Below are 57,671 nucleotides of genomic sequence, written 5' to 3'. Positions count from 1 at the left end.
ACTACCACGTTGCCGACTTCGATGGCGACGGCGACCTCGATGTGCTGGCCGGGGTCAACGGCACTACCGGCACCTACCTGCGCAACGACGGCGGCAGTTTCAGCAGCCAGTCGACGGCAAGCTTCCCGGCGCCAGCGGCCGGCTCACGGATGCTCGCCGCTGACTTCGACAACGACGGCGACGCCGACCTGCTGTACCAGACCGGCGCCAACGGCACCGGCTTCGCCTATGCGCGCAGCAACGGCAACGGTACCTTTACCTTGTTGACCCTGGCGCAATCACCCTTTGCCGGGTTGACGCTGCCGGACCACAACGGCAGCAACTACTACGCCGCCGACATCGACGGCGACGGTGACATCGACGTACTGGCCGGCAGTAACGCCACCACCGGGGTCTACCTGCGCAATGACGGCGCCTCCTTCAGCAACCAGTCAACCGCCTCGTTCCCGGCCCCGGCAGCGTTCGGCCGCATGGTGCTGGCCGACTTCGACAGCGATGGCGACGCCGACATCCTCTACCAGACTGGCGGCAACGGCACAGCCTTCGCCTATGCGCGCAGCAACGGCGACGGCACCTTCACCCTGCAGACCCTGGCCCAGTCGCCGCTGGCCGGCCTGAGCCTGGTCGATCATACCGGCACCACCTATCGCGCCGCCGACTTTGACGGCGACGGCGATATCGACCTGTATGGTGGGTTCAACGGCACCGCCGGCAACCTATATGTACAGAACGACCGCCCACCGATCGTGGTCAGCTCGACGCCCAGCGACAACGCCAGCAACGTCGACACCAACGCCAACATCGTGCTGACCTTCAACGAAGCGGTGAGCAAGGGCAGCAGCGGCAACATCTACATCGTGCGCACCTTCGACAATGTCGTGGTCCAGACCATCGCCATTGGCAGTGCGCAGATCAGCGGCTCCGGCACCACCTGGACCATCGCCCTGCCGGTCCCCCTGGCACTGGGCACCGGCTATGCCATCCGCCTGGACGCCAAGACCTTCGTCGATGGCGATGGCGCGATCTTCAAGGGGGTGAAGAACAACACCACGCTGAACTTCACCACCAAGTCCAATGACCCGCCGGTGCTGAGCAACCTCAATGGCGACAGCAACACCTTTATCGAGGGTGGGGCGCCGGTGCTGCTCGACGCCGGCGGCAATGCGCTGCTCACCGACCTGGACTCGGCGGACTTCAACGGCGGCAACGTCACCGTGGCGATCACCGCCAACCGGGTCAGCGGCGAAGACCTGCTGGGGATCTTCAACCAGGGCAGCGGGGTCGGGCAGATCGGTGTCTCGGGCAGCAACGTGACTTATGCCGGGGTGATCATCGGCAGCTTTGCCGGCGGCAGCGCCAGCAGCAACCTGGTGATCTCGCTCAACAGCAACGCGACCGCCGCTGCGGTGCAGGCGCTGGTGCGCAACCTGACCTACAGCAACAGCAACAATGGCGATATCTCAACCGCGGCGCGTACCGTGCAGGTCAGCATCAACGATGGCGACAGCGCCAGCGACGCCAGCGCCCTGGTCAGCGTCAATGTCAGCGCGGTCAACGATGCACCGACGGTAACCGCCAGCGGCGGCACCCCGACCTTCACCGAAGGCGGCGCGCCGGTCGACCTGTTCAGCGCGGTGGTGGTGTCTACCGTCGAGGCCGGGCAGGGCATCAAGCAGCTGACCTTCACCGTCAGCAATGTCAGTGATCCCGGCAACGAGCGCCTGACCCTCGACGGCAGCAACATCGACCTGGTCAACGGCGCCTCGGGCACCACGGCCATCAACGGCTTCAGCTATTCGGTAACGCTCAGCGGCGCGACCGCGACGGTGACCCTGACCAAGGCCGCCGGTATCAGCAGCGGCCTGACCCAGACGCTGATCGATGGCGTGCAATACAGCAACCTCAGCCATGCGCCGACCATCGGCACCCGGGTGATCAGCTTGATCGGCGTGGCTGACACCGGCGGCACCGGCAATGGCGGTGCCGACAGCACTTCGCTGGCCATCAGCGCAACGGTCACGGTGCAGGCCAGCAATGATGCGCCCAGCCTCTCGGGCGGGCCGTTCGTGCTGCCGGGCACCGATGAAGACAGCAGCTCCAGCGGCCAGCTGATTGCAAGCATTCTTGCCGGGCTGAGCCATGGCGATGTCGACGGCGCCGGTTCGCTGAGCGGCGTCGCCGTGATCGGCAGCAGCGGTAATGGCTTCTGGCAGTACTCCAGCGACGGATTCAGTTGGGCCGACATCGGCGCGGTCTCCAGCAGCGCCGGCCTGCTGCTGTCGAGCACCACGCAAGTGCGTTTCGTCCCCGATGGCGCCAATGCCGGTAGCGCCAGCCTGACCTTGCGGGCCTGGGACCAGACCAGCGGCACGGCCTCCAGCAACTCAGTACGCCGCACTGGCGACACCACCATTAACGGCGGCAGCAGCAGCTTCTCGGTCGGCACCGCGCAGGCGCAGATCACAATCAACGCGGTCAACGACGCGCCACTGCTGACCCCGACTGCACCGGTGCTCATCGGCATCACTGATGGCCAGCTGAACAACCCCGGGCAAACCGTTGCCAGCTTCCTCAGTGGCGTAACCGATGTCGACACCGGCGCCCTTGTCGGTATCGCCATCACCGGCCTGAACAGCGGCACCGGCACCTGGCAGTACAGCACCGATGGCAGCACCTGGAGCGATATCGGCGCCGTGGCCGGCAACAGCGCCTTGCTGCTGCGCGGTAGCGACAAGCTGCGCCTTGTGCCCGACGGCGCCAACGCCATGGTGGCAACCCTGACCTACAAGGCCTGGGACCAGACTGGCGCCTCGGCAGGGCAGCAGGGCAGCAAGGTCGACACCACGGCCAGCGGCGCCAGCACGGCGTTTTCCATCGCCAGCGACACTGCCAGCATCACCGTCACGGCGGTCAATGACGCGCCGAACCTGAGCACCAGCGCTGGCAGCGCGCACTTCGTCGAGGGCAACAACGGCCCCTCGACCCCGGTAGTCATCGACAGCGGCCTGACCCTGAGCGATTCCGACAACAGCACCCTGGCCAGCGCCAGGGTCAGCATTATCGGTAATTTCCAGGGCGGTTTCGACGTGCTGGCATTTACCAATAACCCGGCAACCATGGGCAACATCAGCGCCAGCTACGACGTTTCCACCGGCGTGCTGACCCTGACCTCCGCAGGCGTCGCTGCCACCCTTGCGCAGTGGCAGGCGGCATTGGCCTCGGTGACCTTCAGCAACCAGAGCGAATCGCCCAGCACGGCTACCCGGACCCTGAGTTTCGTGGTCAACGACGGCACCCTGGACAGCCCGGCCGCAACCCGCACCTTGACCGTGGCGACAGTAGACGACACGCCGGTGATCGCCACCAGCGGCGGCAGCGAAACCTACTTCGAGAACGCAGGGCCCGTGGCAATCGACAGCGGGCTGACGCTCAGCGACGTCGACAGCAACACCCTGGCCAGCGCTACCATCAGCATCACCGGCAACTTCCGCGCCGGCCAGGATGTACTGGAGTTCAGCTCCGGTTCGCCGATTACGGGCAACATCAACGCCAGTTACAACGCCGCGACCGGCGTCCTGACCCTGACGTCGGCGGGGGCCACCGCGACCCTTTGGCAGTGGCAGGTCGCCCTGCAATCGGTGGGCTATCGCAACGTTTCCGACAACCCCGACACCTCGACGCGCACCGTCTCGTTCTCGGTCAATGACGGCAACAGCGACAGCGCCGTCGCCAGCAAGGCCGTCAACATCCAGGCCGTCAACGACGCCGGGATCCTCAGCGTACCGAGCAGCCTGAACTTCAATGAAGATGCTTCTGGCACGGTGTCGGGCATTTCCATCAGCGATGCCGATGCCGGCAGCGGGCAGGTCACCCTGACCCTGAGCGTGGTCTTCGGGCAACTGCGCGCCAATAGCGGCGCCGGTGTCACGGTCAACCCGTTGGGCAGCGGTCTGATACTGGTCGGCACGGTAGCGGACATCAACGCCTTTATCGCCGCTAACGGGGTCTCCTACATCGGGGCCGCCAACGGCAACGGCAACGTCAACCTGACGGTGACCTACAACGATGGCGGCAACACGGGCAGCGGCGGGGCGCAGCTCACTCAGCGGGTGGTGACGCTGGCCATTGGTGCGGTCAACGATGCGCCGGTCAACCAGGTACCGAGCAGCCAGAACGTCCTTCAGGACGGCTCGCTGACCTTCAACAACGGCAACGGCAACCTGATCAGCATCAGCGATATTGACGCCGGCAGCGCCGCCCTGCAGGTGACCTTGACCGCCAGCAATGGCCTGCTGACGCTGTCGAGCCTCAACGGCCTGGTGTTTACCGTCGGCAGCGGCACGGGCGATGCGAGCATGACCTTCACCGGCTCGCAAAGCGATATCAATGCCGCGCTCAACGGCCTGGTGTTCTCCCCGGTGGCCGGCTACCACGGTTCGGCCAGCCTGCAGATCACCACCAGCGACCAGGGCGGCAGCGGCAGCGGCGGGGCGCAGACCGACACCGACACCGTTATCATCAACGTCGCCTCGTTGAACCCGCGGGTTACCGATGTCTCGGCGCAGAGCGCCAATGGCAGCTACAAGACCGGCGACAGCATTACCCTGACCCTGACCTTCGACCAGATGGTCAGCGTCGACACCACTGGCGGCATCCCGGCCTTGCTGCTGGAAACCGGCCTTATCGATCGCTATGCCACCTATGTGGCCGGCTCGGGCACTAACACCCTGACGTTCCAGTACACCGTGCAGGCCGGTGATACCAGCGCCGACCTCGACTACGCCGGCGGCGCCGCCCTGGCTCTCAATGGCGCAGTGATTCGCAACGCCACCTTCGACAATGCCGTTTTGACCTTGCCAACGCCGGGCTCCGCCCATTCGCTGGGGGCCAACCACAACCTGGTCATCGACGGCATCGCGCCGCAGGTTACCAGTGTCAGCGTGCCGGCCAATGGCACCTACGTCGCCGGCCAGCAGCTGGACTTCACCGTCAACCTCAGCGAGGCGGTGACGGTGACCGGTACACCGCGCCTGCAGATCACCCTGGACACTGGCGGCACCGTGTTCGCCGATTACCTTTCCGGCTCCGGGACCGGCGCGCTGGTATTCCGCCTGACAGTCAGCAGCGGTCAGCTCGATAGCAACGGCATCACCCTTGGCAGCAACCTGGTGCTCAACGGCGGATCGGTTCGCGACCAGGCGGGCAATCTGGCAGGCGCGACACTCAACAACGTCGGCAGCACCACGGGCGTCAATGTCGATGCCGTGGCGCCGGTTATCGGCAGCGTCGCGGTACCGGCTGCGGGCAGCTACAAGGCCGGCGACGTGCTGAGCTTCACCGTCAATGCCAGCGAAGCGCTGATCGTCGATACCTCCACCGGTACGCCGCGCCTGCAACTGACCATTGGCGGGCTGAGCCGCTATGCCAGCTATGTGTCCGGCTCCAGTAGCGGCCAGTTGCTGTTCCAGTACAGTGTCGATGCCGGCGTCAACGATGCCGATGGTATTCAGCTCGGCAGCACCCTGGACCTCAACGGTGGTACGCTGCGCGACGCCGCCGGCAACGGCCTGGTGCTGGCCCTCAACGGCCTGGGCAGTACCGCCGGCGTGCTGGTCGATACCCTGGCACCCAGCGCTGGAGCGCTGCTGGCCATCGATGCCAGCCCGAGCAATGCCGGCAGCGTGCGCTACAACGTGACCTTCAGCGAAGCGGTCAGCGGTGTCGATGCCAGCGACTTCAGCCTGGTGTTCAGTGGCACGGCCAACGGCAGCATCAGCAGCGTTACCTCGCTGGACGGGCGCACCTACAGCGTACTGGTGTCCGGCCTGAGCGGCGTTGGCAGCCTGCGCCTGGACCTCAACAGCAGCGCCACCGGCATCAGCGACGCGGCCGGCAACAGCCTGAGCAATGGGCAGAGCGGCGCCAGCTACCAGATCGACCGGGTGGCGCCGACGGTCAACAGCGTTACGGTACCGGCCAACGGCAGCTACGTCGCCGGCCAGCACCTGGACTTTACCGTCAACCTCAGCGAGGCGGTGATGGTCACCGGTACACCGCGCCTGCAAATCACCCTGGACACTGGCGGTACAGTGTTCGCTGATTATCTGTCCGGCTCTGGCACTGGGGCGCTGGTGTTCCGCCTGACGGTCAGCAACGGCCAGCTCGACAGCACCGGCATCAGCCTGGGCAGCAACCTGGTGCTCAATGGCGGTGCACTGCGCGACAGCGTTGGCAATGACGCGCTGATCAGCCTCAACAACGTCGCCAGCACCAGTGGCGTACTGGTCGACGCTGTGCTGCCGACGGTGGCCAGCGTGTCGGTACCGGCAGCAGGCAGCTACAACGCTGGCGACGTGCTGAGCTTCACGGTCAACGCCAGTGAAGCGCTGATCGTCGATACCTCTGCCGGCACGCCGCGCCTGCAGCTGACTATTGGCGGGCTGACCCGCTATGCCAGCTATGTGTCCGGCTCTGGTAGCGGCCAGTTGGTGTTCCAGTACAGCGTGCAAGCCGGTAACAACGATGCCGATGGCATCCAGGTCGGCAGCACCCTGGATCTGAACGGTGGCACAGTGCGCGATGCGCCAGGCAACCCCCTTAACCTGGGCCTGAACGGGCTCGCCAGCACCACAGGGGTGCGTATCGATACCGCAGCGCCACAAGTGGCGGATATCGTTCGCGTCGATGTCAGCCCGAGCAACAGCGGTTCGCTGCGCTACACCGTGAGCTTCGACGAGAGCGTCAGCGGCGTCGACCTGGCCGACTTCAGCCTGGCGTTCAGCGCCAGCGCCAGCGGGCGGATCAGCAGCGTGACGCAGCTTGACGGGCGCACCTACAGCGTCCTGGTCGACAACCTCAGCGGTGTCGGCACCCTGCGCCTGGACCTGAATCCGACCGGCACCGGCATCACCGATGCGGCCGGCAATGCCCTTGCAGGGGGCCTGCAAGGCAGCAGCTACAGTATCGACCGCGTGGCGCCAAGCGTGACTGCGGTGGCGGTGCCGGCGGCGGGCAGTTATGTCGCCGGGCAGGGGCTGGAGTTCAGCGTGCAGCTGGACGAAGCGGTGCTGGTCGATACCGCCGCTGGCGCGCCGCGCCTGGCGGTCACCCTGGACAATGGCCGGGTGGTGTATGCCGACTACGTTTCCGGCTCCGGCAGCAACACCCTGGTGTTCCGCCTGACCATCAGCCCGGGCCTGCAGGCCAGCAATGGCCTGAGCGTGGCGCCGAGCCTGGACCTTAATGGCAGCACCGTGCGTGATGCACGCGGCAACGATGCCGGCACCGGCCTGACCAACGTCGCCAGCACCGCCGGCATCCTCGTCGATGCCCGGGCACCGCGGCCTGCCGAGATCGTCGTGCAAACTCCGGCAACGCCCGGCGAGCGGACGCTGAGCTACACCTTGAGCTTTGACGAGGCGGTCAGCGGCGTCGATGCCGCTGACTTCAGCGTGCTGTCCAGCGGCAGCGCCACGGGGGTGGTGCAGTCGGTGCAGCAACTGGATGCGCGGACCTACCGGGTAACCCTGGGCAGTATCAGCGGCCAGGGCGGCCTGGGGCTGAGCCTCAACGCGCTGAACAGCGGCATCCGCGACGGCGCCGGCAATGCCCTGGCGGTGTCGATGAGCAGCCCGCTGTATCAGTTGCCGAACCAGGATGTCGGCGATCTCGAATTCCGGGTCAATCCGCCCGTCAGCAACCCGGCGGTGAGCGTACCGCTGCTGCAGCCACAAGTTCCGCAGTTGCCGTCGGTTGCCAGCACGTCGCCGATGCTGCCCGCGCCGCTGTTCGAGGAGCGCACGCTGGGCAGTGGCATCGACACCCTGGGCAGCATTTTCATTCACAACGGTCTCAGCGCGCCGAGCTTCATCGCCCAGGTATTTGCCAGCAGCGATGGCAGCGGCGACGGATCGGGGCAGGGCTTTCTCGGTTTTGGCGGCGGTGATGGGGGCGTGTTCGGCACCAGTACCTTTGCCGCCCTGTTTGCCCGCGAGGCGGCGCCGGAGGGCGAGTCGATGCGGGTTTTCGACGGCAAGCAGTGGCGCACCACCGACCCTGCCCAAGGCTTGCGCGCAGTGTTTGGCGCCGCCTCGCTGGAGCAGCAGTTGCAGGACATCAAGGACGCCGAACAGCGTCCCGTACGCGAATTGGCCATGGCTCTGGCACAGCCGACACAGATCGGCAACCGGACCTGAAACGCCAGCACTTATTCAGAGATGATCGAGCCGTACCAGGGGGCGGCCCAAGGATGAAAAAAAGTCAGAAACTGTTCAGCGCCAGCTTGCTGGCGCTGGCAATCAGCGGATGTGCGGTTACCAGCGAACCGATCGAGCGCAGCATCAGCGAGGAGCGCGCGCGCACCGACCTGGTCAGCATGTTCAAGGACCAGGAGCCGCTCAACGGCCCGCTGACCCTGCACCAGGCCATGGCCCGGGCGGTCAAGTACAACCTCGAATCACGCCTTAAGGTCATGGAAGAAGCCCTGGCCAAGCGCCAGGTCGACCTGGCGCGCTTCGACATGCTGCCACGCATGGCCATGGAAGCCGGCTACGCCGGGCGCAACAATGTCAGCGCTTCGAGCAGCCAGAGCGTGCAGACCGGTACCCAGTCCCTGGAGCCGTCGACCTCCCAGGACCGCGACCGTGAAGTGGCGGACCTGACCATGGTCTGGAACGTACTGGACTTCGGTGTCAGCTACGTCAGTGCCAAGCAGCAGGCCGACCAGCGCCTGATCCTCCAGGAACGGCGCCGCAAGGTCATCCACACCATCACCCAGGACGTGCGCTCGGCCTATTGGCGGGCGGTCGCGGCGCAGCGCCTGCTGGCCCAGATCGACAGCCTGATGGGCCGCGTGGCCCAGGCCCGGGACAACAGCCAGCACATGAGCAGCCAGCGCATTGGCGACCCGGTGCAGTCGCTCAGCTACCAGCGTGCGTTGATCGAGGCGACCCGCCAGCTCGAAGAGCAGCGCCGCGCGCTGTCGCTGGCCAAGACGGAACTGGCGGCGCTGATCAACCTGCCGCTGAACACCGACTTCAGCCTGGCGCCGGAAGAGGGCTACACGGTGCCGCAGTTCAAGGGCGACTTCACGCGCCTGGAGCAACAGGCCCTGGCCAGCCGCCCGGAACTGCGCGAGCAGGACTACCAGGCGCGGATCAGTGCCGCCGAAACCCGCAAGGCCATGCTGCGCCTACTGCCGGGGCTGGAGTTCTCGGCCGGCGGGCACTACGACAGCAACTCCTTCCTGGTCAACCAGAGCTGGGCGGATTACGGCGTCAAGGTGACCTGGAACCTGTTCAACGTGCTTTCGGCCCCGGCGGCCATCAAGGTCGCCAAGGCCGGCGAAGACGTCGCGGCGGCGCGCCGCCAGGCGATGTCGATGGCGGTGCTGGCGCAGTTGTACGTGGCCAACGCCAACTACAACGAGGCCGCGCGGCAGTTTCGCACCAGCGAAGAGCTGGCGGCACTGGACGGGCAGATCGCCGAGCAACTGCGCAACCGCTACCAGACCCAGAACATTGGTGAGCTGGAGCTGATCCAGGGCGAGCTGAACAACCTGCAGACACAGTTGAAGCGCGACCTGTCGTATGCCGAATTGCGTAATGCCTATGCGCAGTTGTACGTCAGCTCCGGTACCGACCTGTTGCCGGACACCCTGCCGGACGGCAAGTTGGCGACCATTGCCTCGGCGCTACAAAACAGCGAGGCGCGCTGGGCACAGTGAGGCGATGCCTGGGTTCAGGGGCAGGGCCCGATCGCCTGGCCTTGCCAAAGCGCCCAGGCTGTCTCCCAACCCTGCTCGTGGGTTGCAGCCGGGATGATCACCCGTTGATTGCACCGGCTGGATGCCTGCGTGCCGCGAAAACTGGCGCTGATCTCGGCGCTGATCACCTGGTCGCGGCCGCCCAGCAGATGGCGCTGGGGCAATGCTACAAGGCGTTGGCGATAGACCATCGGGTCGAGCGAACCGTTCAGGGGCGACAAGCCTTTGAGCTGTACCCATAAGCCTGGATCAAGATTGCCGGCAAGGGTCTGGATCTGCGCGACATCGTCCCGTTGCGCGGCCAGCAGCACGGCCAATGCCGCACCACCTGAATAGCCCACCAACTCGAACTGGCGATTGCCAACGCGCTGCTTGAGCCGGTCCAGGGCCTGGCTGAGGCTGGTCACTACCTCCTGGGAAAAACGCCGATCGGTCCACAGCGCCGCCGTGCAGCCTGCAGCCGAGACAAACTGGCAGGGCCGGGCAAGGTAGGCGTTGGGGGCTGGATCATTGATCGCCAGGCGCGCCACCAGCAGGTTGCGCGGGCTGGGGTCGAGGCTCGGCTGGCTAGCCGTGGCCCAGGCATGGCCGTCGCCCTCCAGGTACACCCGCAGGCGCTCGGTGGGGCGTTGCTCAGACGGCGGCAAGAGGACCAGCGGGAACGCCTGGCCCGGCACGATTTGTACGTGGCGACCGTGCTGTTCAGCCAGCTCCTGCAGCGCTTGAAAGGGGGATTGGCAGGCACCAAGAAGGGCGCTGACCAGCAGCGCCCCCAAGGTTCGACCGACGCCGGCCCACGGGCGTGGGCCGGCAAGGTGTTGACTCATCAGAAGTCGTAACGGACTTTCGCCGAGAACACGTCGGCATCGAAGCCCGACTTGCCGATGTAGTCGTAGTTGACGCCCAGGGTTACCGCGCCCAGCTTGTAGTCGGCGCCCACGCCGGCTTCATAGCTGTCACGCGCCGCCTTGGCACCGCTGGTCACGAACGGCGTGCTGCCGAGCAGGAAGGTCGAGGTGCTTTTTGCTTCGTCAGCGGCGAAGTCGTGATACGCCATCAGCCTGGCTTGCGGCTCCAGGGTACCGGCGCCCAGGGCGACGCTGCCGGCCACGCGCAGGCCAGCACCGAGCTCGATGGCTTCATAGCGCTGGTCTTCGACTTTGAGCGCTGCCGAAGAGCCTTTTTCACGGTAGCCGTCGATGTTGACCAGGCTGTAGCGGGCCGCCAGGCGCGGTTCGACCAGCACTTGCGGGTTGATGTGATAGGTGTAGCCACCGACCAGGTTCAGGCCCAGCAGGTCGCTGTCATAGTCGGCCTTGGCTTGGGTGCCGGCAATGCTGCGCTTGCTCTGGTTGTCGTTGAAGCCGTAGGTCAGGCTGGCATCGACGAAGTAGTTGCCGTGCTCGAAACCGCCGTAGAGGGTGAAAGCATGGCTGTCGACTTCGGTCTGGTTGCCGCTTTTGCCGTTGACGTCGGTGTTGATGAAGCTGTACGCCAGGCCCAGGGTCAGGTTGTCGTTGAGCTTGCCATCGGCACCGACGGCGATACCGCGGCTGTAAGCGTTGTAGCCGGCCACGCCGTCGCGCAGGTCCTGGCTGGCATCGCTGTACAGCGACTGCACCCAGACGCCAGCTTCCTTGAAGCCTTCACCCGAGGAGGCGCCGCGCAGCGAGCTGGTGCGGCTGCCAGTGACGTTGCTGACCAGGTTCTGGCTGGTGGTGGCCGCCTGGGTCGCGCCGCCGTTGGTTTCCGGGGTCAGCTCGGAGGCCAGCTTGGCGACCTGGGCTTCGTCGGCGTTGAGCAGCGCCTGCTTGAACGGGTCGTTGTTGGCCAGCTTGGCGATCATGCCGTCGGCGGTCAGGCTGCCCAGGGCTTTCTGGCTGTTGGCCGAGCCACCCTGGTTGGTGATGATCTGTTCGACTTCTTCCTTGCCCTTGCCGGTGACCACGGCCACCACCTGGTTGTTGTCGACGGTGAAGCTGTCGACCTTGAGCAGCGCCGAGCTGCTGACCAGGTTGAGTTTGCCATTGGGGTCGACTGTTTCGCCGTCGGCGCCCAGCAGTTCGATCTGGCCGGCTTGGAGCAGGGTGTAGCGGCTGCCATTGGCGTTGAAGTCTTCGCCCTTGGCCGCCAGTTGCAACTGGGCGCCCTGACCGAACTGAGTGGTGCCGCTGACCTTGAGCACGGCGCGGTTGGCGTCGGTGGCGCTGCTCAGGTTCAGGCCCAGGGCCGAGTTGCCGGCGACGTACAGGTTACCGTCGATGCTGGTGTGCGGGGCTTCGAAGGTCAGGGTGGTTTTCAGGTCGTCGCTGAGGCTGCCGACATCGATCCAGCCGCCGTCTTTCATGCGGATGTTGGCGCCGTCAGCGCGGCTGTCGGTACCGGTGAAGGAGGTGTCGCCTTCGATCTCGATGTTGCTCAGGTCGATCAGGTTGCCGACGATGACGCTGCCTTTGCGCAGGATCAGCTCGACCGGGCGGTTGCTTTGCGAGGCGTCGATGGCCTCGTCGGCAGAGATGATCGAACCGCTGTTGAAGATGTTGAAGTCGCCTTCGGCTTTGTACCAGGGCTGGGCACCCGGGCTGTCGAAGTCGCTGAAGCCGATGGCGATGGCGGCGTCTTCGGCGCGGATGGTGCCGGTGTTGACCAGGTGGTTGTTCATGCCGGTGAAGCTGGCGCCGTCGATGCGGATGCCCTCGGCGTCGTCGCCATTGGCAATGATGGTGCCGTGGTTCTCGATGCCGGCCAGGTCGACCATGTCGGTGTACATGCCCGAGCCGCTGGTGGTGGCGTCGATGCCGGTGGCGCCGGCGCCGGTGACCTCGATCAGGCCGCGGTTGATGACCTTGCCGACGATCTCGCCGCCTTCCAGGTTGATGCCTTTGGCATCTTCGCCCTTGGCGATGATCTTGCCGCTGGCGGCGTTGAGCAGGTCGCCCTTGATCACCGACGAGCCGGAGAAATCCACGGCGCGGGCAACATCACGGCCGCCGTCGTCGCTCAATGGCGCACCTTCGGCGTACAGCAAACCTTCGTTGATGACGCTGCCGCCGATCTTGGCCGGGTCGATCATCAGCGCGTTGGCGCCACCGCCGATGGCAGAAATACTGCCCTTGTTGATCACGTCGCCGCCAACGCTGTTGGCCACCCACGGCTGCGTACCTTCCCACACGTCCATATCGACGCCGCCGGCGAAGTCGCCGGTGCTGTTGATGGTGGCGTTGAGAATCAGGTCTTTCTCGATGCTCGAGCCATTGAGCTCGATGGCATCTTCGTCGCTGCCGCCGCTGTAGGCGCCGTTGATCTCGAGGTTGCCGCTGTAGCGCTGGTGCTCGCTTTTGAAGCCGGCGTTGGTCAGTTGCACGGTTTCAGCGAGGGCGGGCAGGGCGGTGGCGGTTACGGCCAGGGCGAGCAGGGTTTTGCGGAACATCACGGGGGTCACGGTTCATTCCTTTAGCGGCGTTTTAAGTGCTTCGCTTCCGTGCGGGGCTGGACCTTGCGCTGACAAAAAGACAGGGCCACGCAGAAGAGCGCGGCGATGGTAAATTAGTTGACGTCAAAATGATATCACTTGCCTGTACAAGTGCTATTTGACCCGGAACGGTTGCGCCGCCATGAACGCCACCGGCAGCAGCGGCACGGCGAGGATCATCAACACTCCATCCGCAGTGACAGTGACCGGTGTCAGCAGCACCTGGGTGACCTTGCTCTTTTCCCTGTAGGCCGAAACCTGAAGGGTGTAGGTGCTGTTCAGCGTGTTGCCCTCCAGGGCGCTGATGTCCTTTCTCGCCTCGAATCGGCTGCCTTGAATTTTGTAGCGACGCACCAGGGCGTCCTGTTGCGTTGAGACCACAAAGCCCAGCGCTTTTGCCTCGTTGACCTCATGTGCCTGGAGTTGCGCAAGCCCGGGAATCCTGAGCTCGAACTCGCCGTCCAGGGTTTCATACATGCTGACGTGAACCGGCAGAAACTCGGCCTGCATCCTGGCATGCAACCCTGAGCGAATCGCCTGCAACAGCGCGGGTTCGACGAGGATGAAGTAATGGTACTTTTTGCCCAGCACCACAAAGCTCTTCTGGTCTGCCGTCACATAGAGCTGGCCAACCTGCTCGGTATAGACTTCATCGCTGGCTCGCGGCTCGTACAACTTGCTGGTCAGGCAGCCACTGATGCTGGCGATGGCCAGTGCAGACACTGCGGCCCTGAGCAATCGTGACCTGGGTGGGGGCTTGTGCATGTTTTATCCATTCCATGGAGGGACGTTGGTGGATCATAACCTGCAAGTGGTGCGATAGCGTCTAACAAACTGCGCAAGGCAGGCCCGCCACAACAGCGGGCCTGCTGCATGGGTCAGAGCTTGGGCAGTTGCCCGACACGCCCCATCATTTCCGTCACCACCTGCAGGTCCAGAAGGAACTGCTCCACCGTCTTGAACTCGTTGTCGTTATGCCCGGTGTACTTGACGTCGGGCATGGCCAGGCCGAACTGCACGCCGTTGGGCAGTTCATGCACCGAGGTGGCGCCTGCGGAGGTGCCGAATTCGTGCTTCATGCCCAGGTTCTCGCTGGCCACCGCCAGCAGCGCCTTGACCCACTCGCCCTCGGGGTTGCGGTACATCGGCTCGGCGATCGAGTAGTCGAAGGTCGGGCTGATGTGGCTCTGCTTGCTCCATGCATCCAGCTTGCCGGCGATTTCGCTCTTCAGGGTTTGCGGGCTTTTGCCCTTTGGCACCCGCAGGTTGACCGCCAGTTTCAAGGCTTTGTCATCGAGGCCAACGTAGGTCAGCGAGGTGGTCAGCGGGCCCATGAAACTGTCGGAGAAACCCACGCCCAGTTTGCCGCCCAGGTAGTCCAGGCCCCAGTTGTCGGCGGCGTAGCGAGCGGCGTCGGTGATGTGGTTGTGTTTGAGCGCAACCTTGCCATCAAGGCCGTTGATGAAGCCGAGCATCCGCGCCACCGGGTTGACCCCGGACTCAGGTTCAGAGGAGTGCGCCGAGACGCCAGTGACGGTCAGCTTTACATCCTTGCCGTCGACCTTGGCGCTGACCTCGAAATTGCCGCCATTGGCCTTGACGTACTCAGCGCCGGCTTTTTGCAGGCTGGCTGCCAGTTCGGCGGGCTTGTCGGTCACCAGGGTCGCCACCGAAGTCGAAGGGATCTGGTTGGTGGCCAGGCCACCGCTCAGGGTGGTGATTTCAGCGCCGTTGCCTTCGCCTGCGCGTCGGGCAAAGCTGGCCATGACCGTGCCGTAGCCTTTCTCGGCGATCACCACCGGGTAGCCACCGTCCAGCGCCAGGTTGTAGTTGGGCGTGGGGTTGCGTTCGAAGTAGTAGGGGATGGCGTCGCCAGTGGTCTCTTCGGTGGTGTCGACCAGCAGCTTGAAGTTGCGCGCCAGTGGCAGCTTTTCTTCCTTGATGATCTTCATCGCGTACATCGCCACGACGATGCCGTTTTTGTCGTCTTCGGTGCCGCGGCCGTACATGCGATCGCCAATCAGGGTGACCTTGAACGGGTCAAGGCGGGTGCCGTCCTTGAGTACCCAGTTCTCTGGCGTCACCGGTACTACGTCGGCGTGGGCGTGAATGCCGACCACTTCATCGCCTTTGCCTTCAAGGGAAATCTCATAGACACGGTTGTCGATGTTACGAAAGTTCAGGTTGAAAGCCTTGGCCAGACCTTTGATCTTCTCGGCGATCTTGATGAACTCGGGGTTGTCGTGCTGCTCGACGCCGTCGACCCGGAAGGTCGGGATGGCCACCAGCTCACGCAGGGTCTGGGTGGCCGCATCGCCGTACTTGACCCGCGCATAGATGCCCAGCAGGCGATGGATTTCGTTCTGTTGTTCAGCCGTCAGCTGCTGGTTGGCGAGAAAGGCGGCGATGCTCTGGTCGAGTTTGTCGGCCTTGCCGAGTTCGCTTTTCGCCAGGCTGGCGAGGAACTGGCGGAAGTCCTTGACCGAAGTGTTGCTGAAGCTCTTGAGAATGGCCGCGCTTTGCTGTGGGGTGAGGTTGGCATAGGCAGGCGTGGTGATTGACGCCAGGCCAGCCAGCATCAAGGTGGCCGCGGCCAGTTTTTTCAGGGCGAAATTCATTGCGGGGGGCATTCCTTTGCAGGCAAATAATGAGAAAGGATGGGTGCAACAAAACATTTCCAAGCTACCACCATGAGGGCCTGGTACGGGAGTGCCTGAAGTGGGATGTGTCGCACAGAAACGTAAAAGCGACGCAGAAACGAAAAAGCGTCGGGAGGGAATGGCGTGGAGTTTTCAGTCAGCCGCGCACGGCTCGGCATCGAAGCAGGCCTCCAGTGCCTCGATGTCATCCGGGCGGGGCAGGCTGATCCGGTGCGTCAACGACAGGGTCATGGCATCGGTATCGATGTGCAGGGTGTCGGTGAACAGGGGCAGCGCCAGGACTTCGCCACTGCGCAGGTGCATCAGCACGAAGGGCCGGTGCGCGGGCAGTTCGACGCAGAGTTGGCCGTTGTGGCCCAGGGCTGGAGCCGTGAGGTTGAACAGTTCGATGCGCAGCCTGGCGGGAAGAAAGTCGATTTGCTGGTCGATAGGGGCGGCGTTCCAGTAGGCAAAGTCGAAGTCGGCGGGTAGCCCGGGCCAGGGCTTTGCCTGCCAGGCTTTGTTATAGGTACCGGCCAGGGCCAGGCGTGGTGCCCAGTCCCGGCCCACCACCCCGAAGCCTGCCGGGCAGTAACCGTAGGTGGCCGACAGCTGGGCCATGTCGGCCGCACTGATGTCGCCGTCCGGGTGGTGAGTGATGTGCAGGTGGGTCACCGGCTGCTCGAGTGCTTCGATTTGCGGGGCTGCCAGGCGTTGCAGTGGCGTTTGCAGGGACCAGGCGTGTTTTTCGTGACGCTTTTCGATCCAGCCCCGGCCCAGGGGGTTGCTGTAGCAGACCTGATGGAGCAGGTAGGGCTCGGCGCTGGTGCCCGGGTAGCCGGGGTTGGCCAACACGCTGCTGCCGCCAAAGGCATACTCCCAACGCAGCGGCACGCAGGTGGCCGGCTCCGCGGCAGACAGGCGCCAGCCGCTGAACAGACCGTGTTCAAAGTAGCGCGGGCCGCTGAAACGCAGCTGTTTGTCGAGCAGGATTTCGCCCGCGGTTTCGCCCTGGGGCGCACTCAAGCGGATGCCGGCGGTCCAGGACGTTGCCGGTTCGCCGCCGGGGGCGTGGGCATGGCCGTTGACGATCACATCGCAGCGCGGTTTGAACGGCGCCAGGTCGCTTTCTTCATAGACACTGCTGCGGCCTTGTTCACCGAAGTAGCGATCGGCGGCGCAGAGCAGGGCCGGTTCCTCAGCCATCACTTCGGCACTGCAGTGCCCCGGCTGGCCGGCAATCGGCAGCAGGCGATAACCAACCTTGATGACCACCACGGGATGTTCGTTGCCCTGCGGGTCGAGCGCGCTGAAACACAGCGCGGCAAAGGGCGTCTGGTTGTGAAATTCCATCATGGGTCCTTGAATTGATGTCGACATCCTTGCCGTTGATTGGGGTAGCGCTCTGAGCCTGAGCCTGAGGCTGCAGGGGACGCGTCAGGGGAATCTAGGTGGGTGGGGCTTGGTGCCTCAAGAGACGAGATGGAAATCAGAAGCGTCCTACATGGCTCTTTGCTTTTGTCTGTCAGATATGTCGGAGGAGATCTGGATTTTTGTTGACTAGGGGCTGTTTCTTTTACGGGCATCAAGGTGCCGTCCGTGATTCCAGGTCCAGATCTTCCGGCCATTTCACCTTGGGCGCGAGGCGCCGGGCGAGATTGAAGGTGACCTTTTCGTTGTTCCAGTCCCGGGGCGGGCGAGGGAAGGCAGGGAGCGCCTGCGGTCCCTGCTGCATGAACAACTGAGCCAGGGCCCAGTACATTTCACCCTGCTGGATGCCGTGGGCGAAATGGAAGCGATCGATGACCTTGTTGGTGCCGGGGCTGACCACGGCCAGGGTAACTGTTTCGATGAAGCCGCCAGTGCCTATGGGGCCATACACACTACAGGCCTCAGCGCGCAAATCGTCCCAGTTGTAAGCTTCAACCCGTACCCCCCAGGCGCTGCGGCTGAACGGTCGGCGTCCGTCATGAAAGAAGCGGTAGACGTAGACTTTGCGGCGCAGGCGGTTGAAGCGAATGGGTTGGTCGCGAGGGGCTTCTACGTCCATTCTCCAACAGTAGATGCCTCCCCATACGCTTGTAATCAATACGATTAGAGAAGCTACATTGTCCAGGGCTGGGGGGGCGTTGCCTGTTATTTTGATGTAAGTAGCCAGAAAAATAACCGTGGTTATAGCGCACAATAAGAGAAAGAAAGATATCCAGATTCCGATGCCCTGTGCTAGCAGTTTTGAACTGGCTATTTCAAGATAGATTTCATCGGAGTGATTAGGGGTGTTTAAAAGTATCGATGGGTGTGGGCGGGTGTTCGGAGTTTCGTTGGGGGCATTTAAGTCGCGCTTCCAGCCTGGGGCCGGTTTGTCAAGAAAGGGGGAGGCACAGGCCATAGATGGACTCCAATAAATATAAATTGGGTATTCGCACCCGGTTCACGTGTTTATGTTATAGGCGGGAATTACTTTCAGACATGGAGTCTGTACAACAAAGCGCCGTCCGCGATTCCAGGTCCATGTTTTCTGGCCACTTCACCTTGGGTGCCAAGCGTCGAGCTAGATTGAAGGTGACCTTTTCGTTGTTCCAGTCCCGGGGCGGGCGAGTGAAGGCAGGGAGCGCCTGCGGTCCCTGCTGCATGAACAACTGAGCCAGGGCCCAGTACATTTCACCCTGCTGGATGCCGTGGGCGAAATGGAAGCGATCGATGACCTTGTTGGTGCCGGGGCTGACCACGGCGAGGGTGACTGTTTCGATGAAGCCGCCAGTGCCCATTAGGCCGTACACGCTACAGGCCTCAGCGCGCAAATCGTCCCAGTTGTAAGCTTCAACCCGTACCCCCCAGGCGCTGCGGCTGAACGGTCGGCGTCCGTCATGAAAGAAGCGGTAGACGTAGACTTTGCGGCGTAGGCGGTTGAAGCGAATGGGTTCGTCTCGGGGAGGCTCTACGTCCATTCGCCACATATATACGCCGCCCCACAAACAAGTAACAAATGGGAGTAGCAAGCTTAAAGCGAGTAGGGGGGGTGGTGCGTTGCCCGTGTCGACGATGTAGTTAGACATGAAAATTGGAGGTGCTATAGATGAGAAAAGAAAACAAATGGCTAGCCAGATGCCGATACCGCGGGACCTAACAGTGGCGCGGGGCAAGTCTAGATACAATTCATCAATATGGTTGGGGGCGTTGAGCAAAATGTGAGGATGTAGCTTTACTGTCTGTGCTTGATTGGGGCCGGGAAGGTCGTACTTCCATCCGGGCGCTGGCTTGTTGAGTAAAGGCTGGATGATGCCCATGAAATTGGCTCCTGGAACAATAGTAGAAGCAGTTGGCCCTGTAACGACAGGACGTCGAAGGTTTCTGGTTATTGTCTGATACTTACCGCGACGACGTTAACGTAAGCGTTGCATATGCGTCAGGAACATAGCGGTCCGGCCAATAGGTCAATGATAACGTGGACGCTTCAATTTTTTTAAATTGGCGACCAGGCGGCAGTATTAACACTCCCGTAATATCCAAGATTTGCATTGTACTGTTATTGTTTAGCTTAATTGTACGAATGCTGGAATTCGGCGTTTCGCTGTCTGCTACATAGTCAATCGTTTTCGGCGGTTTCGACGTGCCCGGCGCTGCATTGAGTTCGCTAGTTGGGGAGTTCAAGCTGCCTTTGACGGCTATTTCGGCTGTCTGCCGTTTGGACGGTCCGTCGCCTTCACGATGAAGATGGATCGTCCAATGATATGCAGAGCGGTCTGATTGGAAATAGGGCAGTGACAGACGATATTGCAAACGCTGCTCATATCTGGCCGTCGCAAGCCCCCCCGCGAATAGAACCTGTGTGGACAAAATTGAACGAAATTCCATTCCGGCGTTGATGCCCAATGTTGCAGCATTAAGTTCTGCGATGGCTATATGGGCATGCTGGGGCGTGTTCCAATGGGTTTTTGGTGTTTCATTCGCCCGGCCGAAGAAACATCTTTTGGCCCAAATCTCGAGGGGGGATGACTCTCTTCCTTCAGCGAGTTTATATAGTCCGTACCCGATTAGTCCTAGCGCTACAGCTATTCCAATAGGGCCCAACAATGCATTGGCTCCCATAACGGCAGCATATATACCCAAACTCACCCCAATGCCAGATGATGTCATAGATATGACGTAAAGGTTCGCTGCGCCGATGTCACCGCTTTTTAAACTACGTTTGGCTGCCATACCGGCCTGGGTCGCGTCGAATAGGCCTGCCACCGCCCCAACGACGGCCCCCGTTCTCACAAGAACTCTGCCTGTGTTGACTGTAGCGGCAGCAGTAGCGGTTGCCCGCGCAGTCAACGCACCCGCCTGCTGAATCTTCGCCGCCCCTACTTCCAGCGCCTTGCCTACGATCTCCACACTGCCGCCCAGCACCCCCAGGGTGCTGCCAAGCAAAGCCATTCGGGCTTCAAGCGATTTGTCGCCGATTGTCTGCTCAACGGCTTCAAGGTTTTTTTTCATGGAGTCGGCAAGCAGGTACATTCCTCCCAGAGCAAGCAGCAGCTCGCCACTGCCTGCGATGCCGCGCAATCCGGTAAAACCTGTGCGTACCCAGTTGGCCGCTTGCTGTGTGGAAACCTTGATCCCGTCCAGCAACGCTCGGGCCTTTGGGTCCAGGCTGCCGACGGTTACGACGATGCCTTCCAGGAGGTCCTGTGCGCCTTTGCCCGCGCGGTTGATGGCATGATTTGCTTCGCTCATCAGTTCACGCTGAAGTTTTTCCACTTCGCCTTCCACCCAGACACTGACGGTGATCATCTGGTCGGCCAGCTTGGGGTCCAGCACCGCCAGGCTCAGCAGCCCACCCTGGATCATCGGGATCACATTCCTGCGCACTTTGCGTTCGTCGTGATTCACCTTGCCCAGGCTCTCCTTGATTCCTTCGGTGCTCTGGTTGAAGGCCTCGACAGCCTTGCGTTGCAGCTCGCGCAGGTGTTCACACTGCAGGGCGTAGTACTCGCTGAGCTTCATCTGCACCTTGAGCTCGGTCAGGTGAATGCCGTTGTGCAGCAGTTGAATGGCGCTGTTGAGCCGGGACACAGCTCGCTCGACACCTGGCCCGAGCGCAGGCTGCAGGCGTGCGCTGGCGGCATTGAGGGCGCCCAGCAGTTGGGCCATGGCGTCTTGCACAGACGGGCGCAGCAACTGCATCGACTCGTCGCTGGCCAGTATCTTGCTCAGTGCAGCGTAGAGTTTTTCGCTGTCGTTCCAGTCGGTATCGGTGCTGGCCTTGAAGCTCGGCAGCAGCTCGGCCAGCAGTTGCCTGTCACGCCGCAGCAGCGCGCGGTAGACGGGGCTCTGCGGGTTGCGCAGCCAGGTGTCCCAGAGCATCGCCGTAGGCCCCGAGTCGGCGTCAGCACTGGCTGTTACCGGGGCCTCGCTGATCCCGCCACTCAGGCACAGCGCCATGGTCTGGCTGTAGGCCTGGCCCGAGGCAAAATCGGCACCGTCGTAATCGTGCTGTTCGCAGCATAGAAAGGCCGGCGTGCGGCAGGCCCCGGCGTAGGCTCGGCCGGCACCGTCGATGATGCGCTGGAAGCTTGCCAGCTGCTGGTCATAGCGCTGCTGGAACTCAGCGCGTTGCTGCTCGTTGTAACGCTCTTCCAATCGTCTGGTGTGCTCGAGGGCGCGCTCGTTGACCAGCCTTTCGCGCACCCGTTGCGGATCGGCAAACACCGGTGGGCCATCGCCGGTGAGCGGGTCGGGGGTGGCTGGCGTTTGCTGTTGCGCCCAGTCGCGATGCATGGCGCGGATCGCCAGCAGCAGTTGCGAGGTCTGCTGTTGATAGGCCCGGTCCGGGGTGTTCATCCACTGTTGACGGTGTCCAATCCAGCCGTTGCGAATCCTGTTGAGTTCCTGCACCAGGCCGATGCTGTCGTCCAGTTCCAGGGCCAGCACGCCGTGTGGCAGATCATGATGGGCGATGGCGTTGCGCAGGTAGCCTCGCAACGCGGTCAGGCGCCCGGCTCGAGTGTAAAAACCATGCACGCTATCAAAGCTTGGACTGGGCTGCTGTCGGTACTCGTAGACTTTGTTGTCCACCTGCAGGTTTTCGGCCGTCATGGCCCAGCCGACGCTGGCCGGATCGTTGCGTGCTGTGCCCAGGTCAAGCGCTAGAAAACGCCCGGGAAAACGCCCGCTCTTGTAGGCGGCGAGGACGCTGGCGGGCCACGGATCGCTGGCAAAAGCCAGCCACGCCATGGTGTATTTTTGCGTGTCGATGTTCAGCAACGCCGCTGGGCAGTCATGCCCGGCCGCGATGCAGCTATCGGCCAACGGTGTCTCGTTGGTGGCCGCAGGCTGGTAGGGGTTGAACTGACGCAGGTAACCGTCGGGCGTGACCTGATAGGCCTGCCAGACCTGGCGGTCGAGCAGCACGTATAGGTAACCTGCCCGCAGGGTGCGCCAACCCATGCGGGTATTGTCGTCAGGCAGGGGGTATTCATGGGCCAGGCGCGGCACCACGGCCTTGCGCAGCGGCAGGATGGGCAGGCCCTGACGCTGGCAGACCGTGCATTGGTCGTTGTTGACCAGGCATTCGGTGGTGGCGATGGCGAGTTGCGAAGTCAGGCTCAAGGGTATGCTCCTGCATGGCTCAAATCGGTGACAATCCGTTGCCAGCTGTTGTCGTTGCAAGGGGCGAGCAGGGTACTGAGCGATGCTGTTCCTCGAGCCGCCTGGTCGATCAGTGCACGGACGCGGGCGTGCTCATGCAGCCGCAGATCCAGCAACAGGCAGTGCATGGCCAGGGTGATGATGTCGTGATGGCTTTTCAGGCCCAATTGACGGGCCTGGTGAATCTGGTAGTGGGCCTTGGCAGCGGCATGGGGCGGCAGTGTCGTTGCACCTGTCCAGCGCGCCGGCGCGAACGTCAGCGGCAGGCTGAGGGCGCGTCGCCAGGTGGCAAGTAAGGTTGACACCAGCACCACCTCCTGCTGCACCTCGCCAGCGAGTGGACGAGGTACGACACTCGCGTGCGGATAGCTACTGATGACGCTGCTGGCACCGCTGGACATGGGAAACAGCCAGTGTTGAATCGGCCACCAGAATCCCTGTTCCGCCTGCTTCAACGTGCCGGCCAGCAATTCCAGGCGCAACGGTTCATACACCGGAAAGAACTGTGTGCCCTGTGCCATGGGCAGATGCCCTAGGGCGATCAGGTGCGCACTGAATGCAGCGGTGGTGACGCTGCTGCTGAGCCAGCCGCAGACGTAGCGTCGGGAGCGCGTGGCGTCCTCGTTTACACGCTGTGCCGAGAGCGACAGCAGACGCTCCGAAGGCCGGGCGCCGGGGCTCGCCAGGGTTACCAGCACCGGGCAGGCGTGCGGCGTGTGCTCAAGGTCCGGACGCCACACGCGGGTGAGGGCGTCGTCGCCCAGTGTCTGGCGCAGCGCCTCGATATGCAGGGGATCGTCCGAGGCACAGTCAGCCAATGGGTCGAGCAGCAGGTACAGCGTTGCTTCGGGCGTGTAGATCTCATCAACGAACTTCTGCACAAGCGCCGGCGTCATCGGTTTTTCTCCACACAGGCTTGCCCTGCCTCGGGCGAGAGCTGCAGGGAAAAGGGCTGTGCGCTGCCCGGCGCGGTCATTTGCACCGGCCCCTGTAGGGTAATGGCCAGGCCATTGAGGTGAATGCCCTGGGCATCGATCGTCAGGCTGCCGCCAGGGCCCTGAATGACCAGGCGCTCGCTGGCTTGCAGCTGGTAGGTTGTGGTGGTGCGCTGCATGCCCTGGCCGGCGCTCAGGTGATGCTGGCCGTGGGTGAGGTGCTCGCTGTGGCCGCCGACTTCGGTGCGATGGTTGGCAGTGGTGGCGTCAAAACGGTCATTGCCGACGCGCTCCCAGCGGTCATTGCCGATGCTGATCTCATGGTTCTGGCCAATGTTCAGCGAGCGGTTCAGGCCTATGTCCTGGGACTGGTTGTGACCGATGGAGAGGGTTTCATCGTTGCCCACCGTCTCACTGCGATCATTGCCAACAAACACCCCATTGTTGTGTTTGATATGAACGTTCTTGTCCTTCTGGGCATGGATGAACACCTCTTCCTGCCCCAGCTCATCCTCAAAGCGCAGCTCGTTGAAGCCCTGGCCCTTGTGGCTGCGGCTTTTGATGGTCATGCGCGTTTTGTGCTTGGGCAGTTGATACGGCGGCAGGTTGGTTTCGCGGTAGGCGCGGCCGGTGGCGATGGGCTGGTCGGGGTCGCCGTCCAGGTAGCTGATGATCAGTTCCTGGCCGACCCGGGGGATGGCCATGGCGCCCCAGGTGGCGCCGGCCCAGCCCTGGGCGACGCGGATCCAGCAGGAGCTGTGGTCGTCCTGGTGGCTGTCGCGGTCCCAGGGGAAGCTGACTTTGACCCGGCCCCATTCGTCGCAGTAGATCTCTTCGCCCGGCGGGCCGACCACGCTGGCGATCTGCGGGCCGTCGATGCGCGGCTTGGGCCGTAGCGGTGCTTTCCAGTCGGCGTCCCAGCGGATGGCGCTGGCGCTGAGCCGGTAGGCGGTGCCGCTGTCGCTGCCGAAGGCCTCTTCGAGCAGGCTGCTGTGCTGCGTGCCGTGGTGCTCGATGGCGATGGTGCGCCAGCGGTCGTTGAAGTCTTCGCGCGGGTGGTCGTTGAGGTCGAAGGCCAGGCCCGGCTGCAGCCGCGCGTCATCGCCTTCCATGTGGGCCAGGCGGGCGTCGCTGCGCAACGCGGTCAGGCGGGTTTTGGTGAAGGGCTTGCCGCTGGCGTCGCGCTTGTAGCGGCCGGGGTAGTCGTAGCGTTCGTAGTCGCTGTGCTGGTGGTCGAGGTCGCTGGCGCCGACGGCGTTGTGCTGCAGGTTGTAGTAGGGGTGGGTGAAGGTGTAGTCGCGCTGCACCTGGCGCGCGCTGCGCACCTGTTCGGTGTAGTGAAAGCGCTGCAGGGCCGGCTCGGCGCTGTCGCCGCCGGCCAGCGGCTGGTAGAGCACCGGGCAGTGCTCGTGGGTGCCGATGGTGCCCAGGCCGCCGACGCGGTCGGTGAGCCACAGGGTATGGCCGTCGGCACGGTGCTCGAAGCTGTACAGCAGGCCCTCTTCGGCGGCCAGGCGGGCGATGAAGTCGAGGTCGCTTTCGCCGGCCTGGACGCAGTACTCGCGCGGCGGATGGTCGAAGCACAGGTAGCTCTTGACCTCGCTCAGGCGCTGGGCCTCGAGCACCGCGAGGATGATCTCGGGCACGCTCTGGCCCTGGAACATGCGCCAGTTCGAGCGCAGGCCGGCGCGCGCCAGGCTGGGTTCGAGCACGGCGCGGTAGCGGGTGCGGCGAAAGCCGGTGTCGCCCTGGCTGAACAGGCTGACCAGGCCGTGCACGTAGCGCACCGGGGTGTCGCCCCGCCACAGGGTGAACAGCGCGGCCAGGTCGAGCACGCGGTTGAAGTCGACGGCCGGGTCGTGGCTGGCCAGCTCCAGGCTCAGGCGAAAGGGCTGGGACAGGCCTTCCTCGAGGTGGAATTCGACCACTTCGAAGGCGTCGCCCTGCAGGGGCTCGAAGGTGAAGCGCAGGTCGCTTTGGCGGGGCATGGGGGGCTCCTTGTAGGGTCAGTCGACCAGCCAGCTGGCGTCGCCGTTTTCCAGGGTGCCGCCGTGGTCGGTGGTATCGCCGACCCGGGCCACAGAATGGCCGCCAATGGTCATCGACGACGAGCCGCTGGTGATGCTGGCGCCGCAGCCGAGGGTGTCACCAACCCGGGCAATGGCGCGGCCGTTGACGGTGAAGCTGTCGGCGCCACTGTCGACCGTGGTCGGGCCGCAGGTGGGGCAGTGATGGTTGTGGCCAAGCAGTACGATGGCAGGCATATCGCCTCCTGATCGGTGCAGCATGAAAGGGGTGCGCCACAGGCGAGCCGTGGCGCAACGGTACGGGCGCAGCGGTTAGGCCGGTTTGCGCCAGTCGTCAGAGGCCTCGGTGCCGGCCACTTCATGGCTCCAGCTGACCTTGCGGTAGGCCAGGCTGGTCTTGATCAGCTGGGTGTAGTTGGCGTTGTCGCTGTCCTGGGCATGGGGCAGCACGGTGTGGATGTCGACCACGGTGGCGTCTTCCAGCTTGGTGGTGAAGAAGTGCTCCTGCTTGCCGTCTACCGAGGTCCGAAACCACTTCACCTCGACAGTCGGCAGCATTTCGCCGGTGGCCAGGGCCTGGTAGAGCATCGGCGAGGCCTTGCTCAGGGCGCTGGTGAAGATCAGCGGCTTGTGCACCCGCTGGCCTGACGGCTGGCCGCTCTGCGGGTCGGTCGGGGTGGTGATCTGGTGATCGATTTCCTGGGCGAGGATCTCGTCCTCATGGCCTTCGACATAGACGTTGCCGACCGAGTCGGCGGTGAAGGCGCCCTTGGTGATGTGGCCCTGGTTCTGGCCGTGGATGCTGATGTAGGCAGGTGTTGGCATGACATGCTCCGTGTCGCGTTCGATTGAACGACCCGCAGGTCGCCACCGTCGCCATGACGGTGAGTGTGTTGGCCCGATGGGCCAGGCTTTGCAGGCGCCCGGGGGCGCGCTGAAAATCGTTCAAAGGCTGAGAATCCGTTCCAGCGACACCAGCACCTGTTCGCTGATGCTGTTCAGGCGCAGGGCGTAGGCGCTGTAGGCGCCCACCAGGACCACGGCGGCCAGGGCCCAGGGTGTCCACAGCGGCAAGCTGCGCTTGAGCCGGTAATTGCGTGGGGCAATGTTGCGCAGCGGCTCGGTCAACTGCGCGGGCGTTTCGCCCCTGAGCGGGCGCAGCACGCCGTGCAACTGGGTGATGATCTTCTGCACCTCGACCTCACCGTTGGCCTGCTTGCCGTACTTGCCCTTGAGGCCCACGCACAGGCACAGGTACATGAACTCCAGGACGTGCTGGTACTTGGCCGCTTCGCTGGACATGCGCGCCAGCAGGGTGAAGAACTTTTCGCCGCCCCAGGATTCATGGTGCAAGGCACTGAGCAACGGCTGCTGTCGCCACTCGCCATGAAAGCCCCAGGCGCTGCTCATGACCACTTCATCCACCAGCAGGCAGAGGCTGTAGGAGTAGGCCTTGAGAGTGCTGGGTTGGTAGTCGAGCTGGGCGACTTCTTCCATTACCGTGACGATCTGGTTGTGAATGCTCTGGCGCAAGGCCAGCACCTCATCGTGCGCGTCCAGGCTATGCAGGCGCAGGACCAGCCCGATCAGCGGCATGGCGGCATCACACAGCGGGTTCCACGACAGCCCGCGCAAGTCGAACTGCGGGTCGCAGCGCAGCGGCCCGGGAGCGCCGGCGGGGTTGCCGGTTTTGTGCAGCACCGCGTCAAAGTGGAGCTCTTGATTGCTCGGCTCCTGGCTGGCATCACGCATCTTTTTCACTCCTGATGGCCCACAGCTGCAGCTCAAGCTCAGGGAAGTCACCGGCGATGTGGAGGCCAAAGCCGCTGGCGCTGTGCAGGCTTTGCCAGGCCGGGTCGTGGCGGTCGAGTTCGAAGTAGCTGAAGCCGGCGTGGAACGGCAGGTGGCGTGGCGCCACCGGCAGGGGGATCAAGGGGATGCCCGGCAGTTGCAGGCTGATCAGCCGGCCCAGGGTTTCGCTGGAACTGATCTTGATCTGCCGCGGCAACTGCTGGCGCAAGGTCTCCAGCGGCAGGCTGGCGCGTACCGCCAGAATGAACTCGGCGTTGTCCAGCAGGCGCTTGTCGCCCAGTGCGGCGCTCATGACGCCGTACTCCAGGGTTTCGATCGGCAGCGATACCGCCCGTGGTTGCAGCACCGTGCCCAGGGCCCGGCGCAGGGTAAGTTCCAGGGGCTTGAAGCACTGGTGCAGGCTGTCGTGCTGATAGGCCGGGCATTCCTCGGGCAGGTGGCTTTGCTCGGTGAAGGTCACCAGCTCGCCGCAGGCCTGGGCAAAGGTGATGTACAGGCGTTCGGGGTGGATGTGGCGTTGCCGGTTCAGGTGCTGGAACAGCGGGTACCAGCGGTTGAGGGTTTGCAGCAGGTTGAAGTCGGTGACGTCGGCCACCCCGGACTGCCCGGGCGAGCCGATGCGTTCGGCCAGGTTGCGCGCCCGTTCACGCATCAGCCCGGTGATTTCGCCCAGGTAGCGCTGCAGCGCCGGCACCGCCTGCAATGACAGGCTGGTGGGATAGAACTGCTCGTCCATCACCAGGCTGCCGTCGGGGCGCTTGTCGTGGATCCTGCCCACGGCAATGCTGGTGAAGGCGCTGCGGTCATCGCGTTCGAGCATCAGTTGCAGGTTGGGGACCGCCAGGTTCATTTCCACCTGGTCGCCGCTTTCGCTGTGGATGTCATGCACTGGCTTGCGCTGGGCGATGTAGCGGCTGTTGGCGTACTGCTCGGGCCAGCGCACCTCCAGGCCTACGGCGGATTTGAGCGGCAGCGTCAGGTAGACCACCTGGTTGACCAGGCCGCTGTCGCTGATTTCCAGTGGCGCCGGCGGGGCCAGGTCGCCGGGGATGTCGAAGACGCTGCCGTCAGGCAGGATGCCCCGCGCACGATTGATCGCCACCTTGGCAAAATTGAGGAACTCGTTGTTCAGCTCCAGCTCGCTGAAGCCGTACGGCGCCGGGTTGAGGCTCTCGACCCGCTGTTGCGCGGCGGCCTCCATAGCGCGTGCCTGTTGCTGGAAGTGCTGGGGTTTGACGAACAAACCCTCGTGCCAAATGACCGGGTTGCGTGAACTCATTGTCGGGCTCTCTGAAGGTAAGGGGCGCAAGCTGGCGTCATCGGGTTTCACCCTTGAGCTCGACTTGCGCCTGGCCAAGCTCGACCAGCAACGCGTAGCGCCGGCCCTTGGGTTCGACGCGCAGCAGCTGCTTCCACTGGCTGACCTCCTCGTTGTGGTAGTCGGCGATCACCGCGACGAAGCGCGTCTGCTCATCAAGGGGCTGTGGGTCGATGAACTTGAACTGGCCGGGCCGCAACAGGTAGTCGTCGACGCGGATATAGGTGCTGCCCAGGGCGTGTCTCAGGTCGAGCGCCAGGGCTTGGGCACTGGCGCTGATCAGCAACGAGTCGTCGCTCAGTTGCAGGACCCTGAACGCCACCGGCGTGGCAATCAGTTGCGGGGCAAGGTGCTGTGCCGAGGTAGCCAACTGAACGCCGGCAGCCTGATAATCGCCCAGCGCCGACGCCTCGACCCAGGACGCCCGGGCTTCAGGCTCAGGTTCCTCAAGGACGGGTGATTGCGCCGGGGCGTTTTCGTACAGATGCTCGAGCACCGCTTGCAGCTTGTCTGCCAGGGCCTGGGAGCTGCTGGCCTTGATGTCCAGGCGGTAGGGCGCCTCGGCGGGGTGTTCGGCGGCCATTGGCGCGTTGCCGGGGGTGACCAGGCGGCGGTTGACGTCATCGCTGGCGTGCAGGCTCAGCGAGTAGTAGCTGGGTTGATCATCGGGGCCGCCCACCGGCGTCGAAGGGTCGACGATCACCTGGCCGAGCTTGCCCAGCAGTGTGCAGCCGCCGAGGGTCAGGGCTGCCAGCAGCAACAGGCCCAGGCGCAGTGAGCTGGCCGCTGCCGGGTGTTTCCTGCCACGCGCAACAGGTGGGTGGCGGTGGTTGGGTGAGGGCTGGCGATGGGCTGTTGCCAGTGGCATCGACGGCGGCGCGCCCAGGCCCAGCAACGGGTCGTGCTGTTCGCGCGGATCCAGTGGCCGGCACAGGCGATCGAAATCCGCGCACAAGGCCGGGGCAGGCACAGGCGCTGGCTGCAGCGGGCGGGTATTGGCGTGCCAGTCCTCCAGGCCGTCCTCGTGCCCGCTGAGCAGCTCGGCCAGCGAACGCTGGCTCAGGTGGCGTGGGTCATCGTCGGCACAGGCAGCGCTGTGCAGGTGCACGACGATCCGGTAGACACCGACCTTAAGCCAGTCGCCTTCGTTCAGGCGAACGGTGGCGCCGCGGCCCAGGGGCAGGTCATGGCCATTGAGGTAAGTGCCGTCGCACAGGTCGGTGACACAGAAGCGGCCTTCATGCCAGTGGATCCGGCAGTGCTGCGGGCGCACGCGGCCAGAGCGGTCACGCAGCAGCCAGTCGCAGCCGTGGCTGCCGATCAGGCCGCCGCGGTAATCCATGCCCCGGCTGGGCAGGCAGCCATGCAGCAGCTGCGCCGGATTAGCGATCACCAGGGTCAGCTTCATGCGCGCCCCCTGATCCGTACCACGGCAGGGTGGCGCTGTTGCTGGCTCTCGATGAAGCTGGTCCAGCCCAGGTGGGTACCGCCCTGGCGCTGCAGGTTGAACGGTGGTACGTCCTCTGCGCACAGGCGCAGCTCCAGATCGTAGGCGGTCACGTCGCGCAGCAGAAACTCCAGCAACTGGCGCAGGCGGGCGAACTGCGCACCACTGGGCAGAAACTGGCGAAAGCGCGCCTGGGACAGGTTGGGGATCACCAGGGTGAATTTGCTGGCGCGGGTCCGGGTGCGCTCGCCAACCACGAAGCTGTTGCCCAGCTGGCCGTTGCGCTCGCCCAGCACCAGGCGCTGGCGCGAGGGCACGGGCACGGTGCGCCGTTCGAACTCACGTAGGTAGACGCCCTGTACATCGAAGCAATGCTCGACGATGCCGGACACCATCGACGGCGGCCGGCTGCGGCTGGCGATCAGCCCGGCAAAGCTCAGCAGGCGGCCCCAGGGCAAGGGCGTAGCACCCCGCAGGTCGTTGTCGTTCAGGCCGATCAGAGAAAACACATAACGCGAAAAACGGTCGCGGGCCCCGGGCTGGAAGCGGATGTAGTAGCGGTACTTGCGCCAGCTCTGGTGCAGCAGGGTCAGCAGGCGATGATTGAAAAAGTCCAGGAATGCCGGGCGAATCCCGCGCTCCTGGGCCTGCTCGTAAGCCAGGCGGTCGAGGTAGTAGGCGGGCAGGGGCGAGTCGCTGCCCTGCAGGCCGAAGAAGCTGGTCTGCACCCGATAACGCTGGTTGCCGCTGCCGTCATCAGCCAGCACGCCCGCCTGGGTTACGTCGGACGCCGGAAAGCCGAGGCTGGCCTGGCTCTGCAGGCGAACCCGGCGGCGCGTGGCCAGGGCCGCAGGCAGTGCTTCGAGGTCGTCGCCGTGCAGGGCGTGCAGGTGCTCGAGCAGGCGATGGAACGAATAGTTGCGGGCGTCGGCCAGCAGCGCTTGGGCTAGATCAGGGGTTGCCTGCCGGTCAACAGTGGCCATTCATAGTGCTCGTTGTTGGTGGTGTTGATCACTTCCAGGCGATGGAAGGAATTGATGCTGGCGTAGAGGGCAAAGAAGCGTGACAACACGCTGGCGAACAGGTACAGGTCGCCCTCGCAGAGAAAGGCCTGCTGGTCCAGGTGCAGGCAGGTCTGCAGGCCGCGCACCGGCAGGCCCTTCATCAGCCAGTCGACCGCGCAGGTCTGGGCCTTTCCAATGCCATTGAGGCGCTTGCGTGTGGCCCGGGCCTGCTGCAGGTCATGCAGGGCGGCAAAGTCGTAGGCGCGAATCACCGCCTTGAGCGGCTCGGCCGACAGCAGCGACAGGTAGTTGAGCGACAGGTTGGAAATCAGCGTCCAGTGCAGGCTGCTGTCGAGTACCGGCCGGTAGGCGTGGGTCGGTGCGATCAGGTTGGTATAGGTGGCGAACGAAGGCGTCGCCTCGGTCGACAACGACAGATCGCCGACCCCCAGGGCCTGGGGCAGGTCGCGGTTGCTGCAGGTCAGCTCGATCGAGGCGGTTTCGCGCTCGCCGATGTACAGGCTCTCGTCGCCGCGGACAAAGGCGATGCGATGGATCAGGCCATCACGGCCATGGGATTCTTCGATGTGGGTGCGAAAGTACAGGGCGGTGCGCCCGCGGGCGAGTTCGATCTCGTGCTGGAACGACTCGAAAGGGGTGAAGGTGCGCAGTGGCTCGCCCTGGCGTTCCTTGTCGCTGGCATCCCAGCCGGCCACCCGGTCGACACTGAACACCTCATACGCTTCAGGGTGCTTGCCCGCAGGCCGGATGCGCCGCTCCAGCTGGCGTCCGTCGAGGGCAATGGGCTCGGCATCCTGGCTGAACAGGTTGACCGCCGGTGCGCAGTACAGCTGCAGGTCGCGGGTGCACAGGCGCATGTTGGCCGGCATGGGCCGGGAGAATTCGAACTCGAAGCGAATCTGCCCGCAGCTCAGCGCCGGCCATACCCGCGCCAGGCCAGTGAGGCTGAAGAAGTGAAAGCGCTGGGGGAAGACGAAGTACTCCTGCAGTATCCGGTAGCCGTCGAAGACATTGCGCGGGTAGGGCAGCAGCGCCTCTTCGGCGCTGAACCCGGGAAAGCCGATGTTCTCGGCCGACAGCCCGTAGGTGTTGCCATCGATCTGCAGGGTCAGGCGTTTCAGGTAGTGGGCAATCCACAGGTACAGGGTCTGGGCCGTGGCGTCGTCACCGCTGAGGTGAAAATCCAGTTGCTCGCACTCCAGGCTGTTGAGCGGTTGCGGGGTCAGCACCTTGAGATCGATGCGCAGCATTGAGGTCTCGCGGCTGTGCGCATCACTGACCTCTTGCATGGCCAGGGGGAACAGGCTGACTTCGGTACAGGTGCGAAACTCGCACGACACACCATCCACGGGCTTGGCGAACAACCGCGTGCCCTTGGGCAGCACTTTGCGCCGGGTGATCGCGTCAGGCCGCGGCTCGAAGCGCACGATGGTGGCGCTGGGCAGTGGGCGCAGGTAGTTGGGCCAGAGCATCTGCAGCAACGGATGGGTCAGCTCGGGCAGGTCGTCGTCGATCTTCATGCCCAGCTTGGCGGTGAGAAAGGCGAAGCCTTCCAGCAGGCGCTCGACGTCCGGGTCGCCGGCCTGATCGCCGAGAAACTGCGCCAGCTGCGGGTTGTCTTCGGCAAACTCGCGGCCCAGCTCGCGCAGGTAACGCAGTTCATCGGCAAAGCGTTGTTTCAAGCTCATGGTTTTCTCACTTCACCCGGGTGTAGCCGTCGCGGCCATGGATGGCCACTTCCAGTTGCACCTGTTCTTCCCTGTGCTCGAGCCGTACCTGGCAGTCGAGGCGAAAGTTGAGCTCCAGCGGCAGGTCCGGGTCAGGCTGATAACGCACACCGGTGACCTTGATCCGCGGCTCGAATGCCTCGACCGAGCGGCGAATGTCGGCGCTGATGGCGATCAGCAGGTCGTTGCTGCCCTGGGCGGCACCGTTGAAATCGCGCAGGCCCAGTTCAGGGCTGCTTTGCGAGCAGCCCTGACGGGCGTTGAGCACCTGTTCAAGGTGCCGCTTGATCGCTTCGATCGCCTGCCGGGCCTGGCTCTGCGCCGTGCCCGGGCGGTAGTGCGGGGCGTCGGGCTCGAGGCGTTCGAACAGGCTGTTGACGCTCATCTACTGGGTGTCCAGGCGGCCAACCAGCGAGATCTCGAAGTTGGCGCCCATGTACTTGAAGTGCGGGCGCACCGCCAGCGAGACCTGGTACCAGCCCGGGTTGCCGGCCACCTCCTGGACTTCGATCTGCGCGGCGCGCAAGGGCCGGCGGCTGCGTACGTCGGCGGACGGGTTGTCCTGGTCGGCAACGTATTGCTTGAGCCAGGTGGTCAGTTCGCGCTCGACGTCCTGGCGCTCCTTCCAGCTGCCGATCTGCTCGCGTTGCAGCACCTTGATGTAATGGGCCAGGCGATTGACGATGAACAGGTAGGGCAGCTGGGTGCCCAGCTTGTAATTGGTCTGCGCTTGCTGGCCTTCGCGGGTCTTGGGGAAGGTCTTGGGTTTTTGCACCGAGTTGGCCGAAAAGAACGCCGCGTTGTCGCTGTCCTTGCGCATGGTCAGAGGGATGAAGCCGGCTTCGGACAGCTCGAATTCCTTGCGATCGGAAATCAGCACTTCGGTGGGGATCTTGGCCTGCAACTGGCCCATGGCTTCGAACAGGTGCACCGGCAGGTCATCGACCGCACCGCCCGATTGTGGGCCGATGATGTTCGGGCACCAGCGGTAGCGGGCAAAGCTTTCGGTGATGCGTGAAGCCATTAAAAACGCCGTGTTGCCCCACAGGTAGTGATCGTGATTGGCGTCGATGCCCTCGTCGTAGCAGAAGCTGCGAATCGGGTTCTCGGTGCTGTGCCAGGGCGAGCGCAACAAAAAGCGCGGCAGGGTCGCGGCCAGGTACTTGGCGTCTTCCATGTCCCGCAGACCGCGCCATTTGGCATGCGCCGGGCCTTCGAAGATGTCGTTGACTTCCTTGACCGCGGCCAGCTCCTGGAAACTCTTGAGGTTGAAAAACTCAGGCCCTGCGGCCATCACGAACGGCGCATGGGCCATGGCGCCAACCGCTGCCACGTAGCCGAGCAACTTGATATCCGGCGACGACGGGCCGAAGGTGTAGTTGCCGATCATCGCGGCCACCGGCTCGCCACCGAACTGGCCGAAGCCTGCGCTGTAGACGTGCTTGTACAGGCCGCTGCGGGTGATGTCGCCGGCATTGTCGAAGTCGTCGAGCAACTCCTCCTTGGTGACATGCAACACCTCGAGCTTGATGTTCTCGCGAAAATCCGTGCGATCGACCAGCAGCTTCAAACCGCGCCAGGCCGATTCCAGTTGCTGGAACTGCGGCTGGTGGAGGATCTGGTCGATTTGCCGGCTCAAGGCCTGGTCGATTTCGCTGATCATCTGGTCGACCCGGTGTTTGTTCACCGGTTGCTGGTGATCACCGCTTTGCAGGATCTCGCTGATGTAGGCGGCCACCCCCTGGCGGGCGATGGCGTAGCCTTCCTGGGCAGGGCGGATCGTGGTGTTGGCCAGTAGTTGATCGAGCAGCGAGGCGTGTTCATCGGTCGTCAGGACCTGGGCTGCAGCGCTTTCCTTGGGCATGGTGGGTTCTCCGTTCATAACTGGGATGCAGGGCAGGGGGAGTCAGTGTTAGTTGCGCGGTTGTTATGCGTCGGTAACCGTATTTGTTGCATCCAGGACCAGGTCGAGTTCCTGGGCCAGGCGCTGGCGAGTGGCTTCGTCACTGAGCAGGCTCTGCAAGTGCTTGCGAAAGGCCGGTACATTACCCATCGGCCCTTTAAGGGCGACCAGTGCTTCGCGAAGTTGCAGCAATTTGTTCAACTCAGGTACTTGCCGGGCGATGGCATCCGGGCCGAAGTCATTGATCGAGCGAAAGTGCAGGTGCACGTTCAAGTCATTGTCGCGGTCGGCGCACAGTGTTGACGGTACTGCCATCTGCAAACCCACCTCAGCCTCGGCCAGCACGGCGTTGAAGCTGTCCTTGTCAATGCGCACCGGGCGGCGCTCCTCGAGGCTCGAGGTATCGCCGCGGCCCAGGAAATCCCCGGTGACCAGCAGTTTCAGCGGCAGTTCGACTTCTGCCTGCTGATCACCGGTAGCGGGCACATATTTGATATTGATGCGCTCTTTGGGGGCGACGGAACCGTGCATTTTAGACATGGGAATATCCATTTCAGGCTGTAGGTCATTTATATTAGGAATGGATCCAATACCCTTTGTCATGTCGGATGCTTCCTAAAATGTTCTGATTAGTGCGTAGGATAATTCGCCAATATTCCGATTTACGTTTAAAGCTGTGTTTATGTTTCTTACTTGCTCTTCCTGTATTTGGCGGTTTGCTGTTTTTTTGCCTGTTGCAGCTTGCATTTCATTTTTTAATTGAGTGATGCTTTAAATGCGTTTTATTCGACTGAACAACTATCGGCAAACTTGCATGAGTTGCAGCTGAGGAGTGGCGATGGGCGCTATGGGCAAGGAGTGGCGATACAGGTGGCTGGGCCTGTGCGTAGCGGTATTGATGCCAGCCAGTGCGCTGGCGGCGCCGCTGGACTGCACCGCGATCGTTTCGCCGCTCAAGCGCCTGGCCTGTTTCGACGAAGCCGCCGGTACGCCACCGGGCCCGGCGCCGGTGGCGAGCCCGGCTTCGTGGGTAGGCCTGGTGCCGGCTGTCGTCGACCTGGTGCAGCGCAATGAGCAGCGCCGCGCCGCGGATGACTTTCGCTTCCTTGCATCGCTCTGGCCCGAAGCCGATGACGACAGTCGCCAGCGGATGATCATTTCCGCGCCGGCGCTGGGCGTCGCCCCGCCGCGGCCCTACCTTGCGATCAGTTGCGAGGCGAATATTTCCCGGGTGCAACTGGTGCTGGATGAGCCGCCCGGGCCCAACCGTATCCGCCTGCAACTGCTCAAGGACGGCAAGCCGGTGGCCGATGCCTACCCGTGGCAAGTGCTCGACGATGCCGGTTTGGTGGTTGACGCCGGGCGCGGGCTGCAAGCCATTGCCCTGCTGCGGCGCATGGGCGGCGGCCAGCGCCTGAGGGTGAAAAGCGATTACCCGCCACTGGACGGGCTGGTTTTCGATGCGCAAGGTTTGGGTGAACTGATCGAGCAGGAGCGCCAGTTATGTCGCTGGTGATCGACCTTCCGGCCGGCGCTCTCACGCAGTTGTTGGCGCCCATCGAGGCCGACCGGCCCGCCGGTTATTTTGATGTGGAAGATGAAACCTTCCAGGCCATCGACCAGGAAATGGTCAAGCTGGGCGGCCTGCGCGAGAACACCATCGACTGGCCATACATCGATGAAGCCTCGCGTCAGTACCTTGCCACTCAGTGCAAGCACTTGCGCATTCTCGGGCATCTGCAGGTGGTGTGGCTGCGCACTGCAGAGTGGGGGCACTGGAGCGCTGCCCTGACACTGCTGGCGGGCATGGTCGAGCATTACTGGGACAGTGCCCACCCGGTGCCAGGGCCGACCGGCTACCTGAACAAGCGCAAGCAGGTGCTGCGCCTGCTCGAAGGGCTCGGCCAGGCGCTGCCGAGCCTGCAGCGCAGCAGCTTTGCCGAGGTTCACCAGGCCGACGCCGAACAGGCCCTGGCCAGCTTGCTGGACGGCATCGAAACCACGCGGCTCGAGCCCGCAGCGATCGAAGCGCTGCAATTGCAACTGGGCAAGTACCGCGAACGCTGCCTGCCGGCCCCGGCAGGTCGCGCGGTAGCTGCCGATGCCGGCCTGAGCCCGGCGTTCTTCGCAAGCACGGCGCCGGTGGGCAATGAGCGTGAACAGCGCCGGGCCTTGCTGAACATGGCTGAACAGATCAACCAGCAGGACCCCTACGACCCGGTGGGCTATCAGTTGCGGCGCTTCGCACTGTGGACCCCGGTACGCACCGCGCCGTCGGTCACCCGCGAGCGGCGCAGCGAACTCAGCGCGGTGCCCCAGGATATCGTCGACAGCTACCACGACGCCCTGGCCGCCAACAACGTCGAGCCCGCGTTGCTGATGCGCATCGAGCGCAGTGTTGGCGCCTCACCCTACTGGTTGCGCGGCAGCTTTTTGGCGGCCAGCGTGGCTTCGCGCCTGGCCATGGACGAAGTGGCGGGTGCCATTCGCCAGGCCTGCGAACGCTTCGCCTGCCGTTTACCGGGTTTGACCAGCTTGTGCTTCAGCGACGGCACGCCGTTCGCCGATGCCCAGACCCTGGCCTGGATCAGCGGCGCCGATCAGCCCGAGGCGGCGCATAGCCCGGTGCAGGAGTTCGCCGGGCTGCGCGACGAACTGATTGCCCAGCTTGATCGCGAAGGCGTCGAGGTGGTGCTGTTGCGCTTGCAGGAACTGCAAGCCGAGCAGCAGGCCCCACGCCAGCGCTGTTATGCCACGGTGATTGCCGCCGACCTGTTGGCCGCCCGCGGTCTGGCGTGGCTGGCGGACGATCTGTATGCCGGCGTTGCCCGGATGATGCGCGAGACCAGCGCACAGGGCTGGGAGCCACAGTTGTACCTGAAGGTGGCACAGCGCTCTGGCGCCGACCCGCTGATCACTGCAGTCAAGGAGTAGCGAAAATATGGATAGGGTCTGGAGTCACCTCAAGCGTTGGCGGCTGCCGATGCTGCGCCAGTTCAACCGGTCACTCGCGTTGCTGGTGCTGCTGGGCGTGCTGCTGGTGCTGGGCGCAATCTGGTGGCTGGGCCCGCAATGGGTCTGGAATGACCATCGACCGCTGGCGCCACTGCCCGTGCGCGTGGCGGCCAGTGTCGTGGTGCTGGTAGCGCCGCTGCTGGCCTGGGCCTGGCGGGTACGCCGGCGATACCAGGCGTTTCAGGCCGAGCGCCAACAGCAGGCGGCGCGCCAGGCCGACCCCTGCCTGCCCCATGTACAGGCCCAGGAGCGGGCGTTGGCGCGCAGCCTCGATCACCTGCTCAACAACATGGAGCGCCGTCGCTCGCTGTACCAACTGCCCTGGTACCTGGTGCTCGGGGCGCAGAATGCCGGCAAGACCAGCCTGATTACCCGCTCCAACCAGAGCTTCGCCCTGTCCCAGGTTACCCGCGCGGGCGCCAGCGCCCAGCAGGATCCCGATCTGGCGTACCCGATCGACTGGTGGATAGGGGACGAGGCTGTGCTGTTCGACCCGCCGGGCGAACTGCTCAGCCAGCCTGAAGGGCCATTGCCCCACCAAGCCAGTGCCGAGGGCGAAGACAGCGTTCAGCAGGGGCTCCCCGTCGGTACTCACCAGCGGCTGTGGCTGCACCTGCTCGACTGGCTGGCCCGCACCCGCAGCCGTCGCGCCCTCAATGGCGTGGTGCTGGTGGTTGACCTGCAAAGCTTGCTGACCCAGGCGCCGGAGCAGCGCAAGGCCCAGGCGAACCTGCTGCGCACACGCTTGTATGAACTGACCCGGCAGTTGGGCACCCGCCTGCCGGTGTACGTGACCCTGAGCAAGGTCGACCTGCTGGAAGGTTTCGAAGAGTGCTTTGCCCGGCTTTCGCCGAGCGGGCGTGAAGCATTGTTGGGCTTCACCTTCAGCCTGGCGGCAGTGGACGACTTCGATGCCTGGCAGCAAGAGCTGGCCAGCCGTTACGACAGGTTTGTCGAGCTTCTGGGGGCGCAGGTGTTCGACAGCTGCGCCCAGGCCCATTCGTTGAGCGAGCGTCAGCGGCTGGTGGCGCTGGTGCGCCAGTTATCCGGCCTGCGTCCGGCACTGCTGGGTTTTTTCGCCGAGATGCTCGGCAGTGACTGCTTCACCACGCCGGCACTGGTGCGGGGGGTGTACTTTTCCTCGGTGTACCAGCAGGGAACGCTGAGCAACGCCTTCGTCGACGAGGCCGGCAAATCCTATCAACTGCCGTCGCCGGCAGCCGAGGTAAAGCCTGCCGGCGGCAAGGTGGTCTATTTCGCCCAGCAGCTGTTCCAGCGCGTCATCTACCCGGAGGCGGGGCTGGCCGGCGACAATATCAAGGTCGCCCGCAGCAAGCGCCGGCTGTTGCTTGCCGGGTTTGCCGTCGCTTCATTGGGCTGCTTGCTGGCGGTGGGGCTGTGGCAGCTGTACTTCAGCGTCAACCGTGACAAGGCGGCCAGCGTCCTGGCCAAAAGCCAGGAGTTCAGTGCACGGGATATCGATGCCAAGGTCGACACCACTGGCCGTAATCTTTTGGCGCCGCTGGACCAGATTCGTGACGCGGTGTCGGTGTACGGCGACTATCGTCAGGCCTGGCCGCTGCTGTCCGACATGGGCCTGTACCAGGGCAAGAAGATTGGCCCGACGGTGGACGAAGCCTACCTCAAGCTGCTGTCCAAGCGCTTTTTGCCGGCCCTCGCCAGCCGCGCCCTGGAAGCTGTCTTCACCGCGCCTACCGGCAGTGACGAGCAACTGCAGGCGTTGCGCGTGTACCGCATGATTGAAGATCGAGGCAATCGCCAGGCGGCCATTGTCGAGCAGTGGGCGGCTCGGCAATGGCAGCGCGCCTACCCCGGGCAGGGGCAGGTGCAAGCCGACCTGATGCGCCACCTCGACTACGCGCTGAAGTACGCCGACGCCGATCTGGCGCAGCACCACGAAAAAATCGCCCAGGTGCAACAGGCCTTGCGTCAGCGGCCCATGGCCGAGCGGGTTTATCTGGCTCTCAAGCGCCAGGCGCAGGCGCGTCTGCAGCCGGCGCTGGACCTGCGCAGCGAAGTGGGCCCGGCCTTTGACATCATCTACCAGGTGCCGTCCGCCAGTGAGGGCGACAGCCTGTTGCTGGCTCCGCTGCTCACGGCCAAAGGCTACAAGGCTTACTTCGAGTCGGGTAGCCGTAACCTCATCGAGCTGGCAATGATCGACCAATGGGTACTCGGCGAACGTCAGCGCCTGGATTACTCCGAACATGACCGCGAGGTGCTCGGCCAGCGCGTTCGCGCCCTGTACCACGCCGACTATGTGGACAGCTGGCGCCGGGCACTGAGCCAGGTTTCGATCGTCGATTTTCGTGACCTGGGCCACGGCGTGGCGGTGCTGGAGCAGGTGACCGGGCCTGGCGCACCGGTGCGCCGCCTGCTGGAAACCCTGCGCGACAATACGGTGATCTTTGCATCGCTGCCGGTGGCCGAAGTTGAGCCGCTAGCCGGTGCGCAAATGGCTACGGATGGGCCGCCCCAGGCGGTGGCGATCCGCCGGGCGTTTTCCGGCCTGACGGAGTTGATCACGGCCCAGGCTGACCGGCCGTCCTACTATGATGAAACCCTGCGTGCGGTCAGTGCGGTGTACGACTACGCCAAGGCTGTGCACGACAGCCCCGACCCGGGCAAGGCGGCATTGAAAGCGGTGTTGCAGCGCTTCGCGCTGGGCGCCGCCGACCCGATTGCCAACCTGCAGCGGATCGCCGCCGGCTTGCCCGAACCGCTCAACCAGCAGGCCAGAAAGCTTGCCGACCAGACCGCGCAGGTGTTGATGATCGCCGCCCTGGGCGAGCTGGAAAAGCGCTGGGACAGCGAGGTCTACAGTTTCTACCATGAGCGCCTGGCCAATCGTTACCCGTTCAGGCCTGCTGGCGAGGATGCCTCGCTGGAAGACTTCGAGAGCTTCTTCGGCCCCAAGGGGCGCTTGCAACAGTTTCAGGACCAGTACCTGAGCGTATTCCTCAAGGACAACCTCGACGCCCTGTACTCCGATGCCCTGGGTGGCTACCTGGTGCGCAGCGATGTGCTGGAGCAACTGCAGCATGCCGAACGCATCCGTGACACCTTCTTCAACAACCGCGGCCACCTGGCAGTGCAATTGAGCATCGAACCCCTGGCCTTGAGCAGCAGTCGCCTGAGCAGCCTGCTGAGCATCGATGGCCAACTGGTCCCGTACCGCCATGGCGCGCCGCAGCGCACCGGGCTGGTCTGGCCCAATGACCTGGGCAGTGCCAGTGCCAGCCAGCTGACGCTGGTGAACAGCAGCGGTAACACCGCAAGCCTCAGCTATCGTGGGCCCTGGTCGCTGTTTCGCCTGCTCAGCCGCGCCCAGCTCAACGGCCGCACCGACACCAGCGTCGATCTGACCTTTGCCGTCGCCGATGGCCTGATGCGCTACCGGGTCGAGGTACAGAAGGCCAACAACCCGGTGACCCAGCGCAGTTTCGCCGGATTTGCCTTGCCCAGGACCTTGCTCGAGGCGCGCCGCGGCCTGGCGGTCGATGATGAGTCATAGCCGTGCGCCCCGCGCCGCGCTTGATGCAAATCAAGGCCTGTGCGCCGCTCAGGGCAGACACTGAGGCTCCGCAGCCCGCCTGGGAGCCCGCCATGCTTGATTTACACCATCGCCACCCGCAGCCCGTCAGCGCGCACGGGCAATGGCCGGGCGAGCCCGGCGGGCATGCCGATACCCGCAGGTTCCACACCGGCATCGGTTCGCTGGACGTGTTGCGCGCCTTGCGCGCGAGCCGCAAGCAGCACCGGCCATTGTCGCTAAGCGTGCAACTGGCGGCCGGGCTCGATGAGCTGGAGCAGGACGCCTACCTGCGCGGCCTGCAACGGGAGATCGCCCTGGTCGGCTGCCACCTGGGGGCCGACCAGAGCATCGAGCAGTTCCGCTTGAGCGGTGCCACTCCAGGCCTTGAGGTGTTGCAGCGGTTGATGGAGCAACTGCGCCAACGCTTCAGTTTTTTGCCACACGAACTGGGTGACTACGCTGTTGAAGTCGATTTGCACCACACCCGGTGGGCGACCATGGGGCTGTTGCGCGACCTGGGTTTCAACCAGGTCAGTATCGGTGTGCCCGATTGTGGCCAGGGCGGCGTGCTGTCGGCTGCCGACTGGCAGAACCCGGCGCCGATCCATTCACTGATCGATGCCGCGCGCACCTTTGATTTTCGCTCAGTGAGTGTCGACCTGGGCTATGGCCATGCCTGGCAGACCCCGGACAGCTTTGCCCGCAAGCTTGCCACCCTGATCGAGCTTGAGCCCGACCGCCTGCAAGTTTTCGACTACAGCCAGCCGCCGGCGCGCTACGCCCAATGTGCCCGGCAGGCACCCTGCAGCGAGCAGGACAAAGCGCTGATGCGGCGCCTGTGCTTTGCCCAGTTGCTGGCTGCAGGTTACCAACACATCGGCCTGGGCCAGTTCGTGCGCGCCGACGACGACTTGGCGATTGCCCAGGAACGCGGGCGTTTGCGGCGCAATTGCCAGGGCTTTACCCGCCACGGCTATTGCGACCATGTCGGTCTGGGCCTGGGCGCGATCAGCCAGTTCGACGCGCTCTATGCGCAGAACGCCCTGACCCTGGCGCACTACCTGCAGCCGTTGCGCAACGATCAGTTGCCTACGTGCCGCGGCTGGCGCTGCGAGGCCGATGAGCAACTGCGCCAGGGCGTCAGCGAACGCCTGGCCTGTGACCTGGAGCTGGATATCCAGGCCATCGAGGCCCGCTACGGCGTGGATTTTCGCCAGTACTTCGCCAGTGCCTGGCGCCAGCTGGAGGCCATGCGCCGGACAGGGCTGGTCGAGGTCTCGGCGCGCCACATCAGCATATTGCCCGCCGGGCGGGTGAACGTGGATGCCATCTGCCAGCTGTTCGAACAGCAGCAATGGGTCGATCACGATGCCGGTCTTTGAGCCTGGCCAACTATTCTTTTGAGGGTCGAAAATACCCTGGATGACAAGGGTAGAAACAACCATGGCAGGGTCATTGTTACCCCGAATTCAGCCCATGGCCGAGCCCGCGCCCCGCAAACCGCGAGGGGCATGGCTCTTGCACTACCTTGCTCAAGTCCGACGGGTCACGCTGAGCTGTCGGGAACAAGGTAAGGAGAGGCTTGATGCAAGTTCTTGATCGGCGTAAAGCGTTGGCCATCGTGCCGCTGTTGCGCCTGGCGTTCCGCCCGTTGTTCCTCGCGGGCTGTGCCCTGGCAGTGCTGGCGATACCGCTGTGGCTGGCGGCCCTGAACGGCACCCTGGGCAACTGGCAGCCGGCCGGCGGCTGGCTGGCCTGGCACCGGCATGAACTGGTGTTCGGTTTTGGCCTGGCGATCATTGCCGGCTTTGTGCTCACGGCGGTGCAGACCTGGACCGGCCAGCCGGGCCTGAGCGGCAAGCCGCTGGCCGGCCTGGCGTTGCTCTGGCTGGCCGGGCGGGTAGCATGGTTGGTGAATGCGCCCTGGCCGTTGCTGGCGCTGCTGGAACTGGGCTTCCCGCTGCTGGTGGCGGTGCTGATGGGGCGCACCCTGTGGCAGGTGCGGCAAAAACGCAATTACCCGATCGTGATGGTGTTGCTGCTGTTGACGGCGGTCGATGGCCTGTCGGTGTATGGCCTGGTGCAAGAGCACGACGGTTGGCAGCGCCAGGGCGTGCTCGGCGGCATCTGGCTGGTCGGGGCGATGATGGGCCTGATTGGCGGGCGGGTGATTCCGTTCTTCACCCAGCGCGGCTTGGGCCGCACCGCGGCGGTAGTGCCCTGGCCGTGGCTCGACGGGCTGCTGCTGGCGGGTTCGGCACTGGTGGCGCTGTTGTATGCGGCGGGGCCGGCGCTGACCACCAATACCGGGATCGGCGCGCTGTTTGCTGCCCTGGCGTGCGGCCACGGGCTACGCCTGTGGCGCTGGTATGACCACGGGCTGTGGCGGGTGCCGCTGCTGTGGTCGCTGCACCTGGCCTATGCCTGGTTGGTGCTGGCCTGCCTGGGCATGGCCCTGTGGCATTTCGGTGTGGCGCTGAATCCGAGCCTGGCGGTGCATTGCCTGACCATCGGCGCCATGGCTGGGTTGATCCTGGCGATGATCGCCCGGGTCAGCCTTGGCCATACCGGGCGGGCGTTGCAGCCGCCGGCGGGGATGACCCTGGCGTTCATCCTGCTCAATCTGGCCGGGGTCAGCCGGGTGTTGCTGGTACTGTGGCTGCCGCTGGGCGGTTTGTGGCTGGCGGGCGTGTGCTGGGTGCTGGCGTTTGCCTTGTATGCCTGGCGCTATGCGCCGATGCTGTTGCGCGCCCGGGTCGACGGGCACCCTGGTTAAGCGCCTGGAGGCGAAGGATGCTGTATCCGTATTTGTTGGTGGTTCATCTACTGGCAGCCATCGCCTTTATCGGCACGCTGTTTTTTGAACTGCTCATCTGGCAGGCGGCGCGCCGCCACGTGCCGGCGGCGGCGCTGGCCGGGGTAGACCAGGCGCTATCGGTGCGTTCACGCAAGGTGCTGCATGGTGTGGTGCTGTTGTTGTACGGCGCGGGGCTTGGCCTGGCCTGGCATCACCGCGCAGCCTTGAGCGAACCGTTGGCCAGCAGCTTTGCCAGCCTGCTGAGCCTGAAGATCGTCCTGGCTCTGAGCATCATTGGCCATTACCTGTTGCTGGCGTACTGGCTCAAGCGCGATCACTTGAGCGAGGGGCGTGCGCGTTGGATTCGCTGCAGCATTCTTGGCCATATGTTGGTGATCGTGGTACTGGCCAAGGCGATGTTCTATTGGCATTAGCCTGCGCCGTACTCAGGCGGGCCCTTGCCTGGATTACAACTGCTGCGCGCTCGATCGCGGGTCAAGCCCGCTCCCACAGGTTTGGCCTACACAGACCCATTTGTAGGAGCGGGCTTGCCCCGCGATGAGGCCAGTGCGTCAAGCCAGGGCTTTGACGAACAGCACATCGTTCTCCAGATGAATATGCTGCAGCAAATCCTCGCGAAATTCCGCCAGCCCACGGTACAGGGTACGCCATGTGTTGCAGGCACCTTCCGGCGCGCTGATGTCGTTGGTCAACAGGCTCAAACGCTCCAGCGCCTCACCATGCTGGTCGTGCTCCATGCGCATCACCTGGATCGGCGCACCCGCCTGGCGACCCATGCCCCGTTGCAACATCGGGAACAGCACCTGTTCCTCCTTGAGCATGTGCCCTTCAAGTTCCTGCTGCATGTCCTGCAGGTGGTCGGCCAGGCCGTTGGGGCACTGGGCGTGGCCGCCATGGACCTGCTCGACGCGTCGGGCCAGGCGGATCAGTTCCGGCAGTTGCTCACGGTGACGATCGTGGTAGCGGGTGAGGATATGGGCGATCAGTTCGGTCGGGTTCATCAGGGGGCCTGCTCTGCTGGCAAAGTGTCCCAGGGTGATTGCATCGCCCATGCCAGCTTTACTTGCCCGAAATCAAGGTCTGGCGCCGGGCTTGTGGTGAAATCTACCCGCCTGCCTGCGGGTAGCGATAACCATAGAGGGTAATAACTACCATGCTGCGTGAAAGCCTGGCCGCCGACCTGATCGTCGAACTGCCCAATGCCGTGCGCTTGCAGCGCCTGGTACAAACCCTGCGCGAGTACTTCAACTGCGGCGCGGTCGGGCTGTTGCGCCTGGAGGGCGACAGCCTGCGCCCGCAGGCCAGCGTCGGGCTGGTCCACGAAGCCCTCGGCCGGCGCTTCGTGATCGCCCGGCATCCGCGCCTGGCAGCGATCATGGCTTCGCGCGAGCCAACCTGGTTCGAACCCGACAGCCGCCTGCCGGACCCTTACGATGGCCTGCTCGACAGCGCGCTGCATGAGCCCTTGGCTGTGCACGACTGCATGGGCGTCAGCCTTTACGTAGAAGGCCAACTGTGGGGTGCGATCACTCTCGATGCGTTGCAGCCGGGGACCTTCGACAGCGCTGCCCGCGATGAACTCAAACGCTGCACCTTGCAGATCGAAGCGGCCCTGCGGGTCACCCGCCTGGAGCAGGAAAACCGCAGCCTGCGCCTGTCGCGCAGCGAACCCCAGGACCTGCGTGCGCCGCTGGAAGCGAGCGAGATTCTTGGCCATAGCCCGGTGCTGCAGCAGTTGCTCAACGAGATCGAACTGCTCGCCGACGCCGAACTGCCGGTGTTGCTGCTGGGCGAGACCGGGGTCGGCAAGGAGCTGTTCGCCCGCCGCTTGCATGGTTTATCGCGGCGCCGCCACAAGCCGCTGATCCAGGTCAACTGCGCGGCCTTGCCCGAATCCCTGGCCGAAAGTGAGCTGTTCGGCCATGTCAAAGGTGCGTTTTCAGGCGCCAGCAGCGACCGCGCCGGGCGCTTCGATGCGGCCAACGGTGGCACGCTGTTTCTTGATGAAGTCGGCGAACTGCCGCTGAGCGTGCAGGCCAAGCTGCTGCGCACGTTGCAGAACGGCGAGATCCAGCGCCTGGGCGCCGACAAGCCGCTGCACGTGGATGTGCGCATCATCGCCGCGACCAACCGGCACTTGCCCGACAGCATCCGCGACGGTCTGTTTCGCGCCGACCTCTACCATCGCCTGTCGGTGTATCCGCTACCGATCCCGCCGCTGCGCGAGCGCGGCGACGATGTGTTGATGATTGCCGGGCAGTTCCTTGAGCTCAACCGCACCCGCCTGGGCCTGCGCGGCTTGCGCCTGTCGCCGGCGGCCGAGCGGGCGCTGCTGGCTTACCACTGGCCGGGCAATGTGCGCGAGCTTGAGCATGTAATCAGCCGCGCCGCGCTCAAGCAGCTGAGCCGCGAGGGCAGCCGCAACCTGATCATTACCCTGGAGCCGCAGGTGCTCGACCTCGACAGTGCGCCGGCAGCCGCGCCAGTGGCAGAGCAGGGGGCACCACCGGCGCTGGCGTTCAGCTCCCTGAGCGAAGCCGTCGACGCCTGCCAGCGCCAGGCCATTGCCCAGGCCCTGCAACTGAGCGGCGACAACTGGGCCAGCGCCGCGCGGCTGCTGGCGCTCGACCCGAGCAACCTGCACAAACTGGCCAGGCGTTTGCGCCTCAAGTAACGCCGCTGGCGTTGATGGCGGTCAAGGTGCGGGCGGGGCGCTGCTTACAGACTGCGCACACCTAACCAGGAGATCATCGCCATGCCGTTGTCCCTTGCCCAGATGCGTCGCAACTACACCCTCGGTGGCCTGCAGGAAGCCGAAGCGCCGCTGGAGCCTCTGAGCCTCTTTGCCCAGTGGCTGCAACAGGCCCGCGAAACCGAGCGCGAGCCGGTGGAGGCCAACAGTATGCACCTGGCCACGGTGGACGCCACTGGCCGCCCGCATTGCCGGGTATTGCTGCTCAAGGGCGTTGACGAACAGGGCTTTACCTTCTTCGGCAACTACCAGAGTGCCAAGGGCCAGGAGCTGGCGGCCAATCCCTATGCGGCGATGACTTTCTTCTGGCCGGGGCTGGAGCGCCAGGTTCGCATTGAAGGGCCGGTGGCGCGGCTTGATCCGCAGCTGTCCGATGCTTACTTCGATTCACGCCCCGAAGCCAGCCGCCTGGGCGCCTGGGCGTCGCCGCAAAGCCGGCCGCTGGCCGACCGCGACGAGTTGCAGGCGATGCTCGCGCAGACCATCCGCCGCTTCGTCGAACAACCCCTGCGCCGCCCCGAGCACTGGGGCGGCTACTGCCTGAAGCCTGAACGCATGGAGTTCTGGCAAGGCCGTGCCGACCGTTTGCACGACCGCCTCGACTACCGCTATCAGGGCGGGCAATGGACGCGCCAGCGCCTGGCGCCCTGAGTCCGAAGAGATACCTCCAAGGAGGAATAGGTTCGCCCAGGCTTTAGGTTCAGGCTTGGGCCCATCCCTATCTCACCGGAGCCCAGGCCATGGCCCATCTGGCGCAACGCACGTTTGAACCCCTGAACATCGCTGTGCTGACCATCAGCGACACGCGCAACTTTGATACCGACAGCTCGGGGCAGACCCTTGTCGACCTGCTGCAGGCGGCCGGGCATGTGCTGCTTGAGCGCGACCTGGTCAAGGACGATATCTACCAGATCCGCGCCACGCTCTCGCGCTGGATCGCCGACCCCAAGGTGCAGGTGGTACTGACTACCGGCGGCACCGGCTTTACCGCCCGCGACAACACCCCGCAGGCGGTGCTGCCGTTGCTGGACAAACACGTCGAGGGCTTTGGCGAGTTGTTCCGCCAGGTGTCGCTGGCCGAAATCGGCATGTCCAGCCTGCAGTCGCGCGCGCTGGCCGGCATGAGCAATGGCGTGCTGGTGTGCTGTGTGCCGGGCTCGCCCGGCGCCTGTCGCACGGCCTGGACGCAGATCCTCGACAGCCAGCTCGACAGCCGCACCGGCCCGTGCAATTTCGCCCCGCATCTCAAGGCTCAACCCGAGCAGGCCATCGACGCCTGTGGGACGCGGCCATGAGCGGGCGCGTGTGCGACAGCGGCAAGCTGATCCCGGTCGACCAGGCGATCCGCCATTTGCTCGAACAGGCGCCGCCACCACCGGCGGCGCAGATGGTTTTGCTGGAGCAGGCCCTGGGCCGGGTGCTGGCGGCCGATATCCACGCCCCGCGCAGCCTGCCGGGCTGGGATAACAGCGCCATGGACGGTTTTGCCTTCAGGGCCGCCGACCTGCCTGCGGCGGGCGGTTGCCTGACCCTGGCCGGGCGCATCGCTGCCGGCCAGCAGGCCAGTACTGCATTGCAGCCAGGCCAGGCGGTGCGCATCTTTACCGGCGCACCCTTGCCGCCAGGCGCCGACACGGTGGCCCCGCAAGAGCTGTGCCGGGTTGACGGCGAGCAGGTCTGGCTGCCGGCCGCAAGCCTTGGCGCGCATGTGCGCAAGGCCGGCGAAGAGGTGCGCGAAGGTCATCTGCTGCTGCAGGCCGGCAAGCGCCTGCGCGCCCAGGAGCTGGGCCTGCTGGCCGCCTCGGGGCTGGCCTGGGTCGAGGTCCATCGGCCCTTGCGCGTCGCTTTGCTGAGCAGCGGCGACGAGCTGCGTGAACCCGGCCAGCCGCTGGCCCCGGGGCAGATCTACAACAGCAACCGCTATTGCCTGACGGCCCTGTTGCAAGGCTGGGGCGTCGAGGTGCATGACTACGGGGTGATGGCCGATGAGCTGGCGGCCAGCAAGCACGCGCTTAACCTGGCCGCGGCTGAGTGCGACCTGTTACTGACCTCTGGCGGTGTGTCGGTGGGCGAGGAAGATCACCTCAAACAAGCCATCCAGGCGCTGGGCCGTGTTGATTTCTGGCGCCTGGCGATCCAGCCGGGCAAGCCCCTGGCCTTTGGCGAGGTGGCGGGGCGGCCGTGGATCGGCATGCCGGGCAACCCCGCTGCGGCACTGATCACTGCACTGGTGGTGGTAAGGCCATGGCTGCTGCGCGCCCAGGGCGTGCGCGATGTGCTGCCACGGCCCGTGGCGCTGCCGGCGGGTTTTGACTGGCTGCAACGCAACAAGCGCCGCCAGTACCTGCGGGCGCGCTTGCTGCCCGAGGCCAACGGCCAGTCCAGCGTGCAACTGCACCCGCAGCAAAGTTCGGCGATGCTCAGCGCCGCCTGCTGGGCCGACGGCCTGGCGCTGGTGGAGTGCGAGCAACAGGTGCACAAACACGACAGCGTACAGTTTTTGTCATTTGCCGAGCTGATGCAGTGAGTGGCCTTGATTGCCGTCAAGGTTCTGCTGGAGGCGCTGGCTAGACTGGCAGCGCTTTTTCCAGTGCTCCGGGCCTGTGTCAACCGCGCAGGCCAGTGGAGATAGGTTTCTTTGATGAGGAAAACCCATGCAACTGGTCTGCCCGGCAGGCAACCTGCCTGCGCTCAAAGCCGCGGTGCGCCAAGGCGCCGATGCGGTGTATGTCGGCTTTCGCGATGACACCAACGCCCGCCATTTCGCCGGCCTGAACATGGACGACAAGCAGTTCGACGCCGCCGTCGGCCATATCCGCCAGCACAATCGCAAGCTCTATGTCGCAGTCAACACCTACCCGCAACCGCTGGGTTGGGAGCGCTGGCAGCGGGCGGTGGACCGCGCCGCCGACCATGGTGTCGATGCCCTGATCGCCGCCGACCCGGGGGTGCTCGGCTACGCCGCCGAGCGCCACCCGCAACTGAACCTGCACCTCTCGGTCCAGGGCTCGGCCACCAACGCCAGTGCCCTGGCATTCTACGCCCGGCACTACAACATCCGCCGCGCCGTACTGCCGCGGGTGCTGTCGCTGGCCCAGGTGCGTCAGGTCGCTGCCAGCACCACGGTACCGATCGAGGTGTTCGCCTTCGGCAGCCTGTGCATCATGGCCGAAGGGCGCTGCCACCTGTCCTCGTACATCACCGGCGAGTCGCCGAACCTGTGCGGCGTGTGTTCGCCGGCCAAGGCGGTGCGCTGGAGCGAAGATGCCGATGGCCTCAGCGCGCGCCTGAGCGAGGTGCTGATCGACCGCTATCAAGCTGACGAACCCGCCGGCTACCCGACCTTGTGCAAGGGCCGCTTCCTGGTCGGCGGCAAGCGCTTCCACGCCCTGGAAGAGCCCACCAGCCTCGACACCCTCGACCTGCTGCCAGAGCTCGCCGCCATGGGCGTCGAGGCGGTCAAGATCGAAGGCCGTCAGCGCAGCCCGGCGTATGTCGAGCAGGTCACCCAGGTCTGGCGCGCCGCGCTCGACGCCCACCGCCTGGCGCCGCAACGCTTCACGGTCAAGGCGCAGTGGCGCCAGGTGCTGGCCGGTTTGTCCGAAGGCAGCCAGACCACCCTGGGTGCTTACCATCGATCATGGCAATAAGGGACTGCACATGAAGCTCAGCCTGGGACCCGTGTTGTACTACTGGAACAAGGAACAATTGGGGCGTTTCTACAGCGAAATGTCGGCTTTGCCCCTGGATGTGATTTACCTGGGGGAAACCGTCTGCTCGAAACGCCGGGCGATGAACCTCGACCACTGGCTGGGCCTGGGCCGCGAGCTACAGGCCTGCAGCCCGGCGCAGATCGTGCTGTCGAGCCTGACCCTGATCGAAGCTGCGTCCGAGCTCTCCAGCCTGCGCCGCCTGTGCGATAACGGCGAGTTGCTGGTGGAGGCCAACGACATGGGCGCGGTGCAGTACCTGGCCGAGCGCAAGCTGCCGTTCGTGGCCGGGCCGGCGCTCAACCTTTACAACGGCCACGCCCTGGCCAAGCTGCTCGATTGCGGGATGATCCGCTGGGTGCCGCCGGTGGAGTGCTCGGCGGCGCTGATTCGCGCGGTGCTCGACCAGACCGTTGAACTGGGCCGTGAACTGCCCGAGGTCGAGGTCTTCGCTTATGGCCACCTGCCGCTGGCCTATTCGGCGCGCTGCTTTACCGCGCGGGCGGAAAACCGGCCCAAGGATGACTGCCAGTTCTGTTGCATCAACTACCCCGATGGCCTGGCCCTGAGCAGCCAGGAAGGCCAGGCGCTGTTCACCCTCAACGGCATCCAGACCATGTCCGCCGAAGTCACCAACCTGCTGGCCGACTATGCCGGGTTGCAAGCCTGCGGCGCCGACCTGCTGCGCCTGAGCCCGCGCGCCCAGGGCATGGCCGAGGTGATCGAGGCCTTTGCCCGGGTGCGCCAGGGCGAGGCGCCGCCGCTCTGTGTCGACGGCTGCAACGGCTACTGGCATGGCCAGGCGGGCATGTTGCGGGTCGAGGAGGTGGGCCTGTGCTGAACCGTACGCAATGGCTGCTCAAAGGCGCCGACAAGGTCCTGCCGTTGGTGCGCAAGGTGCCCTTTGTGATCCAGCGCGTGGCCTTGCAGCAGGCGCTCAACCGCTGCCTGGCCGAGCCCTTGCGCGACGGTGAGTTCGACCTGTTGCGCGGGCGCTGGCTGTGCCTGCGCATCCCTGACCTCGACCTGACCTGGTACCTGACGCGCAACCGCGAGGGCCTGCAGATCGCCGAGCGGGCCAGGGCCGATGTGACCATTCGCGGCAATTGGCGCGAGTTCCTGTTGCTGGCCAGCCGTCAGGAAGACCCGGACACCCTGTTCTTTCGCCGCCGCCTGGTGATCGAGGGCGACACCGAGCTGGGCCTGACCCTGAAAAACCTGATCGACAGCCTCGACCCCGAGGTGCTGCCGGTGTGGTTGTGGCGCAACCTGGAACGCGCCGGCAAGGGCCTGGCGGCAAGCTGAGGGCAGCGCCGGCGCGCGGGCTAGCCCGTGTAGCCGGCCAGCTCGTCGGCTTTGAGGATCTGGATGCTGCGCCGCTCCATGGCGATCAGGCCGCGTTCCACCAGGCGGTGCAGGGTGCGCGAAAAGGTCTCCGGCTGGATCCCCAGCTTGGAGGCCACCAGGCGCTTGGACACCTGCAACTCGAGCCGGCCGCTGTCCGGGTCGCACTCCTGCAGCAAAAAGTTGATCACCCGCCGGCTGGCGCTGGCCGAGGTCAGCGTGTCGATGTCCTTGAGGCGCTGGTGCAGGTGGATGCTCATGCTCGCCAGGATCGCCAGGCACACCTGCGGCTGGTCTTCCAGGGCATTGCGGTAGTGGCCGCCGTCGATGCTGATCAGCAGGCAATCCTTGAGCGCCGTGGCCGTCACCGGGTAGCTGCGCGCCTGGCTGAACAGCAGCGCCTCGGCAAAGGTCTGGCCCGGCTGGATGATCTCCACCAGGTGTTCCTGGCCCTCGGCGCTGAGCCGGTACAGCTTGATCTGGCCGCTGACCAGCAAGAAGAAGCGCTTGGCCGGGTCGCCCTGGTGCATGAGCGTGTCATGACAGCCCAGGCGCCGGAGCATGGCCAGGCTGCAGACGGCTTCGAAGACTTTCTCCGGCAGTTGGCTGAACAGGTGATGGCGACGTAAAAGCAGAACGCTAGAAGGGTGTGTCAGCATGGCGTACCTCCGCTGGCGCCTATGGTAGAACCCGTGGCGCCGGCGGCCTATGCCTCTGCCGGTCTACCTCCAAAGGGGCAGTCGCCGGCTCAGGCACTGTGGCGCAGGTGCTCAAGGGCCCACACCGCCGCCTCCACCCGCGAGCGCAGGCCGAGCTTGTGCAGCAGGTTCTTCACATGCACCTTGACCGTGCCTTCGGTGATCCCCAGCTTGTGGCCGATGACCTTGTTGCTGTAGCCGCTGGCGATGGTTTTCAGCACCTGGCGTTCGCGTTCGGTGAGCTCGACGTCGGCCTGGCGCGGCGGTGAGCGCAGGGCCTGGGCCATGACCCGGGTCAGCCCCGGGCTGATCACCAGGGCGCCGTTCATGGCATCGCGGATGTACTGGATCAACAGCTCCGGCTCCATGTCCTTGAGCAGGTAGCCGTCGGCGTCCAGGCGCAGGGCATCGCGGATATCGTCTTCGGCATCGGACACGGTAAACAGCAGCACCTTGCCGGCAAAGCCCTGGCTGCGCAGATGGCGCAGGGTTTCGATGCCGTTCATCTGCGGCATGTTGTTGTCCAGCAGCAGCAGGTCAGGTTGCAGCGGCGCGATCAGGGCCAGGGCTTGTTCGCCGTGGCTGGCCTCGCCGACGATCTCGAAGTCGTCTTCCAGTTCAAGCATCTGGCGAATGCCATGGCGCATCATCGGGTGGTCGTCGACCAGCAGTATCCGGTAGCGCGGGGAGGGGCTCATGCAGGGTTACCTTCGTTCAAGTGCCCGAGAAATTCCGGGCGAAATTCCATCTGTACCCGGGTGCCTTGCGGCGCCCGGCCAACAATTTGCAACTGGCCGCGCAGGCTGCGCGCCCGCTCGTCCATGATGTTCAGGCCGTGGTGTTCACGCAGGTCGTGGGTGGCGCTGAAACCACGGCCATCGTCCTCGATCGACAGGCAGACCTGCTCGCCGTGCTGGCGCAATTGCAGCCAGGCGTTCTGCGCATGGGCATGGCGCAGGCAGTTGGACAGCGCCTCGCGGGTGATCTGCAGAATGTGGATCTGTTCGCTGGCCGACAGCTCGAAGGCCAGGCTGTCGACGTGCAGGTGCACCTGGAACTCGCCCCGGCGGGAAAACTCTTCGGCGGTGTCCTTGAGCTCCTGCACCAGGCCTGCGTCATGGATCTGCAGGCGAAAGGTGGTGAGCAGTTCGCGCAACTGCCGGTAGGCGTTGTTCAGGCCTTCGCGCAGCTCGGCGGTGACGTTCTCAAGGGTTGCCACCGGCTCGCCACGGCGCATCAGGGTTTGCATGCGGCTGACCTGCAGCTTCATGTACGACAGCGCCTGGGCCAGCGAATCGTGCAGCTCGCGGGCGATGATCGCGCGTTCTTCGAGCAGCACCAGGCGATGGTCCTGTTCGCGCTGGCGCTTGAGCGACAGCGAGGTGCCGATCAGGTTGGCCAGGGCCTGGATCAGCTCGGTTTCCCAGGCTTGTGGCTCGTGGCCGTCGATAAAGTGCGCCTTCAGCTCACCGAGGGTGCTGCCCTGGTTGCTGATGCTGAAGGTATGGCGCAGGGTGCGCTGGTGGCGCTGGCAACTGGCGCAGTCGCTGCTGGCGCAGATCTTGCGGCTGGCGGCGCCATGCAGGGCCAGCAGTTGCTGGGCCGGGGCCTGCAACTGGCCTTGCAGGCACAGCGACAGGCGCAGGCCCGGCAAGCGCTGTTGAAAGCGCCGGATCAGCTCATCCAGGCCCTCGGCGTTGGCCCGCCGCGTGGCCAGGCTGCGGCTGCTCTGGTACAGCAGCTCAAGGGCGGCATTGGCCTGCTGCAGGTTGAGGGTTTTTTGCTGCACCTGGCTTTGCAGGGTGCGGTGGGAGTGTTCGATGGTTTCGGCCATGGCGTTGAAGCGGGTGGCCAATTCGCCAAGTTCGTCTGCCGACTGATGATTGACCCGCGCCTGGAACTCGCCACGGCGAAAGCGCTGGGTGGCGTCGACCAATTCCTTGAGCGGCGTGATGACGTTGTATTGCAGTTCATACAGGCCGAACAGCAGGACGATCATGGTGGTGAACAGCGCCGCGCCCTGGATCACTTGCTGCCAGCCCTGCTTATGCTCGCTCTGGCGCTGCAGCAGGCTGACGAACTGGTTGAGCTGGTTGACGAAGGGCAGGGTGCTGGCCTGAAACGTGGCGGCGTCGCCGCGCTGCAAGGCTGGCAACAGGGTGTGCTGCCAGTAGTCCTGCAAGCGCTGGTAGCTGGCCTGCAGTTCAAGGTTCTTGCCGTCTTCGAGCACCGCTTGCAGGGCCGGGCTGTTGAGCCGTTGCTGCAGGCTGTCGCGGATGCGCTCAAGCTCGGCAGGCTCGGCACCGGCGGCGAGCTTCCAGCTCAGGTGGTAGGTCTCCATGCGCACCGAGCCTGCGGTATTGATCGCCGCCGCATCGCCCTGGCTGAACCAGGCGATCAGGCCGGCGCTGAGCGAGCTGGCCAGGGCCAGCACGGCAATCAGAATCACCGCCAGGCCGGCGCGCGCGGGCAACGAGCTGCGCAGCCAGCCGATCATGGACGGCGGCCGGGGGCGATGAGTGGAAAGCGGTACATGGAGCACTCCAGGGGGTTGCAGCTGATCGTTTCGCAGCCTTCCCTGGCGCTCTACCTCTAAAGAGTTTGCAACTGTCAGATTTCTTGCGATGGCGCTGAGAAACTTGACAAGGCCCTGATAAACAAAGGGTTTAGAGGTTTTTCGGCGCTACCTCGTTGGAGGTAGGCAGTACAAGCATAGGCCCAGGGGCGCCAGGGCTTCTTTGATCGGGGTCAAGTTTTATCGGGGTTTGCCTCTCTAGTCTGCCGGCCATGGCTACCTGACTGGAGACCCGAGATGACTCAACCGCGAATACGCCAAGGCCTGGTATTGGGCATGAGTACGCTGGCCTTCACCGTCTGCTTCATGGTCTGGATGATGTTTGCTGTGCTCGGCGTGCCGATCAAGGACCTGCTCCAGCTCAACGAAACCCAGTTCGGCCTGCTGGCCGCCACCCCGGTACTGACCGGCTCGCTGGTGCGCCTGCCGCTGGGCATGCTCACCGACCGCTTTGGCGGGCGCAGCGTGTTCTTCCTGTTGATGCTCGCCTGCGTGCTGCCGCTGTACCTGATCAGCCACGCCACGGCCTATTGGCAGTTCCTGGTCCTGGGTTTGTTCGTCGGCCTGGCCGGTGGCTCGTTCTCGGTGGGCATCGCCTATGTTGCCAAGTGGTTCGAGCAAGACAACCAGGGCCTGGCCATGGGCATTTTCGGTGCCGGCAACGCAGGCGCCGCGGTCACCAAGTTCCTCGCCCCGGCACTGATTGCCGCCGGCAGCTGGCAGCTGGTGCCGAAGGTGTTCAGCGCCATCCTGTTCATTACCGCGCTGCTGTTCTGGTTGCTCAGTGCCGACAACAAGGCCCATCGCAGCGCCAGCGGCGCGAGCCTTGGCGAGCAGCTCAAGGCCCTGGCCGAGCCTGCGGTGTGGCGCTACTGCCAGTACTACTCGATCGTCTTCGGCGGCTACGTGGCCCTGGCGCTGTGGATGACCAAGTACTACGTCCAGGAATATGGCTTCAGCCTGCAAAGCGCGGCGCTGCTGGCCGCCTGCTTCTCACTGCCGGGTGGCGTGCTGCGCGCCGTCGGCGGCTGGATGTCGGACCGCTGGGGCGCGCAGAGCGTGACCTGGTGGGTGCTGTGGGTCAGCTGGATCTGCCTGTTCCTGCTCTCGTACCCGCAAACCCAGCTGCAGGTGCAGACCATCAACGGCCCGCTGGACTTTCACATCGGCCTGAACCCTGCGCTGTTCACCGTGCTGCTGTTCGTCATGGGCATCGCCTTCGCCTTCGGCAAGGCCTCGGTGTTCAAGTACATCGCCAACGACTACCCGCAGAACATGGGCGCGGTGTCCGGCATCGTCGGCCTGGCCGGCGGCCTGGGCGGCTTCATTCTGCCGATCCTGTTCGGCGCGCTGGTGGACCTCACCGGCGTGCGCTCCTCCTGCTTCATGTTGATGTACGGCGTGGTCTGGGTCTCGCTCACCTGGATGTACTTCAGCGAAATCCGCAAGCGCCCGCTGCTGGGCAGACAGCCTGCAGCCGTAACGCCCCCGTTTTCCAGCATTGCCCAAGGAGAAGACCATGTCGGTTCTTAAACAGCCTGACCAAGGCCCGGTGATTCACGACTGGCGCCCGGAAGACCCCGCGTTCTGGGGGCGAAGCGGCAAGCAGACCGCCACCCGCAACCTGTGGATCTCGATCCCCGCACTGCTGCTGGCCTTTGCCGTGTGGATGGTGTGGAGCACGGTGATCGTGCGCCTGAATGCCATCGGCTTCAGCTTCAGCACTGACCAGTTGTTCTGGCTGGCCGCCTTGCCCGGGCTCTCGGGGGCGACCTTGCGGGTGTTCTACTCGTTCATGGTGCCGATCTTCGGCGGCCGGCGCTGGACCGCCCTGAGCACCGCCTCGCTGCTGGCACCGTCGCTGTGGATGGGCTTTGCCGTGCAAGACCCGAACACCCCCTACAGCGTGTTCGTGATCATCGCGCTGCTGTGCGGCTTTGGCGGCGGCAACTTCGCCTCGAGCATGTCCAATATCAGCTTTTTCTACCCCAAGTCGCAGCAGGGCACCGCCCTGGGCCTGAACGCCGGGCTGGGTAACCTCGGCGTTTCGGTGATGCAGTTCTGTGTGCCGCTGGTGATCACCTTCGGCCTGTTCGGCGCCCTCGGTGGCCAGCCGCAGATGCTGGCCGATGGTGGTCAGCTGTGGCTGCAGAACGCCGGTTTCATCTGGGTGCCGTTCATTGTCCTGGTCACGGTGCTGGCCTGGTTCGGCATGAACGACCTGTCCAGCGCCAAGGCTTCGTTCAGCGAGCAGGCGGTGATCTTCAAGCGCAAGCACAACTGGCTGATGTGCTGGCTGTACCTGGCAACCTTCGGCTCGTTCATCGGTTTTTCCGCCGCCTTTCCGCTGCTGATCAAGACCGCTTTCCCGCAGGTTAACGCCCTGACCTTCGCCTTCCTCGGCCCGCTGGTCGGCGCCCTGGTGCGCCCGCTCGGTGGCTGGCTGGCCGACAAGCTCGGCGGCGCACGGGTGACCCTGTGGAACTTCGTGCTGATGATCGT

General features: G+C 64.3%; 40 protein-coding genes and 1 pseudogene (2 of these 41 cut by a window edge). 17 read left to right on the top strand and 24 right to left on the bottom strand.

Features of this window, described 5'->3' with window-relative positions; genetic code table 11:
- Both LOY37_RS15545 and LOY37_RS15540 read left to right on the top strand, forming a co-directional pair.
- Nucleotides 1–8,195, top strand: partial view of a DUF4347 domain-containing protein gene (locus LOY37_RS15545; RefSeq protein WP_258715191.1) — the 3' portion only. Its footprint begins 964 nt before the window's first position; only the last 8,195 of its 9,159 coding nucleotides appear in the window; its start codon lies beyond the left edge, outside the window; it ends in the stop codon at nucleotides 8,193–8,195.
- A 53-nt stretch (nucleotides 8,196–8,248) separates the two neighbouring features.
- Nucleotides 8,249–9,724 (top strand): TolC family protein, encoded by a 1,476-nt coding sequence (locus LOY37_RS15540; protein WP_258715190.1) that lies wholly within the window; start codon nucleotides 8,249–8,251, stop codon nucleotides 9,722–9,724.
- Nucleotides 9,725–9,738: 14 nt separating this feature from the next.
- Here LOY37_RS15540 and LOY37_RS15535 read toward each other — a convergent pair whose 3' ends face one another.
- The 20 genes from LOY37_RS15535 to tssB form a co-directional block, all read right to left on the bottom strand.
- On the bottom strand, nucleotides 9,739–10,590 hold the full coding sequence (locus LOY37_RS15535) for an alpha/beta hydrolase (protein ID WP_258715189.1): 852 nt from the start codon (nucleotides 10,588–10,590) through the stop codon (nucleotides 9,739–9,741).
- The gene (locus LOY37_RS15530) at nucleotides 10,590–13,205 is read right to left on the bottom strand and encodes an autotransporter outer membrane beta-barrel domain-containing protein (protein ID WP_408980660.1); all 2,616 of its coding nucleotides are present in this window, start codon (nucleotides 13,203–13,205) and stop codon (nucleotides 10,590–10,592) included. The genes LOY37_RS15535 and LOY37_RS15530 overlap by 1 nt, the downstream gene beginning before the upstream one ends.
- Nucleotides 13,206–13,349: 144 nt before the next feature.
- The gene (locus tag LOY37_RS15525; protein WP_258715188.1) at nucleotides 13,350–14,000 is read right to left on the bottom strand and encodes a hypothetical protein; all 651 of its coding nucleotides are present in this window, start codon (nucleotides 13,998–14,000) and stop codon (nucleotides 13,350–13,352) included.
- A gap of 113 nt (nucleotides 14,001–14,113) precedes the next feature.
- Nucleotides 14,114–15,853: a dipeptidase gene (locus tag LOY37_RS15520; protein ID WP_258715187.1), complete on the bottom strand. Its 1,740-nt coding sequence runs from the start codon at nucleotides 15,851–15,853 to the stop codon at nucleotides 14,114–14,116.
- A gap of 174 nt (nucleotides 15,854–16,027) precedes the next feature.
- On the bottom strand, nucleotides 16,028–17,227 hold the full coding sequence (locus LOY37_RS15515; RefSeq protein ID WP_258715186.1) for a DUF2169 domain-containing protein: 1,200 nt from the start codon (nucleotides 17,225–17,227) through the stop codon (nucleotides 16,028–16,030).
- Between the two features lie 232 nt (nucleotides 17,228–17,459).
- Nucleotides 17,460–18,263, bottom strand: coding sequence for a DUF6708 domain-containing protein (locus LOY37_RS27415; RefSeq protein WP_309475526.1), 804 nt, complete (start codon nucleotides 18,261–18,263; stop codon nucleotides 17,460–17,462).
- Between the two features lie 55 nt (nucleotides 18,264–18,318).
- Nucleotides 18,319–19,161: a DUF6708 domain-containing protein gene (locus LOY37_RS27410; RefSeq protein ID WP_309475525.1), complete on the bottom strand. Its 843-nt coding sequence runs from the start codon at nucleotides 19,159–19,161 to the stop codon at nucleotides 18,319–18,321.
- A gap of 82 nt (nucleotides 19,162–19,243) precedes the next feature.
- Nucleotides 19,244–22,468 carry a T6SS effector BTH_I2691 family protein gene (locus LOY37_RS15500; RefSeq protein WP_258715185.1) on the bottom strand — a complete coding sequence of 1,075 codons (3,225 nt, stop codon included), beginning with the start codon at nucleotides 22,466–22,468 and terminating at the stop codon, nucleotides 19,244–19,246.
- The gene (locus tag LOY37_RS15495; protein WP_258715184.1) at nucleotides 22,465–23,403 is read right to left on the bottom strand and encodes a hypothetical protein; all 939 of its coding nucleotides are present in this window, start codon (nucleotides 23,401–23,403) and stop codon (nucleotides 22,465–22,467) included. Before LOY37_RS15495 ends, LOY37_RS15500 begins: the two co-directional genes overlap by 4 nt.
- On the bottom strand, nucleotides 23,400–25,430 hold the full coding sequence (locus tag LOY37_RS15490; RefSeq protein WP_258715183.1) for a type VI secretion system Vgr family protein: 2,031 nt from the start codon (nucleotides 25,428–25,430) through the stop codon (nucleotides 23,400–23,402). The genes LOY37_RS15495 and LOY37_RS15490 overlap by 4 nt, the downstream gene beginning before the upstream one ends.
- Before the next feature lie 18 nt (nucleotides 25,431–25,448).
- Nucleotides 25,449–25,706 (bottom strand): PAAR domain-containing protein, encoded by a 258-nt coding sequence (locus LOY37_RS15485; RefSeq protein ID WP_093381831.1) that lies wholly within the window; start codon nucleotides 25,704–25,706, stop codon nucleotides 25,449–25,451.
- Between the two features lie 75 nt (nucleotides 25,707–25,781).
- Nucleotides 25,782–26,294 carry an Hcp family type VI secretion system effector gene (locus tag LOY37_RS15480; protein ID WP_045197961.1) on the bottom strand — a complete coding sequence of 171 codons (513 nt, stop codon included), beginning with the start codon at nucleotides 26,292–26,294 and terminating at the stop codon, nucleotides 25,782–25,784.
- A gap of 120 nt (nucleotides 26,295–26,414) precedes the next feature.
- A complete protein-coding gene (gene icmH / locus LOY37_RS15475; protein WP_258715181.1) occupies nucleotides 26,415–27,221 on the bottom strand; it encodes a type IVB secretion system protein IcmH/DotU in 807 nt (268 codons plus the stop codon).
- On the bottom strand, nucleotides 27,214–28,560 hold the full coding sequence (gene tssK / locus LOY37_RS15470; RefSeq protein ID WP_258715180.1) for a type VI secretion system baseplate subunit TssK: 1,347 nt from the start codon (nucleotides 28,558–28,560) through the stop codon (nucleotides 27,214–27,216). The genes icmH and tssK overlap by 8 nt, the downstream gene beginning before the upstream one ends.
- Before the next feature lie 37 nt (nucleotides 28,561–28,597).
- Complete coding sequence (tssJ, locus tag LOY37_RS15465) at nucleotides 28,598–30,007, bottom strand: type VI secretion system lipoprotein TssJ (protein WP_258715179.1); 1,410 nt, start codon at nucleotides 30,005–30,007, stop codon at nucleotides 28,598–28,600.
- Complete coding sequence (gene tssG, locus LOY37_RS15460; protein WP_258715178.1) at nucleotides 30,004–31,029, bottom strand: type VI secretion system baseplate subunit TssG; 1,026 nt, start codon at nucleotides 31,027–31,029, stop codon at nucleotides 30,004–30,006. The genes tssJ and tssG overlap by 4 nt, the downstream gene beginning before the upstream one ends.
- Nucleotides 30,993–32,759: a type VI secretion system baseplate subunit TssF gene (gene tssF, locus LOY37_RS15455; protein WP_258715177.1), complete on the bottom strand. Its 1,767-nt coding sequence runs from the start codon at nucleotides 32,757–32,759 to the stop codon at nucleotides 30,993–30,995. The genes tssG and tssF overlap by 37 nt, the downstream gene beginning before the upstream one ends.
- Nucleotides 32,760–32,766: 7 nt before the next feature.
- Nucleotides 32,767–33,183: a type VI secretion system baseplate subunit TssE gene (gene tssE, locus LOY37_RS15450; protein ID WP_258607080.1), complete on the bottom strand. Its 417-nt coding sequence runs from the start codon at nucleotides 33,181–33,183 to the stop codon at nucleotides 32,767–32,769.
- Nucleotides 33,184–34,662: a type VI secretion system contractile sheath large subunit gene (gene tssC / locus LOY37_RS15445; protein ID WP_045197971.1), complete on the bottom strand. Its 1,479-nt coding sequence runs from the start codon at nucleotides 34,660–34,662 to the stop codon at nucleotides 33,184–33,186. It abuts the gene before it with no gap.
- Between the two features lie 63 nt (nucleotides 34,663–34,725).
- Nucleotides 34,726–35,241 (bottom strand): type VI secretion system contractile sheath small subunit, encoded by a 516-nt coding sequence (gene tssB / locus LOY37_RS15440; RefSeq protein WP_045197973.1) that lies wholly within the window; start codon nucleotides 35,239–35,241, stop codon nucleotides 34,726–34,728.
- Between the two features lie 298 nt (nucleotides 35,242–35,539).
- Between tssB and vasI the strand changes: the two genes are divergently transcribed.
- The 6 genes from vasI to LOY37_RS15410 all read left to right on the top strand — a co-directional run bounded on the left by vasI (nucleotide 35,540) and on the right by LOY37_RS15410 (nucleotide 44,503).
- A complete protein-coding gene (gene vasI, locus LOY37_RS15435) occupies nucleotides 35,540–36,217 on the top strand; it encodes a type VI secretion system-associated protein VasI (RefSeq protein WP_258715176.1) in 678 nt (225 codons plus the stop codon).
- Complete coding sequence (gene tssA / locus LOY37_RS15430; RefSeq protein WP_258715175.1) at nucleotides 36,205–37,635, top strand: type VI secretion system protein TssA; 1,431 nt, start codon at nucleotides 36,205–36,207, stop codon at nucleotides 37,633–37,635. The genes vasI and tssA overlap by 13 nt, the downstream gene beginning before the upstream one ends.
- A 7-nt stretch (nucleotides 37,636–37,642) precedes the next feature.
- Complete coding sequence (tssM, locus tag LOY37_RS15425; RefSeq protein ID WP_258715174.1) at nucleotides 37,643–41,251, top strand: type VI secretion system membrane subunit TssM; 3,609 nt, start codon at nucleotides 37,643–37,645, stop codon at nucleotides 41,249–41,251.
- Nucleotides 41,252–41,343: 92 nt separating this feature from the next.
- Nucleotides 41,344–42,654 (top strand): coproporphyrinogen III oxidase, encoded by a 1,311-nt coding sequence (locus LOY37_RS15420; RefSeq protein WP_258715173.1) that lies wholly within the window; start codon nucleotides 41,344–41,346, stop codon nucleotides 42,652–42,654.
- Between the two features lie 203 nt (nucleotides 42,655–42,857).
- Nucleotides 42,858–44,048, top strand: a complete 1,191-nt coding sequence (locus LOY37_RS15415) for an NnrS family protein (protein ID WP_258715172.1) — start codon at nucleotides 42,858–42,860, stop codon at nucleotides 44,046–44,048.
- A 17-nt stretch (nucleotides 44,049–44,065) separates the two neighbouring features.
- Nucleotides 44,066–44,503, top strand: a complete 438-nt coding sequence (locus LOY37_RS15410; RefSeq protein ID WP_258715171.1) for a hypothetical protein — start codon at nucleotides 44,066–44,068, stop codon at nucleotides 44,501–44,503.
- Nucleotides 44,504–44,641: 138 nt separating this feature from the next.
- Here the strand turns inward: LOY37_RS15410 and LOY37_RS15405 are convergent.
- A pseudogene (locus LOY37_RS15405) lies at nucleotides 44,642–45,076 on the bottom strand (hemerythrin domain-containing protein); the annotation flags it as partial.
- A gap of 167 nt (nucleotides 45,077–45,243) precedes the next feature.
- On the opposite strand from LOY37_RS15405, the gene norR reads away from it, so the two are divergent.
- The 7 genes from norR (at nucleotide 45,244) to LOY37_RS15370 (ending at nucleotide 51,857) form a co-directional block, all read left to right on the top strand.
- Nucleotides 45,244–46,764: a nitric oxide reductase transcriptional regulator NorR gene (gene norR / locus LOY37_RS15400; RefSeq protein ID WP_258715170.1), complete on the top strand. Its 1,521-nt coding sequence runs from the start codon at nucleotides 45,244–45,246 to the stop codon at nucleotides 46,762–46,764.
- Between the two features lie 81 nt (nucleotides 46,765–46,845).
- Nucleotides 46,846–47,493: a pyridoxamine 5'-phosphate oxidase gene (gene pdxH, locus LOY37_RS15395; RefSeq protein ID WP_258715169.1), complete on the top strand. Its 648-nt coding sequence runs from the start codon at nucleotides 46,846–46,848 to the stop codon at nucleotides 47,491–47,493.
- Between the two features lie 89 nt (nucleotides 47,494–47,582).
- The gene (gene moaB / locus LOY37_RS15390) at nucleotides 47,583–48,137 is read left to right on the top strand and encodes a molybdenum cofactor biosynthesis protein B (protein ID WP_258715168.1); all 555 of its coding nucleotides are present in this window, start codon (nucleotides 47,583–47,585) and stop codon (nucleotides 48,135–48,137) included.
- The gene (glp, locus tag LOY37_RS15385; protein ID WP_258715167.1) at nucleotides 48,134–49,369 is read left to right on the top strand and encodes a gephyrin-like molybdotransferase Glp; all 1,236 of its coding nucleotides are present in this window, start codon (nucleotides 48,134–48,136) and stop codon (nucleotides 49,367–49,369) included. The genes moaB and glp overlap by 4 nt, the downstream gene beginning before the upstream one ends.
- 127 nt (nucleotides 49,370–49,496) lie before the next feature.
- Complete coding sequence (locus tag LOY37_RS15380; RefSeq protein ID WP_258715166.1) at nucleotides 49,497–50,492, top strand: peptidase U32 family protein; 996 nt, start codon at nucleotides 49,497–49,499, stop codon at nucleotides 50,490–50,492.
- A gap of 10 nt (nucleotides 50,493–50,502) precedes the next feature.
- A complete protein-coding gene (locus tag LOY37_RS15375; RefSeq protein WP_258715165.1) occupies nucleotides 50,503–51,393 on the top strand; it encodes a U32 family peptidase in 891 nt (296 codons plus the stop codon).
- The gene (locus LOY37_RS15370) at nucleotides 51,387–51,857 is read left to right on the top strand and encodes an SCP2 domain-containing protein (RefSeq protein ID WP_093381867.1); all 471 of its coding nucleotides are present in this window, start codon (nucleotides 51,387–51,389) and stop codon (nucleotides 51,855–51,857) included. Before LOY37_RS15375 ends, LOY37_RS15370 begins: the two co-directional genes overlap by 7 nt.
- Nucleotides 51,858–51,877: 20 nt before the next feature.
- Here LOY37_RS15370 and LOY37_RS15365 read toward each other — a convergent pair whose 3' ends face one another.
- From LOY37_RS15365 to LOY37_RS15355, 3 genes are all read right to left on the bottom strand, one after another.
- A complete protein-coding gene (locus LOY37_RS15365; protein WP_258715164.1) occupies nucleotides 51,878–52,555 on the bottom strand; it encodes a Crp/Fnr family transcriptional regulator in 678 nt (225 codons plus the stop codon).
- Nucleotides 52,556–52,644: 89 nt separating this feature from the next.
- Entirely contained in the window at nucleotides 52,645–53,292 is a 648-nt protein-coding gene (gene narL, locus LOY37_RS15360; RefSeq protein ID WP_258715163.1) for a two-component system response regulator NarL, read from the bottom strand.
- The gene (locus LOY37_RS15355) at nucleotides 53,289–55,091 is read right to left on the bottom strand and encodes a HAMP domain-containing protein (protein ID WP_258715162.1); all 1,803 of its coding nucleotides are present in this window, start codon (nucleotides 55,089–55,091) and stop codon (nucleotides 53,289–53,291) included. The genes narL and LOY37_RS15355 overlap by 4 nt, the downstream gene beginning before the upstream one ends.
- A 315-nt stretch (nucleotides 55,092–55,406) precedes the next feature.
- Here LOY37_RS15355 and LOY37_RS15350 point away from each other — a divergent pair, with 315 nt between their 5' ends.
- A complete protein-coding gene (locus LOY37_RS15350) occupies nucleotides 55,407–56,702 on the top strand; it encodes a nitrate/nitrite transporter (RefSeq protein WP_045198009.1) in 1,296 nt (431 codons plus the stop codon).
- Nucleotides 56,689–57,671: the 5' portion of a NarK family nitrate/nitrite MFS transporter gene (locus LOY37_RS15345; RefSeq protein ID WP_258715161.1), read on the top strand. Its footprint extends 415 nt past the window's final position; only the first 983 of its 1,398 coding nucleotides appear in the window; it begins with the start codon at nucleotides 56,689–56,691; its stop codon lies beyond the right edge, outside the window. Before LOY37_RS15350 ends, LOY37_RS15345 begins: the two co-directional genes overlap by 14 nt.

This window comes from Pseudomonas sp. B21-012 (genome assembly GCF_024749305.1).
In the GTDB taxonomy this organism is placed as follows: domain Bacteria; phylum Pseudomonadota; class Gammaproteobacteria; order Pseudomonadales; family Pseudomonadaceae; genus Aquipseudomonas.
This window is presented reverse-complemented; position numbering and strand designations above follow the sequence as displayed.

Excerpts from the sequence above, each read along its gene's own strand:
- LOY37_RS15535 (WP_258715189.1), bottom strand. The coding sequence starts at position 10,590 with ATGAGTCAACACCTTGCCGGCCCACGCCCGTGGGCCGGCGTCGGTCGA.
- tssF (WP_258715177.1), bottom strand. The coding sequence starts at position 32,759 with ATGAGCTTGAAACAACGCTTTGCCGATGAACTGCGTTACCTGCGCGAG.
- LOY37_RS15515 (WP_258715186.1), bottom strand. The coding sequence starts at position 17,227 with ATGGAATTTCACAACCAGACGCCCTTTGCCGCGCTGTGTTTCAGCGCG.
- LOY37_RS15350 (WP_045198009.1), top strand. The coding sequence starts at position 55,407 with ATGACTCAACCGCGAATACGCCAAGGCCTGGTATTGGGCATGAGTACG.
- LOY37_RS15490 (WP_258715183.1), bottom strand. The coding sequence starts at position 25,430 with ATGCCCCGCCAAAGCGACCTGCGCTTCACCTTCGAGCCCCTGCAGGGC.
- tssJ (WP_258715179.1), bottom strand. The coding sequence starts at position 30,007 with ATGAAGCTGACCCTGGTGATCGCTAATCCGGCGCAGCTGCTGCATGGC.
- LOY37_RS15540 (WP_258715190.1), top strand. The coding sequence starts at position 8,249 with ATGAAAAAAAGTCAGAAACTGTTCAGCGCCAGCTTGCTGGCGCTGGCA.
- LOY37_RS15525 (WP_258715188.1), bottom strand. The coding sequence starts at position 14,000 with ATGCACAAGCCCCCACCCAGGTCACGATTGCTCAGGGCCGCAGTGTCT.
- tssK (WP_258715180.1), bottom strand. The coding sequence starts at position 28,560 with ATGAGTTCACGCAACCCGGTCATTTGGCACGAGGGTTTGTTCGTCAAA.
- LOY37_RS15365 (WP_258715164.1), bottom strand. The coding sequence starts at position 52,555 with ATGCTGACACACCCTTCTAGCGTTCTGCTTTTACGTCGCCATCACCTG.
- LOY37_RS15375 (WP_258715165.1), top strand. The coding sequence starts at position 50,503 with ATGAAGCTCAGCCTGGGACCCGTGTTGTACTACTGGAACAAGGAACAA.
- LOY37_RS15410 (WP_258715171.1), top strand. The coding sequence starts at position 44,066 with ATGCTGTATCCGTATTTGTTGGTGGTTCATCTACTGGCAGCCATCGCC.
- pdxH (WP_258715169.1), top strand. The coding sequence starts at position 46,846 with ATGCCGTTGTCCCTTGCCCAGATGCGTCGCAACTACACCCTCGGTGGC.
- icmH (WP_258715181.1), bottom strand. The coding sequence starts at position 27,221 with ATGCGTGATGCCAGCCAGGAGCCGAGCAATCAAGAGCTCCACTTTGAC.
- LOY37_RS15485 (WP_093381831.1), bottom strand. The coding sequence starts at position 25,706 with ATGCCTGCCATCGTACTGCTTGGCCACAACCATCACTGCCCCACCTGC.
- narL (WP_258715163.1), bottom strand. The coding sequence starts at position 53,292 with ATGAGCCCCTCCCCGCGCTACCGGATACTGCTGGTCGACGACCACCCG.
- tssC (WP_045197971.1), bottom strand. The coding sequence starts at position 34,662 with ATGCCCAAGGAAAGCGCTGCAGCCCAGGTCCTGACGACCGATGAACAC.
- LOY37_RS15495 (WP_258715184.1), bottom strand. The coding sequence starts at position 23,403 with ATGACGCCGGCGCTTGTGCAGAAGTTCGTTGATGAGATCTACACGCCC.
- LOY37_RS15480 (WP_045197961.1), bottom strand. The coding sequence starts at position 26,294 with ATGCCAACACCTGCCTACATCAGCATCCACGGCCAGAACCAGGGCCAC.
- tssB (WP_045197973.1), bottom strand. The coding sequence starts at position 35,241 with ATGTCTAAAATGCACGGTTCCGTCGCCCCCAAAGAGCGCATCAATATC.
- LOY37_RS15415 (WP_258715172.1), top strand. The coding sequence starts at position 42,858 with ATGCAAGTTCTTGATCGGCGTAAAGCGTTGGCCATCGTGCCGCTGTTG.
- tssG (WP_258715178.1), bottom strand. The coding sequence starts at position 31,029 with ATGGCCACTGTTGACCGGCAGGCAACCCCTGATCTAGCCCAAGCGCTG.
- tssM (WP_258715174.1), top strand. The coding sequence starts at position 37,643 with ATGGATAGGGTCTGGAGTCACCTCAAGCGTTGGCGGCTGCCGATGCTG.
- LOY37_RS15380 (WP_258715166.1), top strand. The coding sequence starts at position 49,497 with ATGCAACTGGTCTGCCCGGCAGGCAACCTGCCTGCGCTCAAAGCCGCG.
- LOY37_RS27410 (WP_309475525.1), bottom strand. The coding sequence starts at position 19,161 with ATGGGCATCATCCAGCCTTTACTCAACAAGCCAGCGCCCGGATGGAAG.
- tssE (WP_258607080.1), bottom strand. The coding sequence starts at position 33,183 with ATGAGCGTCAACAGCCTGTTCGAACGCCTCGAGCCCGACGCCCCGCAC.
- vasI (WP_258715176.1), top strand. The coding sequence starts at position 35,540 with ATGGGCGCTATGGGCAAGGAGTGGCGATACAGGTGGCTGGGCCTGTGC.
- LOY37_RS27415 (WP_309475526.1), bottom strand. The coding sequence starts at position 18,263 with ATGGCCTGTGCCTCCCCCTTTCTTGACAAACCGGCCCCAGGCTGGAAG.
- LOY37_RS15420 (WP_258715173.1), top strand. The coding sequence starts at position 41,344 with ATGCTTGATTTACACCATCGCCACCCGCAGCCCGTCAGCGCGCACGGG.
- tssA (WP_258715175.1), top strand. The coding sequence starts at position 36,205 with ATGTCGCTGGTGATCGACCTTCCGGCCGGCGCTCTCACGCAGTTGTTG.
- glp (WP_258715167.1), top strand. The coding sequence starts at position 48,134 with ATGAGCGGGCGCGTGTGCGACAGCGGCAAGCTGATCCCGGTCGACCAG.
- norR (WP_258715170.1), top strand. The coding sequence starts at position 45,244 with ATGCTGCGTGAAAGCCTGGCCGCCGACCTGATCGTCGAACTGCCCAAT.
- LOY37_RS15355 (WP_258715162.1), bottom strand. The coding sequence starts at position 55,091 with ATGATCGGCTGGCTGCGCAGCTCGTTGCCCGCGCGCGCCGGCCTGGCG.
- LOY37_RS15520 (WP_258715187.1), bottom strand. The coding sequence starts at position 15,853 with ATGAATTTCGCCCTGAAAAAACTGGCCGCGGCCACCTTGATGCTGGCT.
- moaB (WP_258715168.1), top strand. The coding sequence starts at position 47,583 with ATGGCCCATCTGGCGCAACGCACGTTTGAACCCCTGAACATCGCTGTG.